This window comes from Collinsella sp. LCP21S3_A9 (genome assembly GCF_052118785.1).
In the GTDB taxonomy this organism is placed as follows: Bacteria; Actinomycetota; Coriobacteriia; order Coriobacteriales; family Coriobacteriaceae; genus Collinsella.
In genome coordinates, this window is the sequence record NZ_JBQKGN010000004.1 from 57,672 (window position 1) to 115,342 (window position 57,671).

The following is a 57,671-nucleotide window of genomic DNA, read 5'->3' on the forward strand; positions in this document are numbered from 1 at the left end:
AGCCGGGACGCTCGTCACGGTCGTCTACGACAACCTCGATACCCTCGGCGCACAGACCCTCGACGATTTGATCGCAAACAGAAGCGCACTCCTCCTTCTTGGGGTCGAGCGGAATCACCGCAACCTCGTACGGGGCAACGGAGACCGGCCAAACGATACCGTGCTCGTCGTTGTGCTGCTCCACGACGGCAGCGAGCGAGCGGGAAACGCCCACGCCGTAGCAACCCATGATAAGCGGCTTCTCCTTGCCGTCCTCGTCCATAAAGGTGGCACCCATGGCCTCGGAGTACTTGGTGCCCAGCTGGAAGACCTGGGAAACCTCGATGCCGCGAGCAGCGGAGAGCGGCTTGCCGCAGAGCGGGCAAGGGTCGCCGGCAACGACGGTAACCAGGTCGGCCCACTCGTCGACGGTAAAGTCGCGCTCGGGGCAGGCACCGGTAAAGTGATAGTCGACTTCGTTGGCACCGCAGGCCCACTGCTTGGACTCGCGCAGGCTCTCGTCGCAGACCAGACGAATGCCCTCGGGCAGGTTAACCGGTCCGATAAAGCCCTTATGCAGACCGTAGGTCTGGAGCTCCTCGTCGGTCATCATGCGATAGCCCTTGCCAAAGACATGCTCGGCCTTGCAGTCGTTGAGCTCATGATCGCCCGGAACGATGGCCACAACCGGCTTGCCCTCGGCGTCGATGAGAGCCAGCGACTTGCGCGTACCGTTCTCGGGGAAGCCGAAGAACTTGGCGACGGCCTCGATGGTGCCCATACCCGGAGTCTCGACCTTGGTGAGCGTGCCGTCGCCGGGGCCCTCGGTCACAACGACCTTGGTGCTTGCCGCCTCGTCATCGGCAGCAAAGCCACAATCGTCGCAGTAGACCAGCGAAGCCTCGCCGGCATCTGCCAGCGCCATGAACTCGACGGAGGTGTCGCCACCGATCTCGCCGGAATCGGCGACGACGGGCAGGGCCTTAATGTAGCAGCGCTCGCAGATATTGGCGTAGGCCTGCTTCATCTTGTCATACTCCTCCTGCAGGCTCTCCTGCGTGGCAGAGAAGCTGTAGGCGTCTTTCATGATGAACTCGCGACCGCGCATCAGGCCAAAGCGGGGACGGAACTCGTCGCGGAACTTGTCCTGGATGTGATAGAGATTCACCGGCAGTTGCTTGTATGAACGCAGCTCGTTGCGCACCAGGGCAGTCACGGTCTCCTCGTGCGTGGGGCCGAGCACGAACTCGCGGCCGTGACGGTCATCAAAGCGCACGAGCTCCTTGCCATAGGCATCGATACGGCCGGACTCACGCCACAGCTCGGCATCGACCATGATGGGCATCATGAGCTCCTGGGCGCCGGCGGCGTCCATCTCGTCGCGCACGATGTTCTCAATCTTGCGAATCGAGCGCCACGCGAGCGGCAGATAGGAATAGAGACCGGCGGCCTCCTTGCGGATCATACCGGCACGGAGCAGCAGGCGATGGCTCGCAAGCTCAGCGTCGGCCGGATCCTCTTTGAGCGTCGGAGCATACAGCTTAGACATATACATTGGTCGGGTCATTTATTTCTCCTCAATAAGCTTGTCGACCTCGGCCATAAGCGCGTCGACAATTTGGTCCTCCGCTACTTTACCAATGATCTGGCCGTGCGAAAAGAGCAGGCCCTGACCACGTCCGCAAGCAACGCCCAGGTCGGCATCAGAAGCCTCACCGGGGCCATTAACGGCACATCCCATGACGGCAATCGAAAGCGGCGCGGCATAGTTCTTAAGCCGCTCGGTTACTTCCTCGGCGATTGCGATCAGGTTAACCTGACAGCGGGCGCACGTGGGGCACGAGACAATCTCGGGGCCGCGGCGACGCAGGCCCAGCGACTGCAAAATTCCCCAGGCGACCGGCGGCTCCTCAACCGGATCGGCCGTGAGCGAAACGCGCATGGTGTCACCGATTCCCTCGGACAGCAGGATGCCAAGGCCCACCGAGCTCTTGATGGTGCCCTGCAGCTTGGTGCCCGCCTCGGTTACACCCAGGTGGAGCGGAACGTGGGGAATCTCACGCGACAGGGCACGATAGGTGTCGAGCGTCGTTTGCACGCTATGGGCCTTGGCCGATAGCACAATGTTCGTAAAGCCGCGGTCTTCAAAATGCTTGACGAAACGTTCGCTCGACATCACGAGCTTTTCGGGCTGCGTGAGGTCGTCGCGCTCAGCGATATCCTGCTCAAGCGAACCAGCATTGACGCCGATACGAATCGCACAGCCCGCGGCACCCGCAGCATCGATCACCGCGTCAACCTTGGCCCAATCGCCGATATTGCCGGGATTGATGCGCAGCTTGGCAGCACCGGCCTCAACGGCACCAATGGCGAGCTTATGGTTAAAGTGGATGTCGGCAACGATCGGCACCGGAGACTCGGCACAGATGGCGCGGAAACCCTCAAGCGCGGCCTCGGTGGGCACGCTCACGCGCACGATATCGCAGCCAGCCTGCGCCAACGCGCGCACTTGCGCAAGCGTTGCCTGGGCATCAGCGGTATCGGTGCAGGTCATGGATTGAACCGCCACCGGCGCGCCTCCACCGATCTGCACGTCGCCCACATGCACGGGGCGCGTCAACTCGCGAGGCAAAGGATGGGATAAAGACAATCCAAACACTCCCCTACAGAATAAATCGAAGGATGTCGGAACGAAGCATATAGACAAACAGCAGCGCAAAGAGCGCGATGCCCACATAGCTCACAATCGTCTGGACCTTGAGCGGAAGCTCGCGGCCCGCAATCTTTTGAATGATCTCGATGAGCAACTTGCCGCCATCGAGTGGCGGGATAGGCAGCAGGTTCATAAAGCCAAGCGAGAACGAAATGAGAGCGGCAAACGAAAGGAACGTGGCAGGGCCGGCAGCAGCAGCTTGTGAGGACATAACGCTAATACCCACGATCGAAGAGGACTGATCGAGAATCTCCATCGTATGCTGCGGCTGGAGCAGGCGCATCACGCCCTCCGCTGTCTGCACGACATAGGAGAACGACAGGCGAGCCGACGTGATGGGGTCTAAACGAACCACCTGCGTAGAGACATACACACCTAGGCGTTCGTCCTCTTTGAGCGCAACCGTGGTCGAATGCTTCTTGCCGTCACGCTCATACTCAATGGCGATATCGTCCTTACCAGCAGCCTTGCCAATGGCATCGTAAACGTCCATCCAGGTAGAGCACGATATTCCGTCGACCGAAAGAATCGCGTCGCCATCCTCGATTCCCGCCGCGGAGGCAATCGAGCCTTCGTCAACCTGGCCGATCACATTGGTGTCCACCGGCACCGTGACACCCGCGATGGAATAGATGCTCATAAGGAGCAAAAAGCCCGTCAGGATATTGACGATAATGCCCGCAAGCAGCATAAAGGCACGCTTGACAAAGCCCTGACCCAAATAGGTGTGCGAGCGCTCGCGTGCAAGGAATTCGGCCTCGCCGCACGGCAGTTCCCATACATCGCCCTCGGCAGTCGCGTGCTCGCGATCGAACCGACGGCCGTCAAAGGTGGTATAACCCGCCGCGTCACGCGGCAGGGTCTGGTACTTGGTGGGATAGTAACCAGGCGAAGGCTTTTCCCCTTCTTCATACCAAGGAGCTATGGAGCCCCAACCCAGCAGCAAAGCACAGGCCTCGAGCACATCCTCCTCGGACAGCTCAAGCTCGACGGCAAGATCGGCCACCGTCACACGGCCGTGGCGATAGATGGCGGCAAGCACGCGATCGGCACACAAGACATCGGTCGGATCCATGCCACAGATGGCAGCATACCCACCCAGCAACAGCGGGGTCACGCCAAACTTGGTGCCGATCCGACGAGACGTATGGTGAATATCAAAGCGACACGGCAGGCCCAAAAAGAACTCAGTCACCCGGACGCCGCAGGCACGCGCCGCCAAAAAGTGGCCGCCCTCGTGCAAAAACACGAGGACGGAAAGCATCAGCAGGCCCCAAAAGACCGATGAGAGAACGCTCAGAACAGTTTCCATAAAACGAAAAAGCAATCCTTATGGGTTAAGAACGGGTTGCGACGAGCACTTGCGCGGCCTTTTCACGCGCCCACGCATCGATACCGCGAAGCTGTTCAAACGAATCGACCGTCTGCGCATCATGCGCATCCATACAGGATTCCACAATGCGATCGATATCGGTAAAACTGCAGCCATCATGCAGGAAGGCATCGACGGCGACCTCGTTGGCGGCATTGAGCACGCACGGCATGGTGCCGCCCGTCTTGCCCGCACGCTCGGCCAGCGCCAGGCAGCGAAACGTATCCATGTCGGCCGCATCAAAGGTAAGCTGACCCAACTCGCGGAAATCGATGCGCGGAGCCGGAGTATCCCAGCGCTCGGGATACGAGAAGGCAAACTGGATGGGGATGCGCATGTCAGATGCCCCGAGATGCGCCATCACGGAGCCGTCGGCAAACTCGACCATCGAATGAATCTTTGACTGGCGCTGAACGACCACGTTGATAAAGTCGAGGTCGCAACCGAAGAGGTGCATCGCCTCGATACGCTCCAGGCCCTTGTTCATGAGGGTAGCGGAGTCAATCGTGATCTTGGCACCCATAGCCCACGTAGGGTGCGCCAGGGCATCGGCACGCGTCACACGGTCGAGTTCCTCGCGCGAACGGCCAAAGAACGGACCGCCCGAGCAGGTAAGCCAAATACAATGGGCCTCGTGCGGATTCTCACCCAGATAGCATTGGTAAATTGCAGAGTGCTCGGAATCGACCGGGATAAGCTGACCAGGCTGAGCCAACGGCATCAGCAGGTCACCGCCAACAACGAGCGACTCCTTATTGGCAAGGGCAAGGCGCTTATTCGAGGTCAAGGCCGCGTGGCTCGCCTCGAGACCGGCGGCGCCCACAATAGCGACAAGCACGCAATCGACATCGTCGCGACGCGCGAGCTCGCAAACCGCCTGCGCACCAACGCCGAGCTCCGTTCCCTCGGGCAACTCCTGCAGCACGGCGTCATCGCCATGAGCGACATCGGCCACGGCAACCGCCGGAACCGAGAACTCGCGGGCAGCTGCAACGAGCTCGGAGGTGCTGGAATTAACGGAAAGCGCCGTCACCTGCAGACGATCGGCATGCTGACGGCAAACATCGAGCGCCTGAGTGCCGATAGAGCCCGTACAGCCCAGGATGGCAACACGAAGGCGTCCATCGGAGCCATACGTCGTCTGGAAGGACATTACAGCACGCCTCCGATCATCAGCATCAGCTGCGCGGTGATGCAGCCGAAGATAAGCGAATCGCTACGATCGAGCATGCCGCCGTGACCCGGGATAAGGTTACCGGAATCCTTGACGCCCACGCCACGCTTGATGCGCGACTCGATAAGGTCGCCGATAACGCCCAAGATGGACACAACCACGCCGCAAAGCAGCGCATAGGGCAAGCTCAGCTTATAGAGATGCGTCACCCACAAAATGAGCCAGATGAGAACCGAGCCCAGAATGCCACCAACAAAGCCCTCCCAGCTCTTGTTGGGAGAGATCTTGGGGACCATCTTGTGTTTGCCGATACGGCTGCCCACGATGTAGGCAAACGAATCGGAAACCCAAAGGGACGCGCAAACACCCACTGAAAGCAGGGCGCCGGCAAAACCGGGCACGGCATCGCGCAGCAGCACAATAGCCGACAGCATAAAGCCTGTGTAGATGGGACCCATGAGCGTCACGGCCACATCAGAGATGCGGGTACGCGGCGACCAAACATACCAAATGCCCACCGCGAGCATCAGTGCAAAAAGCAGGGCGTTCAGCAAAAGCGAATCGCCAAGCGCCGATAACGGAAAGAGCACGGCGGCAATAATGCCCAGATGCTCGTTGGCGACCTTGCCATCGAGCCTCGTCATACGGAAAAACTCAAAGCAGCAAAGCCCGCTCATGACAGAGACAAAAATGGCGGTGGGCACGATACCCAAAACCAGGCACAGGATAAAGACGACGGCGTAGACGATACCGGCGGCGGCACGGGTAATAAAGCCCGCAAGCCACGAACCGGTGCCGCTCTTCGCTGCAGGCGCTCCCGCAGTGGCAGCTTTGCGCGCAGGCGTCTTGGGAGCAGATGCCTTGGGACGATCGGACACGATTAAGCCTCCTCGGTCTTGCTCAGTCCACCAAACCTACGGTCACGGCCCTGATAGGCCAAAATGGCGTCAACAAGGCCCCAACGATCAAAGTCAGGCCAATAGGTATCGGTGACATAGAACTCGGAATAAGCCACCTGCCACAGCAGATAGTTCGAAAGGCGAAGCTCACCAGAGGTGCGAATGACCAGCTCGGGATCGGGAAGACCGGCGGTGTACAGGTGCGAAGCAACCATATCATCGTCGATAGCAGCAGGGTCGATCTTGCCGGCGGCGGCATCGAGCGCAAGCTGACGGGCGGCACGGGTAATCTCGGCACGCGCGCCGTAGTTGACGGCAAGCGCCAGCGTCATACCGGTGTGATCAGCGCACTCGGCAAGACCGCATTCAAAAACGTCGCGGGTCTTCTTGGGCAGCGCGGAAATATCACCCAAAAAGACAACACGGACATTTTCGCGCTTCAGAAGCGGCAGCTCATCGATAAACGTCTTGGCAAACAGATGCATCAAGACGTTGACCTCATGCTGCGGGCGGTTCCAGTTTTCGGTTGAAAACGCATAGGCGGAAAGCACGTCGACACCCAGACGCACGCAGGCGGTAATGATCTCACGAAGGGAGACGATACCCGCCTTGTGACCCTCGGTACGGGCAAGACCTCGCGCCGTAGCCCAGCGACCGTTACCGTCCATGATGCACGAGATATGGCGCGGAATGTTATTGAGGTCAAGGTCGGAAAAACCGACGCCCGCAGGGGCGTCGGCAAAGTACTCGACCAGTTTGTTCTCGTCGTATTGCACCTTAGATCTCCATGACCTCGGCTTCTTTTTCCTTCAGAAGCTCCTCGACCTTGGCGACATACTCGTCGGTATGCTTCTGCACCTTGGCCTGCTCACGGCGGACGTCGTCCTCGGTGAGCTCCTCATCGCGCTCGAGCTTGTTGTTAAAGTCGCGACGGATGTTACGGATAGACACCTTGGCCTGCTCGGCATACTCGCGGCACTCCTTGACGAGCTCGCGACGGCGCTCCTCGGTGGGAGCCGGGAACGGAAGACGAACAACGGTGCCATCGGAGTTGGGGGTAATACCCAGATCGGAAGCGCCGATGGCCTTGACGATGGCGTTGATAAGCGCCTTATCCCACGGCTCGATGAGCAGCATGTGGGCCTCGGGGGTCTTTACGGCGGCAACCTGCGTGACCGGCGTGGGAACACCGTAATAATCGACGGTGATGTCGGACAGAATATTAGCGTTGGCTCGGCCGGTACGGACCTTGGAGAAGTTATGCTTGAGGGACTCGAGCGACTTGTCCATGTGGGCGGTGATGTTCTCTGCCATGCTTAATCCTCCTGATAGACGAGCGTGCCGACGGGCTCACCCGAAAGCGCGCGCTTGACGTTGTCCTCGCCATCGATGTTGAGGACCAAAATGGGCATACGGTTATCCTGGCACAGGGCCGTAGCCGTGGAATCCATAACCTGCAGGCCGCGGACGAGCACCTCGTGATAGGTGATCCTGTCAAAGCGGACGGCATCGGCGCACTTGACGGGATCCTTGTCGTAGATACCGTCGACCTTGGTGGCCTTAATCAGAATCTCCGCACCGATCTCGCAGGCGCGAAGGGCCGCGGCGGTGTCAGTCGTAAAGTACGGATTGCCCGAGCCGGCCGCGAAGATAACGACATTGCCCTTGGACAGGTGATTGATGGCGCGACGACGAATATAGGGCTCGCAAATCTCGTTCATCTGGATGGCACTCATAACGCGGCAGGGAACATCGTTATGCTCGAAGGCATCCTGCAGGGCGAGCGCGTTCATAACGGTTGCAAGCATGCCCATGTAATCGGCCTGAGCACGCTCCATACCGCCGGCAGCTCCAGCCATGCCGCGGAAAATATTGCCGCCGCCGACAACGATGCCGACCTCATGGCCAACGGCAAGCAGCTCCTTGACCTGCTTGGCAAGATGGTCGGTAATCTTGGGGTCGATGCCATAGTGGCCATCGCCCATCAGTGCTTCGCCGGAAAGCTTCAGAAGCACGCGTTTATATCGGATGTCGGACAAAGCGATCCTCCTTTAATTAGACTCTCAATATGATATCAAAGGCTCTGCTTGGAGCCATGAAAAAGCAGGCTGTGAGTAAAACCCACAGCCTGCTCATTACCAGCTACAAGAGCTTATTTACTCGCCACGGACCAGACGGTCGAAGGCAACGACGGTAATGGTATCGCCGAGCTCCTTAGAGACCTGCTCGGCGTACTTCTTGATGGTGAGGGAGCTGTCCTTGATGAACTCCTGCTCGGTGAGCACGGACTGCTTGTAGAACTTCTCCAGACGGCCAACAGCCATCTTCTCCTGGATGGCCTCGGGCTTGCCGGACTCGGCAGCCTGAGCCATGTAAATCTGCTTCTCATGCTCGACGGTCTCGGCCGGAACCTGATCGCGGGTAGCGCAGATCGGAGCGACAGCGGCAACCTGAAGGGCAACGTCGTGGGCAAAGGTCTTGAAGGACTCAGCCTGAGCGGTCTCAGCCTTCTCGAAAGCAAACTCGACGAGGACGCCGATCTTACCACCCATGTGGATGTAAGAAGCGAGAGCGCCGTTCTCGACCTTGCGGGCGGCGAAGCGGGAGATCTTCATGTTCTCGCCCATGATGTGAATCATCTCGGTGAGCTCGGAGGAAACGGTCTCCTCGCCCATCGGCTTCTCGAGCAGAGCGTCGACATCGGCCGGCTCGGTGGTGGCGACAACCTCGGCGACCTTGGAAGCAAAGCCGGTGAACTTGGCGTTGGAGCCGACGAAGTCGGTCTCGCAGGAGAGCTCGAGCAGAGCGCCGGTCTTGCCATCCTCGGAGACGAACGCGGCGACAGCGCCCTCGTTGGTCTCGCGGCCAGCCTTCTTGGCAGCCTTAGCGAGGCCGTTCTTACGCAGAACGTCAACAGCGGCGTCCATGTCACCGTCAGCCTCGACGAGAGCCTTCTTGCACTCCATCATCGGGGAGTCGGTCATCTCGCGGAGCTGCTTGACCATAGCGGCGGTAATCTGGGCCATTGTGGTTCCTTTCAAAGAGATGAAAAAGACTTAATTAGGACTGATTTACTCGGCCTTGGGCTCAGCGGCCATCTCGGCCTCGGAGACCTGCTCCTTGCCGGAGCCAGCGAGGCAGGCGTCGGCCATGAGCTCGCACATAAGGGTGACAGCGGAGATGGCGTCATCGTTGCAGGGGATGCCGTACTCGACCTCGTCGGGATCGGAGTTGGTATCGATCAGAGCGACGACGGGGATGTTCAGGCGCTGGGCCTCCTTGATGGCGTTCTCCTCGCGCTTAGTGTCGATGACGAAGAGAGCCTGGGGCAGACCCTTCATGTCGCGGGCGCCACCGAGGTTGGTCTGGAGCTTAGCGAGCTCCTTACCCAGAACAGCCTGCTCCTTCTTGGGAAGAACAGCCATGCGGCCGTCCTCGACCATGGCCTCGAGCTCCTCCATGCGGTTGATGCGGGAGCGGATGGTGACGAAGTTGGTCAGCATGCCGCCGAGCCAACGCTGGTTGATGTAAGGCATGTTGGCGCGCTCAGCGGCGTTCTTGACGGCCTCCTGAGCCTGCTTCTTGGTGCCGACGAACAGCACGTTGCCACCCTTGGCAACGTTCTTGACGAAGGTGTAAGCCTGGTCGGCGTCAAGAATGGTCTGCTTGAGGTCGAGGATGTAGATGCCGTTGCGCTCACCGAAGATGAACGGCTTCATCTTGGGGTTCCAGCGACGGGTCTGGTGACCGAAGTGGCAGCCGGCCTCGAGCAGGGTGCGGATATTAATCTTGGTAGCCATGTTAAACCTCCTGTGGTTTGCCTCCGCGCGGGGTCATCCTCCAAAACCAACCCGGACATGTGCTACCAAAGCCCGGGCACCACGGTATGAAGTAGCCGCGCGTGCGTGATAAAAACCTGTTGCCGTGAAGCAACCCGATGAATGATAGCAGGATTACATCTTTCTGCCAACCCGAAATCAAAACCACACACACGGACGCGCGATCGATTGGATAGAACCCCTCTCCTGCCTTATTCGCCGCGCGGAAGAGCTTGGGTAACGGCGCGTTTGAGCCGATCGGGCGTGAGATGCGTATAAATCTGCGTGGTGGACAAGCTTGCATGCCCCAGCAACTCCTGGACAGAGCGCAAGTCCGCTCCGCCCTCGAGCAAATCGGTCGCAAAAGTATGGCGCATCGCATGCGGGGCGATATCGGAAGGGATACCCGCAAGCGTCGCCAACATATGAAACCGTCGCCTAAGCATGGCGGCGCTCATACGGTTGCCGCGTGCCGAGATAAACAGCGGATGCACACCGTTCGTACCGTCGCCACACTTTGCCTGAGCAAGAAGCTCCGGTCTTCCTTCCTCAATATAGCGGCGGGTCACATCGAGAGCACGCCGATACAGGGGCACGATGCGCTCCTTGCTCCCCTTACCCCAAAGCCGCAGCGTTCGCTCGGACCAAGCAATGGACTCAACATTGAGTGCCGCAAGCTCAGAGATGCGAGCCCCAGATGCATAGAGCAATTCGAGCATCGCCGCATCGCGCAGTCCCGCAGGCGTTGAAACGTCTGGCGCTGCAAGCAGTGCCTTAACCTGCTGGGTGGTCAGCACTCCGGGCAAATCGCGTGGAAGCTTGGGCGAGGCAATCGCAGAGACAGCGTCTCCATCGATAAGACCCTCGGCAGCCATCCATCGATAGAACGAACGAATGGCAGACAGGTGCGCCGCAATCGTCCTGGGCGCCACCTGCTCGCGCGACAGCTCCGCCAGATACATACGAACGGTACGTACGTCCGCCGTGCGCGCATCGATATCCCCACGCTCGCACCAAGCGGCAAAACGCTCCAGACGAGAGCCGTAAGCGATAACAGTGTTAGAAGAAAGCCCCTCGACGCGTGCAATATAGGCTATGAACGAGTCGACGGCACCGTACAGGTCAAAGGCTATGGCCGGTCGCCCCCAAACAGGTCGGAGCGCGATTCCAGATAGGAATCCAGGGCCTTAAGGGCGCGATCCGCATAGGCCTGATAGCGCTCACGTTTGCTGCGGCGTTTACCGTCCTCGAGGGGAGGCACCAGGCCAAAATTAACATGCATGGGCTGATATCCGACCGTAGCGGGATCGGTCGCATAGCCCACGAGCGCGCCGAGAGCGCCCACGCGCGGCAGCTCGACAGGAGCAACCTCGATAGCCTCGGCATAGGTATTGAGCGCAGCGAGGAGACCCGTCGCGACCGCTTCCATGTAACCCTCCGTACCGGTAATCTGTCCGGCAAGGCGCACGCCCGTGCCGGGTACGGCGAAGGTCCCATCGAGCACATGGGGAGCATCGACAAAGGTATTGCGATGCATGACGCCATAGCGGAAAAACTCGGCATTCTCCAGACCGGGAACCATATGAAAAACGCGCTTCTGCTCGCCGAAGGTCAGGTTGGTCTGGAAACCAACCAGGTTATAGGCGGTCTTCTCCTTGTTCTCGGCGCGCAGCTGAATCGCCGCCCAGGGACGGCGACCGGTGCGCGGGTCGGTGAGCCCGACGGGCTTCATAGCGCCAAAGCGGATGGCATCCTTGCCCGTGCGCGCAACCTCCTCGGCTGGCTGACAGGCCTGGAAGAGATCCCCGCCCTCAAAGTCCTTGAGCACCACGCGATCGGCCGTGGTAAGCGCCTCGATAAAGGCCTCGTACTCCTCCTTGTTGAGCGGGGCATTGAGATAGTCGCCACTCCCCTGCTCCTCGTAGCGCGACTGCGAGAACAGCACATCCATATCGAGCGTCGAGGCATCGACAATTGGGGCCGCGGCGTCAAAAAACGCCAGGGAATCACCACCGACGAGCTTCATGACCTCCCCGCTCAACGCCGGCGAGCACAAGGGACCCGCGGCGATAACCACATGGCCCTCGGGAATCTGGGTGACCTCGCCGTGAACGACCTCGATATTGGGACGGGCGGCAACCTCGGCCTCGACGAGCTCGGAGAATTTAACACGGTCGACCGCCAAGGCGCCACCAGCGGGAACGGCAGCGCGATGAGCGCAGTCGAGCAGCACCGAACCCATACGCTCGAGTTCGGCCTTCAACAGGCCGGCGGCGGAATCGGGTCGGGTCGACTTAAACGAATTGGAGCAGACGAGCTCCGCCAAGTGATCGGTATGGTGGGCAGGAGAGGTCACCAGCGGCCGCATCTCGCACAGCTTTACGGCAAACCCGCGATCTGCCAGCTGAATCGCGCATTCCGATCCCGCCAGACCGCCACCGATAACCGTCACTTGATCAAACAGCATCTGCAAACACCTTTCTAATTGACACGCTTTCCATTGTGACCGAAGGGCGTCTGAGCGTGAAGCGCAAACTTTGAGGGCGCATACCTTCCATCCATCATGCGCTCGATGAGTCCCTCGAGCTCGAGTGAGCCCAGGAGTTTGAGCACGCCGACGGCATCGAGGGAGACGAGCGCGGCAATGTCATCGACCTTGAGCGGCGAGGCAATGAGCGCGTGCATCACGGCCTGCTGCGTGGGGTTCAGATCGGCGATACCGGGCGCATCGGGACGCGAATAGCGCAGGGTGCCGTAAATTCGCGAGATGGCCATCTCAATAGACTCCTCGTCAACAATGCAGCAGGCACCGTTGGCGATGAGGTAGTTGGTCCCACGCGACTCTGGTGACAAAATGGAGCCCGGTACCGCGAGCAGTTCGCGCCCCAGGTCCATGGCGGCCTCCGCTGTCGAGAACGTGCCCGAGGGCATGCCGGCCTCCGACACGAAGAGCGCCTGCGAAAGCGCGGCAATCACCCGGTTACGCCGCGGAAAGGCAAATTTGCGTGGCCCCATACCCCAAGGCGAGATGGACACGACCGCGCCGCCCGTATCGATCGTGCGCGCGATGAGCCCTGCACTCGAGCGCGGGTAAACCACGTCGGCGCCCGTACCCAACACCACGACGTGCCTGCCACCAGCGTTGACCGCGGCCCAACCCGAGGCCTGGTCGCAGCCGACCGCACCGCCCGAGACCACCGTCACCCCCGCCTCGACCGCAACTTTCGCGGCCAGCTCTGCCACGGCAAGGCCGTACGGCGAGGCCTTGCGAGCGCCGATGATGGAGAGCGCAGGCGTCGACAGTGCGGCGGGATCGCCACGCACATAAAGCGTCTGGGGGACATCGGAGAGCTCCAAAACGGTAGCTGGATACAACACATCACCGGGATGCAGCTCAAAAGTCTCCTCGGGCATTACTGGTCCCTCCTCCCCTGGTACATCGCCGCCTCGAGCACGTGGTCTTGGGTTACCCGCTCACTTTCGGCAACATCGGCAATCGTGCGCGCGATACGCACCAAGCGCACGATGCCGCGCCCGGTAAGATGCGTGCGCCTCGACAGGCCGAGCACGCACTTTTCCGCTGCCCCATCGAGCGCAAAGGTCGAAACGACGCCGTCGATGGAACGTGACTCATCGTCCTCGGCCTCGGCATCTGCATCGTCCATACGGGACTCGCGCCAGGCGCGAAATGCCCGTCCCCGCACAACATAGTCACGTAGTTCAGCTGACGACATACCCTCGGCGCCCTCGATAATTACCTGCGGGTCGGGTCGGGTCACGTCAATCATAAGGTCAATACGATCGGCCAAGGGACCACGTAGCTTAGACCGATAGCGCTCAACCATCGAAGCCGAGCAGCGGCACGGTACCTCGCGATCGCCCAAAAAGCCGCAGGGACAGGGATTGCTCGCGGCAAGCAGCTGGAACCGCGAGGGAAACGTGAAAGCCCCATCGACGCGTACGATCTTGACGTAGCCGCGCTCGATGGGCTGACGGAGTGTCTGCAGCACGCTGTTGGGAAACTCGGCAAGCTCGTCTAAAAAGAGCACGCCGCCGTGCGCTAGGCTAATCTCGCCCGGGTGCACCGGCCGTCCGCCGCCAATAAGGCCCGCAGTCGAAATGCTGTGGTGGGGGCTACGGAACGGCCGGTGTCCCGCCAGCAAACCATCGATGTTCTCGCCCAAGACCGAATGGATGCACAGCGCCTCTTGCTGATCCTCGAGAGAAAGCTCGGGCAAGATACCCGTCATGCGGCGTGCGAGCATGGTCTTGCCCGAACCCGGCGAGCCAATCATAAGCAGGCCGAGCTCCCCCGCCGCCGCGAGCGCAATGCCGCGCTTGGCAACCTCCTGCCCCAGCACATCGGCATAATCAAGTTCTGGCTCAAACGACGCCTCGACACCCTCGGAATCCAGATAATGCCGAGCCGCCTGGCCCATACCGCGGGCGAGCTGAGACAGATGGTCGATAAAGCCACAGTCCACACCGGCAAGCGGCACATGTTGATCCGACCTTCCTGCAATAAAGAACAGGCCCATATCACGCGCCAACAACTGAAACGCAACCTCGCCTTTTACGGGCAGCACGCTACCATCCAGCCCGAGCTCACCGGCAATAAGGCAATGGTCTAGATGGTCGCGGGGAATCTGCCCATCGGCCGCCAGTACCGCGATGGCGATCGGCAGGTCAAAACCACTGCCCGTTTTACGGATGTCGCCCGGAGCCAAGTTGACGGTAATGCCCGCCCGTGGAATCTCAAATCCCGCCGACCGCATTGCACAGCGTATGCGGCCACGCGACTCCATCACCTCCATACTTGGAATGCCAAGCATTTGGATACCCGGAATACCGCCGGCAAGCGAGACCTCGACCGTGACGGGAATCGCCTCGACGCCACGAATGCATGCAGCGTGGACGGCAAAGGTGTCAAACGCCATCACGATACCTGCCAATCGAATGCGTTGTATTGATGCTCAATCTCCGCAATGTGACCGCCGCGGATAGTAACGCCCACCGCGTCGAAGCGAATCGCCTTAAGGGGATAGTGGTCCATAAGGTAACAACTCGCGATACGGCGGTAGCGACGCTGCTTCTGGGCGTCCACCGCCTCCTCGGGAAAGACCCGCGTGTTGCAATCTAGGGCGACGCGCCTTGTCTTGATCTCAGCCATCACCACGACATCATCAAGTTCATCAAGCAGTACCAGATCGGCCTCGCCCTCGAGACACCGGTAGCCCTGTTCCAAGAGGGCATAACCACGCTCACGAAAGTAATCGATTGCAATAAGCTCGCCCAGCATGCCCAGTTCTCGAGGACTGAGGCCCTTAATGAACCCAGGCGTAATCGACGCGCAATCAATCTCCCCGCTCTCCCAAAGCTCTTTGAGCTGTTGCGTCTTGCTCTTTGCACTTGCGGCGCACATGGGGTCTCCTTTCCCGCGCACGATATTGACCCGATCATGGGGCCGCCTTTCTTGCGGGTAAGTACCAAAAGAAAACCAAAGTCCAACCAAAAACAAACAAAAAAGGGACCGCATGCAACAATTGCGTTGCATGCGGTCCCCACCAGCTGGTTTATAAAATCCCAGAAGTCCCTGTCTCCATATTTGCCTTAAAAAAGACGCTCCGTCTGCAAAAAATTTCCGCAGAAGCTCACACGATGCAACGGAGAAAGGCCATGTTTACGAATAGCCTCAATGTGCTCGGGGCTCGCATAGCCCTTTGACTCAGCAAGATGATATTCGGGATACTCGGCATCGTACTCGACCATCATCTCGTCACGCGTGACCTTGGCCATAATGGAAGCAGCGGCGATGCAGGCGATTTTGGCATCTCCCTTGACCACATCGCGCTCGTTGGGGACGGCGCCCAAAGGGTTGCCGTCCATAAGCACGCAATCGGGCTCGAGCCCCGTATCCGCCACCGCGCCCGCGACGGCAGCGCGGATGGCGCGGGCCATGCCCATCTCATCGATGTCCGCAGGCGCGATATGGCAAAAACCAATGGCCGTAGCCACCTCGGCAATCTGCACCGAGAGCAGCTCACGACGGGCAGGCGTGAGCTTTTTGGAATCGTTAATGCCCCAAACGCGCGGCTCCATGGGAAGGCAGACAGCGCAGACCGTCAACGGGCCGGCGACAGAGCCGCGCCCCACCTCGTCAACACCAACGACCACGCCATCGCCGCCGAGCTCATGCATCAGCTCGTACATGCCGTTGACGCGCTCGCGCTCGGAAAGTTCCTTGGCATGGCGCTTAAGTGCGCGTTCGCAAGCCTTGATCACCTGCTGGCGCGGATCCTCGCGATAGTGCTCCACGAGGGCGGGAATCTCCTCGAACGTGGCACTCGCCAGCTCGCCGGCAACCTGCGATGCCGAAATCGAGCTCGTCATATTGGCCATACCAGGCCCTCCTTGCATGGAAATCAGATAAAAAGAAGGGCCACCCGAAGGTGACCCTTGTGTCCAAACGAGTGGACAGACGCTGCGATCTTCTTAGCGCTTCTCGGGGATGCGAGCAGCCTTGCCCACCTTGTCGCGGAGGTAGTACAGCTTGGCGCGACGGACGCGACCATGACGGACGACCTCGAGCTTGGCGATCTTGGGGCTGTGAAGCGGGAAGGTACGCTCAACACCGACACCGAAGGAAATCTTGCGGACGGTGAAGGTCTCACGGGCACCGGCGCCGGCCATGCGGATGACGTCACCCTGGAAAACCTGGATGCGCTCGCGGTCGCCTTCCTTAATGCGGTAGTGAACCTTGACGTTGTCGGCAACGCGGACCTGCGGGATGTCCTCGCGGATCTGCTGACGCTCGATTGCGCGGATGTAATCCATGTGCAATTCCTTACTCTTCTAGAGGTGCCGTACCACCTTGGCCGGCACGTAGTTGAACAAACGTATTCGAGTATACACGCCACGACCTTGGCTGCAAGAACTATTTTGCCCGTGCGCAAAAAGACAAAAACACGCACTCTTTCTGCACTTATGCGCCGTCCGCAGCATCAGTCGTCGGCGTCGTCACGGTCGTTCCGGGCGCGATATAACCGTATTCGAGCAGCACCGAAAGCGCATGCTGCTTCCAGGTGGCAAGCTCTTCGTCATTATAGTTGTCATGAGCCCATTCGTTCATCGCATCCTCGGCGGCTTGGGGCACCAGGTCCTGGCTGTCCGCCATCAGGTACAGGATGCCTAAGATGTCGAAGTCCTGCTTGGTCATCTCTTCCTTGTTTGATGTGCCGATGAGGCCGTGATCGATACCGTAGCGGCAGATATCGGTCAAAACGGTAACGAGGCCCGTAGGAATCGGCGAGGCATCTTTTGCGGCAGCGGGCGCGGTGTCGTCAGTCACTGCAGTGGCATCGTCGCTCGCCGGAGCAGGCTCGGCCGCGTTCGCATCGGAAGCCGCCTGCTCTCCCTGGGCAGGAGCCGCGCTATCCGTCGTTGCCGAAGAATCCCCCGAAGAAACGGACGCAACGCTCACCGGTGTCTCGACCACGGTCGTCATCGGGTCGACCGGCGCGGGTGCGGCGATGACCTCGGCCCAATCGGAATACACGCCGTCAATAAAGGCGCGAACATGGAAGGTGCCCGGTTGCGAGATGGTCATCGTGCCGTCCGTCGCGACCGAAATGCCCTTGCTCTCGAGCTCCTGGGCCTCCCAGCTGCAGACCCTATCGACTTCCTTGCCCGTCGTGTCATAGACCGTAGCCGTTAGACCGTCGATGCCGTTGAGATTCTCCTCGACGCCGACGACGGTCTGTGCCGAGCCCTCGAGTTTGATGCTGCCGTTAAACGACTCGGGCGCCGCGTCGCTTACCTTATATTTGTAGGCCGCGGCGTCGATCTCGTCATTGGTCGAAACATGCCCGTTCACGTCCACATAGGTGTCCTCGGGGATAAAGTACTTTACGTAGGCGGTGCCGGCCTTTTTACCCACCACGACTTGCTCGTGGGTGACAGGGTCGGTCTGGATCTCGATGACGTCGGACTTGCATTTCTTGCCGTTTTTATCGACCACGCGCCAGTCGCCCGACGACTTCACAAAGCCGTAATAGTCAACATCGTCCTCGTCCCTTGCACGCACGCGATAGGAAGAGATGGGGTCTTCGTCTCCCACCGTAAGCCTTCGGGTCTTATCGGTCTGCAGCGATACGAGAATCTTGGAAATGGGCTTAATGGGCTGCGGCGTGCCCAACTGGGTATCGACCGTCACCGACTCAAACGACAGATTGGAACCCGTAATGGACATGGGGTAGGTGGCGGCCATGTCGTTGAGCACATTGCACGTGCGCGGGGCGCCGCCGTTGCGCGAAGGCACCTCGCGATCGGCCAGGACAGAATTCCAATCGATGGCGCGCACCATGTGGTTGTTGGTGCGATGCGACCAGCTCGTAACGTTTCCGGCGGTGGTATCGTAGCCGTCGTCGCCACGATGGGCGATTGAGCGCAGGAACAGGTTCTGCACGGCGTCGGTCGACTGATCGCCAAAGGTGGTGTAGAACGAGCGCTGGTCATAACCGGCGGTATGGAACTCCTGCACGGCGGCGTTGTCGTCGTAGCACTCGCCGTTCATGTTAAAGATAATCACGTCGAACGTCACGCCCACCGGCTGGTCATAGTCCTCGGACAGCGTCGTGGTAGAACTCGTCTGCTTGCTATTGACCTGCGTGTGCGCAGGGATCGTCATATCGACGGTGACCGACTGATTGTCCGTTGTGGTGATCGACTGTTCCTCGGTCTTGCTCGCCTCCCACAACTGGGACATCGTGGTTTCGGCCGAAAACGAAGTCTCGATCTCCTCGCTCGCTGTTCCGGGCACGCCCAGCGACTCCTTGAGGCTCACCGATGCGCCCCACGAGCCGCCTTTGGAATACGATGTGGATTCAGAAGTGCTCGTGCCGACCGTCTCCTCGGTACCGCGGGCGAGCGTGATGCTCTGCGAGGCGTCCTCATAGCCGACGTTAAGAGCCGAGGTAACGAGCTCCTGCTCAGTCTTAGAATCGACAAAGGAATAGCCCGGCGCGTCCTCGGGCGCACAGTTAAGCTTGTTCATGCTGTTGAGCTGCTGAACTCTAAAGTTATAGAACGCGATGCCAAAGCCATTGAAATCATACTGATAGGTGCCGCCGAGCTTGTCGACACAAGCAATGGTGGCATAGATGACGTCCTGCTCAGTCGTGTCTTTCGACAGTCCGTCGAGCGGCACGTTTTCACGGAAATCGGAGCCCGTCAGCTTGTGACCGATACAGCCGGCGATATCGTCGGTCAAGCGATCGTAGACAGCTTTGAGGCTTTTTGCCGATGTCAGACCACTCTGTTTCGATTTGTCGGCGCCGTCGGAATGCTCACCGTTGCCGCCCGAAAGCGCATCATACAGATAGATGTAGTGACCCTTACCGAAGTCCTTCTCAAAGCCCTTGCCGGCGTGGTCCCAGTACAAAAAGTCCCCGGAGTCGTCGCCTCCACCATAGCCAAGGATGTTATAGGCAAGCGATGCCCAGTTGGGCAACACCTTTTTGACGGCGGCCGTATAGAACGAGACGTTGTCGTACATCGAGGTACGGCCCTCGAGCTTGCCGTCATCGATATCTACAAACGTGCAGTCGCGATCGTTGACCGTAATGGTGAGCGGGTTGACCACGTCGCCATAAAGCTCGTCGCGCGATTCATCCTGAAGGGCAAAACCGGCCGTCGGCATCCCGCAAAGCGCCGTGACCGCAACGACCACCCAGCACAGGGTCATCTGTGCTCCCCGACGCGCTCGTTGCAAATACCTGGTGAGGTTTTTCATCGCAGTCCTCCCGTCAGTTGCCAATGTATTGAACCAACAGAATAAATATAAAACGCCGCCGCGTCCACAGGGGGCGCGGCGGCGCGAAGGGGGGCGTAAGAGGCGCAAATGGAACGCGACTCAGTTAAGCGGAACGCTTGGCCTCGAGCTTGGCCTGAGCGGCCGCCAGACGCGCCAGGGGTACGCGATAGGGCGAGCAGGACACGTAGTCCACATCGGCCACGTTGAACAGGCCCTTGATGGACTTGGGGTCGCCACCGTGCTCGCCGCACACGCCAAAGTGCATGTCGGGGTTGGCGGCGCGACCCTTCTCGACTGCCATACGCACCAGCTCGAGCACCGCCGCGTCGATGGTCTCGAAGGGATTATCCTTCAGGATCTTCTTGTGCATGTACAGCGGGATGAACTTGGCCTCGGCGTCGTCGCGCGAGAAGCCGAAGGTTGTCTGGGTGAGGTCGTTGGTGCCAAAGCAGAAGAAGTCGGCATGGTGGGCGATCTCGTCGGCGACCATGCAGGCGCGCGGCAGCTCGAGCATCGTGCCCACGGGAATATTGAGCTCGACGCCCTCCTCGGCGGATACCTCGGCGATCACGCGCTCGATGACCTCGCGGGTCTGGACATGCTCGGCTGTGATGGAAACGAGCGGGACCATGATCTCGGGGCGCGGGTCGACGCCCTCCTTGATAAGGCGGGCAGCAGCCGTGGCGACGGCGCGAACCTGCATGAGCGGCAGATCGCCAAAGACAACGGACAGGCGCACACCGCGCAAGCCGAGCATCGGGTTGGACTCAACCATGCCGTCGATTCGACGCAGGCGGGCACGCAGGGTGGCAAGCTCTTCCTCGCTGGCGCCGGCGGCTTCCTTCTTGGTGATGGCGACCTCGAGCTCGCGAGGATTATCCAGGAACTCATGCAGCGGCGGATCGAGCAGGCGAACGACCACATCGCGACCGGACATGGTCTTAAACATCGCCAGAAAGTCCTCGGTCTGAACCTTGAGCAGGTCGGCCAGGGCCTGCTGCTTCACGGCCTCGTCGTCGGACAGGATAAAGCTCTGGATAATGTTCTTGCGGTCGCCCAGGAACATGTGCTCGGTGCGGCACAGGCCGATGGCCTCGGCGCCAAACTCGAGTGCGAGCGCGGCATCCTCGGGGTTGTCGGCGTTGACGCGCACGTGGTTGGCGTGACCGTCGGTCTCGTCCAGGCGAATCTCGTCTGCCCAGGACAGAATGGTGTCCAGATCGCCGGTGAGCTCGGCGGAGACCAGATCGACGGCGCCGTCGACGACAATGCCCTGGGTGCCGTCGATGGAGATGATGTCGCCCTCGTGCAGCACACGGTCGCTGCCCTCGATGCGCACGACCTTCTCGGCGGCGTCAATATGGAAGCGCTCAACGCCGCAGACGCAGGGCGTACCCATACCGCGGGCGATAACGGCGGCGTGGCTCGTCTTGCCGCCGTGGCTGGTAAGGATGCCCTCGGCAGCGACCATGCCCTTCAAGTCGTCGGGGTTGGTCTCCCAGCGAACCAGAATGACCTTGTGGCCCTCGTTGGCGCGCGCGACGGCATCGTCGCTCGAGAACACGACCTCGCCTACGGCGGCGCCGGGGCTGGCGTTAAGGCCGCAGGCCAGGGCTTCGTACTTCTTAGAGGAGTCGAACTGCGGATGCAGAAGCTGGTCGAGCTGCGCGGGATCGATGCGACTCACGGCCTCCTCGCGGGTGATGAGACCCTCCTCGACCATCTCGATAGCGATGCGCAGCGCGGCGGTAGCGGTGCGCTTGCCCACGCGGGTCTGAAGCATCCAAAGTTTACCCTGCTCGATAGTGAATTCGATATCGCACATATCGCGGTAATGATCCTCGAGCGTCAGGAAAACGCGCTCGAGCTCCTCACCAGCGGACTCGAGGCCCGGGGTGGTCTTGAGGTCGGCGATGGGCTCAGTGTTGCGGATGCCGGCGACGACGTCCTCACCCTGGGCGTTAACCAAAAAGTCACCGTAGAACTCCTTGGTGCCATCGGCCGGATTGCGCGTAAAGGCGACGCCGGTCGCAGAGGTCTCGCCTTTGTTGCCAAAAGCCATGGCCTGGACGTTGACGGCGGTACCGAGCTCGTCGGAAATGCCATGCTGTTTGCGGTAGATGCAGGCGCGCTCGTTCATCCAGCTGCCAAAGACGGCCTGGATGGCAAGGCGCAGCTGGAGCTCCGGATCGTGCGGGAAGACGGGCTTGCCGTCGACAACCTCGAGCTCGGGATACAGGGCAGCCTCGACGTTCTCGGAGAAGATGCCCTTGAAGGTCTCGACGAGCTCCTGCAGGTCCTCGGCCGAAAGCTCGGAATCGACGCGAACGCCGGCGACCAAGCGAGCCTGGGTCAGGGCGTTCTCAAACAAGTCGGCATCGACACCCATAACGACGTTGGAGAACATTTGGATAAAGCGGCGGTAGCTATCCCAGGCAAAACGCGGGTTTTGCGTCTGGGCAATGAGGCCCAGAACGGAGTCGTCGTTAAGGCCCAAGTTGAGGACCGTGTCCATCATGCCGGGCATGGAGAACGGAGCACCCGAGCGAACCGACACGAGCAGCGGATCGGATGCGTCACCAAGCTTCTTGCCGCAGCGGGCCTCGAGATCGGCCTCGGCGGCAACGATCTCATCGAGTGCGCCTTCGGGCCACACGTTGCCGGCGCCGGAGTACTCGACACAGGTTTGGCAGGTAATGGTAAAGCCACCGGGAACAGGCAGGCCGATGCGGCTCATCTCGGCAAGATTTGCACCCTTGCCGCCAAGCACGAAGTTCATGGACTTGTCGCCCTCAGTGACACAGGTGCCCTGGGCATCGGTTCCAAAACGGTAAACCCTCTTGCAATCGCTCACGATACTCCCCTTCCATGCGCTGTCGCGCACGACCGTGGTAACGAATCGACCCGCCGGATGCGAGCCGTGAGGGTACTATACGGCGGGTATTGGAAGTGCTTGCGTAGAGGGTGCGAGGTTTGGTAAACGTGGTAAAACTGACGGTAAACGGTAGATAAAGGTGGTTACCTTATGAAGATACCAGTTAACGAGACTTGCAGGTTAACTGAAAGAACTTTGCTAAATCGCTTTACCATAAGTAGCTAATTTGGGACGGGGCTTTTTTAGCTACCCCGTCGGCAATCGGCCAAAAAGCTCGCGGCCTCAGCCGGGGTAGCTAAAAAAGCCCCGTCCCAAATTAGCTACTTTTATTGAGCGCGGCGAGCGGCACGACGGGCTCGAGCTTCTTGGATTTCCTCCAAATGACCGATGATCTCGGATGCACTCTCCTCAATCGCCTTACCGTCGGTACGCACCACAAAGCAGCCTAGGCGCTTCATGAGGGCACGGGCTTCCTCAAGCTCGCTGCGCACACTCTCGGGCTCGGCATAGGAGCCGGCGACGGCGCGGGCGTAGTCATCGCCCAAGCGGCTGTCGCGAATCTCAGAAATTACGTCAACGGTCGAAATCAGGCCGAACAGGCGCATCGGGTCGACCTCGTAAATCGACTTCGGCGGCTCCATGCCGTGCGCCAGCGGAACGTTTGCGACCTTGTAACCCTGATAGGCCAAATACATCGACAGCGGCGTTTTGGACGTACGCGACACGCCCAGCAGCACGATATCGGCCCCCGAAAGGTCGTCGCAACCGCGCCCGTCATCGTGCTCAACGAAATACTCCATAGCCCCAATGCGGTGGAAATAGCGGTCATCCGTTTTGTGAATAACGCCCGCAACGCCCTTGGGCGGCACACCGATGAGCGACGACAGCACGGCAAGGGTCGGACCGATCAGGTCGACAGAGCGAATATGCAGCATAGCCAGGTAATCGAGCACGCGGGCGCGAAGCGCCGGATCGACGATAGTGTGGAACACGGCGATATCACGATGATCCGCATCGACGCGCGGGCCCACAAACGACTTGACCTGCTCCACCGAGTTCACTTTGGGCAAGCGCAAGAGACGAAAAGCCCCTTCATCAAATTGCCCGGACGCCGCAAGCACCACCTCACAAGCGGTATCACCGAGCGAGTCGGAGATAACGATAACGGTGGGACGAGCGGTGACCGGGCAATCCATGCGGGGCTCCTTTTGCGCTTATGCGCAGGCTGGCTTACTTTTTGCGGGCAAGCTCACCGATGTTGGCGATGCCTGAGAAAACGGCCTCGAAGCGGTTGAGCAGCTTAAGGCGATTATCGCGGAGCTGCTCGTCCTTGTCCATGACCATAACCTCGTCGAAGAAGCGGTCGATGGGGGCACGCAGGGCGGCAAGGGCGGCAAATGCGGCCGGGTAATCCTCGGCAGCAAGGGCGCCATCGACAGCGGTCTGAGCAGCCTCGGAGGCATCGGCAAGCGCGAGCTCGGCCTCACCCATCAGGCTGCGATCGTACTCCATACCCAGCTCGGGCTTGGAGATGTGCGCGGCGCGGGCATAGGCAGTAGCCAGGTTGTCGAAGGTCTCGGCATCGTTCTTACGAGCCTCGTCGAGCGCAGCGCAGCGGGCGAAGAAGACGGACGGAGCGATGATGTGCACCGCGGAGACGGCGGCGACGGTATCCGCCGGAATCTTCTCGTCGCGGGCCATGCTCACCAGACGGCCGTGGAAGAAGTCACGGACCTGCTGGGCGACCTCGGCGGCGTCGAACTCGATGCCCTGCTCGCTATAGAGCTCAAGGGCAAAGTCGATGAGCGTCGTGGGGTCGATCGGCAGACGATCGCGCAGGATGTTGATAATGCCGATAGCGGCGCGACGCAGCGCGTACGGGTCGGAAGAGCCGGTCGGGGGCTCACCGATGGCAAAGATACCGGCAATGGTATCGAGCTTGTCGGCACAGGCCACGATGCAGCCAGCGGTGCCCTCGGGCAGCTCATCGCCGGCAAAGCGGGGACGATAGTGATCGCGAATGGCGTGGGCGACCTCGTCGTTCTCCCCCATCGCAGTTGCGTAATAGCCACCCATCACGCCCTGCTGGCTCGTAAACTCGACGACGGCGTTGGAAACCAGGTCGGCCTTGCACAGGTGCGCGGCGCGAGCGGCATCGGCAGCGAGGTGGGCGCCCAGATGGGCCTCGCGGGCAATAACGAGCGCGAGCTGCTCAATGCGCTCGGACTTGGCGAGCACGCTGCCGAGCTTCTCCTGGAAGGCAACCTTGGCCAGACGCTCACGGAACTCGTCGAGGGAGATCTTCAGGTCCTCCTCGTAGAAGAACTTGGCATCGTCCAGACGGGCGCGCACGACGCGCTCGTTGCCGTCGATCACACGATCGGCATTCTCGGGCTTGCTGTTGGAGACGACCACGAACTCACGCGTGAGCTTGCCCTCGCCGTCATAGATCGGGAAGTAGCGCTGGTTGGTGAGCATGGACTCGCAGATGATCTCGTGCGGGACCTTGAGGAACTCCTCGTCGAAGGTACCGACGAGCACCGTCGGCCACTCGCAGAGGTTAATGACCTCCTCGAAGACCTTCTTGGGCGTGTCGACATGGCAGCCAGGGCGAGCGGCCTCGACCTCGGCAATACCGGCAAGGATGGCCTCACGACGACGCTCGGCAGAGAGCACGCCGGCGTCCTCGAGCACCTGCTCGTAGACGGCGGGACTGGCGACAACATGGTCACCGGCGCCCAGCACGCGATGTCCGCGCGTGGTGTTGCCGCTCGTCACATCGGCAAACGTCACGGGCACAACGTCCTCGCCCAGAAGGCAGCAGATCCAACGGACCGGACGCACAAACGTAGCGTGCTCGTGGCCCCAGCGCTGGCTGCGGTAGTTGGGCCACTGCAGGCCGGCAATGGTCTTCTCGCACAGGGCCGTCAGAATAGGGGTAGCCGGCACGGAGGGAATGTTCTTCTCGGCGAATACGTACTCGCGACCGTCGGTGTCCTCGCGACGGATCAGGTCCTCGGCAGCCACACCGCACTTGCGGGCGAAGCCCTGGGCGGCCTTGGTGGCGTTGCCGTCGGCATCGAAGGCAATGTTTGCCGCAGGGCCGCGCTTGACCTCGTGGACCTCATCGGTAGCGGTGGCGACGTTGGTCACGAGCGCAGCCAGACGACGCGGGCTCGAGATCACGCGGACCTCGCCATGGGCCAGGCCGGCCTCGTCGAGGCCCTTGGCGATCATATCGCCAAGCTGCTTGACGGCATTGTTCAGCGGTGCGGAGGGCATTTCCTCCGTACCGATCTCAAACAGGAAATCCTTAGCGTCTGCCATGGCTTACGCCACCTCGCCTTCCTGGTCGGCATTCTCGTTAACTCCGGCGACCTCGGCCATATAGGCCTCGCAGCACGCCTTGGCGACGGCGCGGACGCGCAGGATGTAGTTGGCACGCTCGACTGCGGACAGGGCGCCGCGGGCATCGAGCAGGTTGAAGGCATGGCTGCACTTCATGACGCAGTCGTATGCGGGCAGCGGCAGCTTGCGCTCCAGACAGGAGTGGCACTCGGCCTCGTAGTCGTCAAACTTCTGACGCATCATCTCGACGTTAGCGACCTCAAAATTGTAGGCGCTAAACTCGCGCTCGTTCTCCAGGAACACGTCACCGTAGGTCATGGGCGTGCCGTCGGGCAAATAGCTCCACACCAGGTCATAGACGGAGTTGACGCCCTGGGCATACATGGCGATGCGCTCCAGGCCGTAGGTGATCTCGACGGGCACGGGGTCGACCTCGATGCCGCCCACCTGCTGGAAGTACGTAAACTGCGTGACCTCCATGCCATTGAGCCAGACCTCCCAGCCAAGGCCCCAGGCGCCGAGCGTCGGGCTCTCCCAGTCGTCCTCGACAAAGCGGACGTCATGGTCGTTGGGGTCCAGGCCAATGGCGGCAAGAGACCCCAGGTAAAGCTCCTGAGCATTAACCGGCGAGGGCTTGATGAGCACCTGGAACTGATAGTAGTGCTGCATGCGGTTGGGGTTCTCGCCGTAGCGGCCGTCGGCGGGACGGCGGCAGGGCTGCGCATAGCAGGTGCGCCACTCGGCAGGACCGAGCGAGCGCAGCGTGGTCGCGGTATGGAAGGTACCGGCACCGACCTCGGAGTCATAGGGCTGCATAATGACGCAGCCCTGCTCGCCCCAGTACTGCTGGAGGCGCAGGATGATGTCTTGGAAGGAAAGCGATGAAGCGTTCATGCCTCTAATATCCCCTCGTCGAAACGATTACACGGTTAGGTACTGTACTATAGCGGTTTTTAGTCGATAGCGCCCAGACGGTTGAGCGGCCAGTAACGCACGAGCGCCACGGCGATCAGGTCCGAACGGTCGACCGGGCCAAAGTAGCGTGAGTCGGCTGAGTTCTCGCGGTTGTCGCCCATCACCCACACGCACCCGTCGGGGACGGTGTAGGGATAGCTCACCTGAGCACCAGGCGCCTGGACCGACAGTGGCCAGCTCATGCCCGTCGTATAGTCCTCGTCGAGCGCTTGGCCGTCAACGACCACCTTGCCGTCCTGCAGGTTGACCGTCTGGCCGGCCGTAGCGATGACCCGCTTGACGAGCACATCGTGCTCAGAGGTGCTATCGGGGTTGTGGAACACCACAATATCGCCCTGTTTGACAGGCTGGCCGAGCTCAAGCGTCACCTTTTGCGCCAGGATCTGGTCGCCAATCTCAATCGTGGACTCCATGGAACCGGTGGGAACCACAAAGGGCTCGACCACAAAGGTGCGAATCAAGAAGGTGGCCACGAGCGCGATTGCGATGACCACGACCCACTCAAACGCGCCCTTTAGCATGGAATGCTGCGACGGAACCATTCTCACTCCTCGCTCTGCGAATACGAAGCGTCCAAAATCTCCTGCGCGTACGCACGCTCCTGGGGCGTAAGGCGCGCCGTCTCGATCAGATCGGGACGCCAGCGACAGGTGCGCTCGATGGCGTTCTTTCGGCGCCAGGCGTCAACCTTGGCGTGGTCACCACTTACAAGCACGGGAGGCACGCCCTCGCCGTTAAACTCGGCAGGACGGGTGTACTGCGCGTACTCGAGCAGGCCTCCGTCCTCGGCGGTCGAGAATGATTCGTCAACGTTGCTCATCTCATCTCCCAGAGCACCGGGGATCAGACGCACGACGGCGTCAGCAACGACCATAGCAGGCAGCTCGCCGCCCGTGAGCACATAGTCGCCGATCGACAGACGCTCGTCGGCATAGGCATACGCGCGCTCATCGACACCCTCGTAGCGGCTGCACACAAACAGCAGGCGCTCGCTTTGGAGCAGGCGCTCGGCTACATGCTGCGTAAAAGGCTCACCGCAGGGCGTAAAGAACACCACGGTGGGCTTGGGACCCTCAGAGCTGATGGCCTCGATGGCCTCGGCAATAGGCTCGACCTTCATGAGCATGCCCTGACCGCCGCCGTACGGCTCGTCATCGACGGTACGATGGCGATCGTGTGTCCAGTCGCGCAGGTTATACGCCTTAAAATCAAAAAGGCCGGCCTTGCGGGCACGGCCCAAAATCGATGTGGACATGACAGGCTCAAACATCTCGGGAAAGACCGAAAGGGTCTCGATCAGCATGTTGTCCTCCCTACTTGTCCATATCGATCAAGCCGTCCATAACGTGGACGGATATTGCTCCCCGATCGGGAAGATCGAGCACAACTTGCTCGATCACGGGAATCAGCACCTCGCCATACCGATCACCCTCGACAACCCAAACGTCGTTGGCGGGCGTCGACATAATCTCAACGATCGTTCCGAGCGACCCAAAGCGCTCGTCAACCACCTCGCGACCCATAAGGTCGGTATAGGCGGCATCGAGTGAATCGAGCTCAAAGTCATCACGGTTCGCCAGAACGAAACAACCCGTGATGCCCTCGGCGGCCGTCAAGTCGTCAATGCCCTCAAACGAAACCAGATCGCCATCGCCCGTATCGGTAACGGATGTAACCGTGCAAAAGCGGTCACGCTTGAGCGCCGGTGGCGTCAGGGCGACACGCATACCCGGCTCCAATACAGAAGGAAGCCCCCGCAGCGGCTGCGCGAGGACCTCCCCCTTCCTTCCATGCGGCTTAACCACACGGGCGATGTTTTTGTACTGGGACCTCAAGGTCCTAGCCCAGAACCTCTACCTCGACGGAAGTGTCGAGGCGAGCGGCCAGTGCACGGGCGAGCGTGCGAATGGCCTTGATGGTACGGCCGCGACGGCCAATGACCTTAGCTACGTCATCCTCGGCAACCGAAACCTCAATAGTTGAGGCATCGTCGCCATCGATAACTTCCAGGCTCACGGAATCCGGGTCGTCGACGATCTGAACAACGAGATATTCGACGAGATCGGCGATGCGATCTGAGAGCATTGCCTCACCCTCGAACTGTGCAGCGTCAACCTCAGGCACGATTTACTCCTCGGCGCCCTCAGCGGCCTCAGCGGCCTCAGCGGCAGCCTTAGCGGCCTCGGCCTCTTTGGCGAGCTGCTTCTTGGACTTCTTGACGACGGTCTCGGTCTTCTCGCCCTCGTTGGCGGCCTTGACCAGGGCAGCGACAGCGTCGGTGAGCTGAGCGCCCTTGGACTGCCAGTCAGCAATCTTCTCGAGATCGAGGTTGATGGTCTTGGGGGCGGTCATCGGGTTGTAGCGGCCAACCTCCTCGATGATACGACCGTCACGCGGGGCGCGGGAATCGGCGACGACGACACGGTAGTACGGACGCTTCTTAGCGCCGTGACGAGCAAGGCGAATCTTGACTGCCAAAGGAAACTCCTCCAACCAAGCAGCTTTAGGCTGCAACTACAAACAAACAGTTGAACATAATACGCCATCGACGCGGGCAGGTGAAGTCCGTGAGACCAACTTCTTCGGTGTAGTCGAAGGCAAATCCATATCTTAGACAAGAATTCGCGATTTGCAAGCACATCCACGCACCCCACATGAGCTGCGCGGTATACTCATGCCATGAAAAGATGCGAACATACATACGGTTATGAGGATACTGCGGGCGTCACGCCGCCGCCCTGGACGGGTCCGGCGGTGGGCCTGATGGATCTCGATGCGTTTTTTGCGAGTGTGGAGATGCTCGATCATCCCGAGTGGCGCGGCAAGCCGCTTATCGTGGGCGGAGACGCCGAATCTCGCGGCGTCGTCTCCACCTGCTCATACGAGGCACGCCGCTTTGGCGTGCACTCCGCCATGCCCTCGGCCGAGGCGCGCCGCCTCTGTCCGCAGGCCATTTGGACACACGGGCATTTCGATCGCTACCACGAGGTCAGCGCACAGGTCATGAATATTCTTGCCGACGAGACCCCGCGCGTAGAGCGCGTGTCCATCGATGAGGCCTTTATCGACATCACGCCGGGCCGCTTTGCGCCCGAGGACCCACTGCTCGTCGTACGACGCATCAGCGATCGCGTGGCGGCACTGGGGGTGACGTGCTCCATCGGCGTCGGTTGCAACAAAACGGTGGCCAAGATTGCAAGCGAGCGAGACAAGCCGTTTGGGCTTACGGTCGTACGCCCGGGAACTGAGCAGCGTTTTCTGGCACCGTTACCTGTTTCTGCCATGAGCGGTATCGGGCGCTCGGCCGAGGAGCGGCTGCGCCGCATGCGGATTTACACGCTGGGCGAGCTGTCGCGCGCACCGGAATCCACACTGTCTGCGATTTTTGGCGTTAACGGCGAGCGCATGCGCCAGCGTGCATTGGGGCTCGAGGTTTCCGAAGTCACGAGCCTCGATGAAGAGCGTGAGGTCAAGTCGGTAAGCAATGAGCGCACCTTTGCGAAAGATTTGACCGAGCGCGGGGACATCGAAGCGGCGATTGCACTATTGGGCGAATCCGTCGGACGTCGCCTGCGCCGCCAGGGGCTTACCGGCGCCACGGTGACGCTCAAACTTAAGTACTCGTACGGCAGCGGTCGCTCGGCACAGCGACGACTCCCCCATCCCACCGACGACGAGAACATCTTTGTGGCGGTAGCGATCGAATTGCTCGACAACATCTGGCAGGAAGGAATGCATGTACGCCTTGCCGGCATAGGCATGAGTGACTTCAATCATCAAGGCGGCATACAGACCGACCTGTTTTGCGAAGTCGACGACCGCGGAGCCCAATCCAGCGACCGCCGTGACCTCTCCGTCGCCATCGACGCAGTCCGAGACAAGTTCGGCGACACCGCCCTATCCTTCGGCCGCCAATCACGCTTCTCCTCCCACTAAGTAGTCAATTTGGGACGGGGCTTTTTTAGCTACTTTAGATTGTCAGGGTAGTACGGGGCAGCTAATTTGGGACGGGGCTATTTTAGCTACCCTTCAGCTGGCAGCGAATTACCCGGGGCCGGAATAAAACTCAACCGATTTGTAGGGTTAGCTAAAATAGCCCCGTCCCAAATTAGCTACCCAACCCATACCTGACGCGGTCGCAACACAGACCTCGTCCAAAATGAGCTATTTTTTGACGTTGACCTTTTGTATGGTGCAGTGTCCAATGCCCGTAAGGCGAACGATCTGTTTAATCGAAAAGCCCTCGCTCTTCAAAGTACGAATGCAGGCATCGTGCGCCCCCTTTGGCAAAGCCTTAAGGTGATGAGGCTCGTACGGCTTAAGAAGAGCCTGCGCAAACTCCAGCGCATCTGTGTCGCTCACATGAGCGCCGTCACGGAAGCAATAGCGATTGGGCTCACCCGAGGTGCTGAAGGCAAAAAATCTCTGAGAGTCACCAAGCAACCCAAGAACGCAATCCGTTTTGCAGATACCCGGATATCCCATATACTCGCGAAAGCTGCTCCATCGATACAGCGAAGCGGTCCCAATCCTCGCCTTCGCGGGATTGTCGTGAATGTATCTCACGCAGTTGAGCAGCTGATCATCATCGAGGATCGGCACACTCTTAAATCGATCCTGGAAAACAGGCCCCTTCCTGCCTGTCTTTGAGTTGAAATACATGGCATACGCCGTCGTAATCGAATGCATGCAATCGCTCAGATGAACATGCTCGTCGTCAAGCAGAAGATGAATATGGTTATCCATAAGGCACCACGCGATGACATCCACTTTAAACTTCTGGCATTTCGAAGCAATCAGCCGAATCAGATAGAGCCGATCTTCGTCATCCTCAAATATGAGTTGGTCGGCACATCCCTTTTGGACGACATGGTAAAAACCATATACAGAGATTTCTCGCGCAGTCCGAGTCATACGCATCCCCTCCTCTACAGATAAAAATTACGTTACCCGAGCCAGAGTAGAAAAAACGTACTGGGAGCTATAAATCGCGATGTTCGGCGAACGGTAGGTAGTAGCTAAAAAAGCCCCGTCCCAAATTAGCTACTTTTGGGCAAAAAGAAAGCCGGGCGGCCGCGGAAAAACGCGACTGCCCGGCGAAACACTTGAGGGTAGCTAAAAAAGCCCCGTCCCAAATGAGCTACTAGAGGAGGTCCAGGGAGAGTTGGGGAGCATCGCCCCAGAGCTTTTCGAGGCGGTAGAACTCACGCGCCTCGGGAGTGAAGACGTGGACGACAACCGAACCGTAGTCCATGAGCATCCAGGTCTTCTGCTCGCGGCCCTCAATGGAAAACGGGTGCTCGCCGCAAGCCTCGGCGACTTTCTCCTCAATCTCGTCGACGATGGAATCAACCTGGCGGTTGTTGGTGCCGGTAGCAAGGACAAAGTAGTCGCACACATCGGAAAGCTCAGTCAGGTCGAGCACCTGAACGTCCTCGCCTTTCTTGTCGTAGGCGGCCTGCGCGGCAGCGCGGGCGACATCCTCGGCGGCGACACCGCTGGCGGAGAGCGTCGCGGCAGTGCGGTCGGACGTGGCCACGAAGCTCTTGTGCTCCGCACCTTCAAGAATCTGCTCGTCGGTCATGGTCTCATCGGCCATGGAATACCTCTTTCTAGACGCACCCGAGCTAGCGCAGCTGGGCGTAATGGTTGTAAATCGTAATAGCCGTGGGATAAAGATAGCGCCCGGACTGGATCACATAGACCAGACCCTGCGCAAAACAGGAGAAGAACAACTCGTCAAGCGAGGACTTCCCCACCATCTTGCGCAGCGCATGGGCATAATCGCCGTGGCGGTTGGGTTCGATGGCATCGGCCACAAAGACCACCATATCGAGCGGCGTCATGTCGCAAGCGCCCACGGTGTGACGGTCGACAGCCTGAAAGACCGCCGGCGACAACTCGGGAAAAAGCTGCGGAAGCTCATAGGCGGCAACCGGGCCATGCAAAAGCGGCGTCGCGGCAGACGGAGAGCCGGCAATCTTAATGCCGTAATGCAGAGCACGCGTGACCAGCTCGTCGTCGGAGAGCACTTTGTCCCAGTCATGGATCAGGCCGGCGGCAGCGGCATCAAAGCGGTCGACACCGTATACCTCGGCTAGGTGCAGCGCCGTCTCGGCAACCCCGAGCGAATGCACGTAGCGCTTACGCTTATCCTTCATGCGCACATCGAGCAACTCGTGGATACGCGTCAAGAGCGCGCGCTCGTCGCCCTCAAACTGATCTTCTACCGACAACGTTTCCCCCCGTCAATCAAAATCGTCTTGCCCAAGATCGGCATACAGGCCGCGTTTACGGATATAGCCGAGCACGGACTCGCTCGTAAGATAGCGCACGCTCATGCCGCGGGCAACCCGCTTGCGAATGTTGGTCGAGCTAATCGCCAGCGCCGGAATCTGAATATAGCGCACATCGAAGGGCAGCCCCGATTCCTTAATCCTCGACCGGGCCGTCTCGATGTCAAAGCCGGGGCGTGTCGCAGCGATAAAGGTTGCCAGTTCGGCAATCTCATCAGCATTGTGCCAGGTCACAATATCGATAATCGCATCGGCACCCGTAATAAAGTAAAGCTTCACCTGTGGCGGGTAAAACTCGCGAAGGGCACGCAGCGTATCGGCTGTATAGGTGACACCGGCACGATCGATCTCGAAGCGGCTTGCCAAAAAGGCAGGGTTCGCGGCAGTCGCGAGGACTGTCATGGCATAACGGTCCTCGGCAGGCGTCACCGGTTTGTCGAGCTTAAAGGCAGGAGAGCCGGCCGGCATAAAAAGCACAGCGTCCAAGTCGAGCGACTCGCGAGCCTGCTCGGCGGTAACCAAGTGCCCGTAATGAATCGGGTCAAAGGTGCCGCCCATAATGCCAAGCCGAAACTCGTGCCCATCCTTGATGGGCAGCTCAGGCAATCCGATTCCACCGCGCAGCGACATGGCCTACTCGCCCTCCGGGGTCTCAATAACGTCGACTTCGGTAGCGCCTTCGGAGCCCTCGGTGACATGAGCCACGTCCGCATCCTCGGCCGCTACGTCAATAACCTCAACGCCAGCATCCTCGAGCTCGTCCTCGAACTCCGAGAAATCCTCGGCGCCCTCAAAGTCAAAGGCGCGCTGGCAAATGCGAACCTCGTCGCCCGCACGGCAGCCGGCCTTCTCGAGCGCGTCGTCAACGCCCATGCGCGCAAACTTATGCTGCAGATAGATGACAGCTTCCTCGTTTTCCCAGTCGGTCTGGATAACCATGCGCTCGATGGCACGGCCGACCACACGGAAAGCACCGGGCTCTTCCTCAACAATGCGGAAGCGCTTCTCGCGCTGCAGACGGCGACGCTCCCACTCCTCATCGCGCAAATCGACCGGCTCATCAGAGACCGCAAGCTCCGCGCGAAGCTTAGCCACCTGCTCGCCCACGGCAAGCATCAGGGTGTTGAGGCCGGCACCCGTCACGGCAGAAACGGCAAAAAACATGTGGCCGTCGTCGAGCGCTGCACGCTTAAGGTCGGCAATCTTATCGGCCGTACCCGGCGCATCGCACTTGTTGGCGACAACGATCTGCGGGCGCTCCGAGAGCTCGGCACCATACTGCTCGAGTTCGCGGTTAATGATGCGATAGTCCTCGACCGGGTCGCGATCCTCAAAACCGCCCGTCATATCGACAACGTGCATGATCAAAGCAGTGCGCTCAATATGGCGCAGGAACTGGTGACCCAGGCCCTTGCCTTCACTCGCACCCTCGATGAGACCCGGTACGTCGGCGACGACGTAAGAATATTCGCCGGCACGCACCATGCCCAAGTTGGGCACAAGCGTGGTAAACGGGTAGTCGGCGATCTTGGGACGGGCGGCGCTCATACGCGCAATGAGCGAGGACTTGCCCACCGAGGGAAAGCCCACGAGCGCGGCATCGGCCATAAGTTTCATCTCGAGCTCGATCCAGTGCTCCTCGGCAGGCTCACCCAGCTGGGCAAAAGCCGGAGCGCGGCGCACCGACGTCACAAAGTGGGTATTGCCCAGACCGCCGGCCCCACCGGGTGCCACGACAACGCGCTCGCCGTCGTGCACCAGGTCGGCAATCTCGAACATCGGGGTCTGCGTCTCGGGATCGAGTTCGCGGACTACGGTGCCCATGGGAACTTTCAAAATCAAGTCCTCGCCGCTCTTGCCATTGCGACGGGCGCCCTGGCCGTGCGTGCCGCGCTCGGCACGGAAGTGATGCTTAAAGCGGTAATCGATCAGCGAAGACAGCTGAGCATCGGCCTGGATGACGACATTGCCGCCACGACCGCCGTCGCCGCCATCGGGGCCACCCTTGGGAACAAATGCCTCGCGCCTAAACGACATGCATCCGGCTCCGCCGTCGCCGCCGCAAACGTTAATGCGGCTGATATCGGTGAACTGTGACAACAGAATCGCCTCCTACAAAAAAAGAGGGAGACCCTTGAATCCTAAAACTCAAGTGCCTCCCACATATGTGCTCTATGAAGGGTGAATTACGCGTTCGCGAGCGGGCGTACGCTGACCCTGTGCTTGATACCCTTGTGGAACTCAACGGTACCGTCGACCAACGCGAACAGCGTGTCGTCCTTGCCACGGCCAACGTTCGCACCCGGGTGGATGTGCGTGCCATGCTGACGGACGAGAATCGTGCCCGTGGTTACCGTCTGGCCGGCGAAGCGCTTCGTGCCAAGGCGCTGACCGCGGGAGTCACGGCCATTACGGGAGGAACCGAGTCCTTTTTTGTGTGCCATTGTGTATACCTACTCTTTCGTTACGAGTGTAATCTACTCGGCGACGGGAGCCTCGGCAACAGCCTCAGCCTCTGCCTTGACAGCCTTCTTGGCGCGGGAGGTAGCCTGAACCTTCACGATCTTCAGCTTGGTGAGCTGCTGACGGTGACCCTTCAGACGACGATAGCGCTTACGCTTGTGGAACTTGAAGACCAGCTGCTTCTCGCCCTTGAACTGCTCAACGATCTGAGCGGTAACCTTGGCCTTGGCCAGCTTGTCGGGATCGGTGACGATCTTCTTACCATCGTTGAGGAAGATGACCGGCAGGGTGACCTTGTCGCCCTCATTGCCCTCGATCTTCTCGACGGTGATGACATCGTCGGTGGCGACCTTGTACTGCTTGCCGCCCGTGTTAACGATTGCGTACATGTTTACTTGCCCTTCATGCATCAGTTAGTGCAACAGCCGAATATAGTAGCAGGCGATAATACCCCCGTCAACGAGTATGTGGAGCAAATCCACAAGTTCGCACAGGTATGGGGCTGACGAGTCGGCCCTCGTCGTCTTCGCATGCTTGATTCTGACGCTCGACATCGTAGGAGCAGATGGTCACGAGGTCTTGCATACCGGTGGAAACAATAGGTGCATCGACGCCCGGGGTCAAGCCCTGCAACAAAACATCAGCAGCAGAAAGCAAAATTTCCGGACGCATGGAGCCCTCGTTGTCGGCATGGGTGTCGAGTATGAGCACCAGATGGTCCGGGCGCTCCCCCGCCTTAAGCTCGTAACCCACGAGCGTATGGTCCAAGTCCAGGCGCTTGCTCTTTTTGCCGCGCGCATAGTCGATGCCGTGGCCCGCACGCAACGTGTCGATTGCGCGACGCACCTCGTCGACGGCGACCGGCGCCTCAGGGTCCAGGTGCAGGTCGATGCGGTACGACAGGCGCGTGAGCTGGGCCGTGAGCGCCGGCGTGCGCACGTCGATGTATGCAGCCTCGATGGGCGCCAAATCGGCCGGAGATGCCGCGGCCAGTCGCCCAAAGGCCTCGTCGAGCGCGACGAACTCGGTCATAAACAGGTCATACCACTCGCAGGTCGACGACGTGCCCACGGGCAGCGCCGACGAAAAGCCCACACGCATATGCGGCGAGAAGCCCTGCGTGACAGCATAAGGCAGGCCCGCGCGACGCACGATACGCTCAATGGTATGGATTAGTTCCAAATGGCCCAGGTACTTGAGACGATCGCGCTTGCCGTAGCGAACGCGCAGCCTAAAGAGCGTGGGGTTGTCGGTCAAGCGCTCACTCATGCGCGATCACCCACCAATACGTTCTTGGCGTGGAGCGTGGGGCAGATTCCGCAGCCGGTGCACGACGTGCGGGTGCAGTCGGGCGTCGTGACACCCTCCAGCGAGCGACGGTATTCGCGCTCGAGGAAGCCGCGCGAGCAACCGGGGCTCACGTGCTCCCAGGGCAGGTGCCAGTCCAGCTCGTAGGGCAGGTGCACGAGCTCGTTGAGGTCGATGCCGTTTTTGGCCGCGGCCTCCTTCCAGTTATCGAGCGAGAAATGCTCTACCCAGGCGTCAAAACGCGAACCGGCACGCCAGGCATCGATGATGACAGGCGTCATGTCGCGGCCTGCACGAGACAGCGCCGCCTCGATAAGCGAGGTCTCGGCATCGTGGTAGTGCACGCGGACCGCACGGTTGCGAACGCTCGTAATGAGGAGCTTCTGGCGGCGTTTGACATCGTCGTAATCGAGCTGCGGGCACCACTGGAAAGGCGTGGCGGCCTTGGGGATAAACACCGACACCGAGATGGACACCGAGATGGAGCCGCGGCGCGCCTTGGGTACCACGGAGCGGCCGAGCTCCAGCACATGGTCGGCCAGGTTGGCGATGGCCACGATATCCTCATCGCGCTCACCGGGAAGACCCATCATAAAGTAGAGCTTCATGCGGTTCCAGCCGGCCTCGAAGGCCGCCTTGGCCGCGCGGTCCACGTCCTCCTCGGTCACGTTCTTGTTGATGATGTCGCGCATACGCTGACTGCCGGCCTCGGGGGCAAACGTCAGGCCGCCCTTCTTTTCGCCGGCGACCGACTCGGCCATATCCACGCCAAACGAATCCAGGCGCTGCGAGGGAATGGACACGCGAATGCCCGTATCTTCCAGGCGGCGGTTGAGCCTGCCAAGCACGTCGCGGATGCAGGAGTGGTCGGTGGTCGAAAGCGAGGTAAGCGACACCTCGTCATAGCCGGTCTTTTCCAGGCCCTGGATCACCGAGGACACAATCTGGTCTGCCGAACGCTCGCGCACCGGGCGATACGTCATGCCGGCCTGGCAAAAACGGCAACCGCGAGCGCAGCCGCGCAGGATCTCGATAGACAGGCGATCGTGAACGAGCTGCGCATAGGGCACGCACGACTGCGACAATGGATTGGTAGCGCCAAAGTCCTCAACGACGCGCTTGTAGACCACCGGCGGCACGTCTTTGCCCTCACGCGGCACGGTATAGCCGTGCGGTGAGCAGGGTTCGTCATAGCGCACCTCGTACAGCGACGGCACGTAGGTACCGGAGACGCTCGCGAGCCGCTCGACAATCTGGGCGCGCGGGACGCCCTCGTCACGCAGGCGGCGATGTAACTGGCAGATCTCGAGCAGCGACTCCTCACCCTCGCCAATCAGGATGGCATCAAAGAAGGCCGCATACGGCTCGGGGTTATAAACCGAAGGTCCGCCGGCGACGACGATGGGATCGTCCTCGGTGCGGTCAGCAGCCAGCAGCGGAATGCCGGCGAGGTCGAGCGCCTCGAGAAAGTTTGTCACGGCCATCTCGTGCGGCACATGCATACCGACGATATCAAACGAGGCCACGGGCGCTGCGCCCTCGAGCGACAGCAGCGGGATACCGGCCTCGCGCATGGCATCGCCCATATCGGGCCACGGCACATAACCGCGCTCACAGGAGATGCCCTCGGCCTGGTTAAGGATGTTGTACAGGATGGCGATACCCTGGTTGGGCAGGCCGACCTCGTACACGTCCGGGTAAATCATGCAGCAACGATAGTCGGCATCGGCCTTGGAGAGCGTACCCCACTCGTGGTCGATATAGCGACTCGGCTTTTCGACCTTCGCGAGCAGCGGCTCGATCAAATGAAAACAGTCTTGGTATGGAACGCGCAAAAGAAACCCCTAAGCAGCGAGATCGGATGCATCCTCAAAAGGATTCATGGGACGGGTAGCGCCGGCAACCGTGGTCACCAGGTCGCGGACGCGCGAGAACGTGGCGGCAACCACCTCGTTGGCACGGCTGTAGTCGATATCGCGCTCGTAGAGAGACACGAGCGCACGACCCATGCCATAGGTGCCGACGGCGGCGGAGAGTGCCTTGACGGCAAAGCCGATATGCGGCGTCTGCTTTACCAGGGCGCGAGTGACGGCGCGCATTACCAAGCCGCCGGCAAGCACGCCCGCGACCTCATAGCCGCGCTCGGGCTTAATGCCGCGCCCAAAGATAGCCGCAAGCTCAAAGAGCATGCCAACCTGCGCCAGCGCCATAACGGGATAATCGGCCCCCGGCAAAAACACCAGCGCGCCCGTCGCCATATTGGTAAGCGCGCACGAGGTGATGATGCGGTTGGCGGCGGCGATGCGCATAAAGGCAAAGTTCGCCGCAAAGGCCGTCTCCTTTTCCGTACGGTCCAGGATCCAGCGGGCGAGTGTCTCGAGCAGATACGTCTTATCGGTGGCCGCTACCACGCCGAGCATGGGCGTGGACTCCTGGATAAAAGGCACCTCGACAGCGGACTCGGCCAGCACGCACACGGGAGCGCCGGCAATGACGAGCTCCTGCACGGCGCTCTCAAGGCGGTCGGAACCGCACGAAAGCACCAGCACCACGTCGGTATCGGTCTTGGGGACGATACGCTCCTCACCCAGGCGCTCAACGCGCACAATACCCGAGGTCGTCTGCGGCACAAAGGCATCGCGCACCGTCTCGACCAAAAAACGCGAGGCAGTCGAATCCAGGTAGACCGAAACGCGCACCGGCGTATCGGAATCCCTCTTGGTGGTCGCGCCCATTTTAAAAGCGCGAGTCAGCTTTTCCACGGGAATCTTCATGGCAAATCCCTCCAGCGGTTACGCGGCGCCCGAACGATGCCGCCATATGGATTGTACGATACCCACCGTCAACAACTGGATCATCATCGAGGACGAACCAAAGCTAATGAACGGCAGCGGAATACCGGTAATCGGCATCATGCCAATGCACATGCCGATGTTCTCGAACGTCTGAAATGCCCACATGCCGACAATACCCACGCATGACAAGCGTAGAAACAGAGACTCGCACTTAAAGGCAACGCGGATCGTCGAGAAGATGAGCAGTACGTACAGGCACAGCAACAAAAAGGAACCGCAGAAGCCGAACGTCTCTGACAAAAAGGCGAAGACGAAGTCGGTATGGAACTCGGGCAGAAAGCCGCCGGCCGACTGCGTCGCATGCCCCAGGCCCTTACCAAAGAAACCGCCCGAGCCGACCGCGATCAACGACTGCTGCAGGTTGTACGCATCGTCCGAATCGGCGTTGTCGGGGTCGATAAAGACCGTCAGACGATTCATCTGGTACTGCTTAATGAGCACATCGTGACCGAGCAGCGAATCGAAGACCGAATCGAGCGCCAGGACGAGCGCCACCAAACCCACGAGCAGAGCCAAAGTCGACAGCACCCATTCGCGGCGCGCACCGCTCATGCAGATGACGATGGCGCCCGACACCAGCACGACCAGACCCGAGCCCAAATCGCCCATGGCGACGACGGCCAAAAACGGAACGGACAGCATGCCGCAGAGCTTAATGTAGTCGCGAGCGGTATCGATGCGCCCGTTGTACTGCGAGCCAAGCGTGGCCATAAAGAAGATGGTGATGAGCTTGGCAAGCTCAACGGGCTGGAATGTTAAACCGATACCGGGAATCTTGATCCAACCCGTCATTCCCAAGCCGCCCGTGTAGGACAGGCCCGGAATCTTAGGCGAGAAGATCACGATGAGATCGATGACGAGCAGGGCCGTCGAAAAGTTGGAAATGCCGCGCAGGTCGGTGCGCCAGACGAGCACCGCCAGCACCGCGCCAATACCGATACCCAGCAGGTGACGCGAGAACGAGGCGTCGGCTTTAAACTGCGAGGCGGACCAAATAATAATGGCGCCATAGGTGACGAGCGCCACAGTCGCCAACAGCACGCCGACGTGCACCTTTTGGCGAAACGTTCCGCGCGATGCGGAAATCTGCTTGTTGACGCGGTCCAGGCTGCTGCGAGAGCCGGTTTTGGTTGAGCGGAACAGGTCCGCCGGCGAAAAGTCCATCGCAACCTCCTATCGAACCGAGGAATCGCCCGTGGCCGTCGACGTGTCGGGCTCGTCATAAATCGCACCGAGGACATCGCGCACAACGTGCAGCGCGGTATCGGAGCCGCCACCGCCCTGTTCCAAGACAGTGGCGATCACGTACTTGGGGTCATCGGCCGGCGCGTAGGCGCAAAACCACGCGTAATCGTCCTCGCCGCTCTTCTCGCCCGTGCCGGACTTGCCGTAGACCGTAGGGGTCAGGGAGTTAAAGTGCGCGGCGGTCGAAGTCGACGCCGAGTAAATCACATCGTGCATGCCGTTGCGGACCAGCGCAAGATCGGCATCGTTGTTAATTTGGGCCTCAAGGCGCTTCTTTTTGCCCTTGCCGTTGTACTTGTAGGCATCGCCGTCGCCATCACGCGAGACAGCAGACAAGAACACATGCGGCACATACTGTTTGCCGCCGTTGGCAATACCCATGTAGGCGCAGGCCATCTGCAGCGGTGTCACCAGAATGTCGCCCTGGCCGATGGCGATGTTGGTCATATCGCCGGCATTCCACTTGCGGTCCTCGGCCGAGGCGTCGGTAAAGTACGACTCTTTCCACTCTGCATCGGGAATGCGGCCCGCACCCTCACTCGGCAGGTCGATGCCGCAGGTCTTGCCCAGGCCCCAACGGCGAAAGACCTCTTGCAGGCCTTCGGGATGCTGGTCGTTGTAGAAAAAGGCCTTGCCCATATCGTAGAACACGGGGTCGCAGGAGTTGGCGATACCGGACTGCAGCGTCATCGTGCCGTGGCCGGAGTGCAGCCAGCAGTACTTTCCCCAAGATTTGCCCAAGCCGGTCCAATATCCCGTGCAGTTGGTCGTTTGACTCGAAGTGTACGTGCCAAATTCGAGGCCAGCCAACGCCGAGAGGGGTTTGATGGTCGAGGCGGACATGTACTGGCCGCTAATGGCGCGGTTGAGCAGCGGATGCGAGCCCTCGTCATCGTTAAGCTCGGTCCAAACGTCATTGGAAACGCCGCCGATAAAGACAGAAGGATCAAACTTGGGTTCGCTTGCCATGCCCAAGATCTCGCCGTTGTTGGGGTCAAGGCACACCACGGCACCGTTGCCGGCATTGCTATGACCCGCAGTCTTGGCAAGCTCAATGGCATTCGCCAGAGCCGTCTCGCAGGCCTGTTGAATCTTAAGATCGAGCGTAAGCTTAATGTCAGAACCGGCCTTGGCGGGAACGGCGCCGGCTTGACCGGTAACGTTACCCGAGGCGTCAACTTTCACGGTCTGCTCACCGCGAATGCCCTGCAGCAGATTTTCGTAGTAAATCTCTACGCCCGCCTGACCCACAATATCGCCCGATTGATACGAGATCTGGCCAGCCGCGCTTTCGTTGCCGTCCGACGACTTCTTGTTCTGCGCCTCGAGCTGCTCGGAGGTAATGGTGCCGGTATAGCCCAAAATATGGCAGGCGGTCTCGCCATACGGGTACTGGCGCTCGGTGCGCTCGGCGATCTTCACGCCGGGAAACTCACCGGCGTGCTCCTGAATGTAGGCGACGGTAGAGCGGCGCACGTCAGTCGCGATCGTATGCAGGCTCTGCGCGCCCTCGGAATTGTCCTGGATGTTGCGCAGCACCGCGACATACGGCATGCCGAGCACGTTGGCAAGATGACGCACCAGCACCTTGTCGTCGGCAAGATCGCGATAGGCGACGACGGCGAGCGAGGGGCGGTTTTGCACCAGTGCGACGCCGTTGCGGTCCAAGATGCGGCCACGCACGGCCGGCGTGGTAACGGTTCGGGTCTGATTGCTCTTGGCCTGCTTGTCGTAGTAGTCCGACGAGACCATCTGCATGCCCCACAGCTTAACGGCAAGCGCGGCAAACATGGCACCCACGCCCGTGGTGAGGATGGAGAAGCGGCCCTTGAAGGCCGTGGCGGCCGTATTGCCCTCGCCCTCGGTGGCGCGCGGGGCCGTTCCGTGCTGTGTGTCGTAGGTAAAGCGGGAGTCGCCGCGGCGCATGATGACCAGCGCGACCACAATGGCCACGACCAGCGCGATACCGGCGACAACAACCGTCAACTGGGAAGACATCTTGAGGCCTCCCCTATTTGAGCTTACGGGTCTTGGGCTTAAAGCGCATGCCCGTCTGACGCCCACCGCGTGCGGAGAACCCATAGCCAGACTGCGGAGCGGCACCGGACATCAAAAACGGAATGGCAATCAAGCCCGTCAGGATCGAGGACGGCAGAGCGTGCCCAAAGATGGCCACCACAAAGCTCGTCTCCAGACCCATAAACAGCAAGATGATGCTGTAGACCACGTTGATGGCAAGCGCAAAGGCGCCCACGGTAATGCCGCGCGCGCTCGGCGAGCCGCCCGTCTGACCAGCCGCGCTGTGCACCAAAGCAAAACTGCCCACGGTCAGCAGCATCGACATAACGCCCACCGGCACGGCGGCGGAAAGGTCGTAAAACAGACCGCTGCAAAAGCCGCACACGACGGCACGCGTAGGGTCGCCCGAAAACACGCTCAGACACACCAAGATGATCATAAAGTTGACGCGGCCGCCCGCGATGGAGATTTGCGGTGCCAGTCCCGCCTGCAGCAGCACGCAGACGATAGCGGCGATTGCAAAGGCACGGGAGCCAGTCCCCTGCTCGTGTAGATCCATGGACATGCCTCCCTATTCGCTCGATCCAGAATCGGACGCTTCGGCCGTGTCGGAATCATCATCCGATTTCTCGTCCTTAGACTGAGTCGCAGCATCGCGCGACGAGCCCTGCGGGGCACTATTGGCCGAGCTCACATCATCGTCCGAAGCCGACTGCTCGTCGGTGAGCGAGGTGATGACGAGCACTTCCTCGTTATTTTCGGCCGTGGTCTGCGCACGCACCACAATGGTGTAGTACACGTCGTTAGCCGACTTCTCGACCGAAGACACGGTGCCGAGCGGCAGTCCCTTGGGGAACACGCCACCGATGCCCGAGGTCACGATGATATCGCCCACCTTAACATCGGAGTCGACGCTCACGTACTCAAGACGCAACGTGCCATCGGGCTGGCCCTGTAGCATGCCTTGTGCGCGCGTGTCCTGCACCATGGCGGACACACCAGAGTTCTCGTCTCCAATCAGGCGCACGGTCGATGTCTTGGCCGAAACCTCGATAATCTGGCCGATGACGCCGGCCGAGCTCGTCACGGGCATGTTGATGGTAAGCCCGTCGGCAGAACCCTTATCGATGGTGACGGTCGACGTCCAGGCGTCACCCGAGGCTCCGACAATACGAGCCGCAGTGGACTTGAGGTTATAGGTCGACTGCAGGCCCACAAGACCCTCAAGGCGCTCAGCGGTCTTTTGGGCCTCGGAAAGCTCCGCGACCTTGGAAGTGAGGACCTCGTTTTGCTTCTTAAGGTCGTCGAGCGACTCCTGCGAAGCGGTGAGGTTGGAGAACACGTTGCCGATGGCATTGAATGGCGCCGCCACCGCCGAGCCAACGAAACGCACCGGAGAGGTGATTGTCGTGACGCCCGAACGCACGGCATGTATCGGCCCGGCCTCGCCCTCTCGAATGTAAAACGTGAGCAGCAACACAGAAATCAGGCTGAAAACAATCAACGGGCGCATACCCGTTGATTGTCGTTTGGTATTCAGATTTGAAGAGAAACCCGAAGATCGTGCCAAATGGAATCCACCTTTTGGAAATTAAGCATTGGTCTGGACGAAACCGCCGTCAAACGCGTTGGCCTCGAGCACGCGGGCACAACCGTTTACGACGTTGTCGAGCGCCGTGGGGCTCACGTTGACCGAAACGCCCGTCTCGTCGCGCAGGCGCACGTCGAGGCCGCGCAGCAACGCTCCGCCACCGGTCAGCAGAATGCCGTAGTACATAAGGTCCGAGGCAAGATCGGGCGGTGTGGCGTCGAGTGCGTCCTTGACGGCCTTGGCCATCTCGTCGAGCGGCTTATTGAGCGCACGACGAATCTCCTCGCTCTCGATGCGCACGGTCTTGGGCAGGCCCGTGATCACGTCGCGGCCATTGACCTCGACGTCAAGCTCGTCCTTGAGCGGCACGGCAGAGCCGACCTTAATCTTAATGTCCTCGGCCGTACGCTCGCCGATGGCCAAATTGTAGGCATCGCGAACATGCGTGAGGATAGCCTGATCGAACTCGTCGCCGGCAATGCGGATGGACTGCGACACGACGATACCGCCCATGGCGATAACGGCAACCTCGGTGGTGCCGCCACCGATATCGATGACCATGGAGCCAGTCGGCTCCTCGACAGGCAAGTCAGCACCGATAGCCGCGGCCATGGGCTCCTCGATCAGATAGGCCTGGCGAGCGCCAGCCTGGATCGTAGCCTCAAAAACGGCGCGCTTCTCGACCGACGTGACACCAGAGGGAACGCATACGACGACGCGCGGACGAGGGGTCCACGGATAGCGCTTCTCGGAAGCCTTATCGATAAAGTAGCGAAGCATGGCCTCGGTGACATCGAAGTCGGCGATGACGCCATCCTTAAGAGGACGCACGGCCACAATGTTGCCGGGCGTACGGCCAAGCATACGCTTGGCCTCGATACCGACTGCAAGAATGCGCTCGTCGTTTTTGTCGATGGCGACGACGGAAGGCTCGCGAATGACAATGCCCTTGCCGCGCACAGAGACAAGCGTATTGGCGGTGCCGAGGTCGATGGCTAGATCGCCCGCATAGCTACCGAAAAACATGTCCATCAAAGAAAACAACGCAACTCCTGATGTGTTGGATGATTGCTGGAAAACTACTAGCCCATCATACTAGCGCAAGCCCGGCACCTCACTTGCGGTGAAGCACCGGGCAGCGCCAAATCTCATAAGGTCACTACTGGTTGTCAGCGGCCGAGAAATCGATGTCGAGCGAAGATACCGCCCAGCCGATATGGTTATCGGAGCGCACGAATTTGACGGTATATTCCTGCTCGCCGCCCTTGGACAGCGAAGCCTTCACCTTCGCGGTGGTCTCGGTCATGGACTGATCCATGCCCTCGATGGAGACGGTGGCGCCCTGCGGGATCGAGGAGATAATCATCGCCTTGGCGTCCTCGGACAGGCTGGAGGCCAGGCAGGACTCGGCCTTGGCGGTATCACCGTCGCCGGCAGCCTGGAACAGATCGGTGATGACGGACTCCTGCGAGGGGATACCCATGCCGCGCGTGTAGGCAAAGCCCAAACCGCCCGCGGCAAGAACAATCAGCAGAAGCAAAACCAAGAAGACCTTGAGGCCCGTATGGCGATGGCGACGACGGACCTTGGCCTGCTTGCGGTCCTGACGATCCTGCTGGACCATCTCGGACTCGGACAGCGTAAAGAAGCCCGTGTCGGACGGATCGGGCATAAACTGGCCAGTGGCACCCGTGGGATCGAGCGAATCGACAGCAGTCGTATCCATGGCGGGCGCCGGGGCCGTGGCCATGGCGGTCTGGGCCGAAAGCGCGGCAAGTGAATCGTGCACGCGGGCAAGCTCATCGGCCTGCTCGGGTGTGAGCTGGTAGATACCGTCGGCGGTGGCGGCATTAAAGGCATCGAGCGCCTCGGAAGGACGACCCGCGGCAGAAAGCGCCTCGCCCATACCCGCGTTAAGCGCACGCGTGTCATCGCGCGGACCGGCAAAGTCGATGGCCGTGCGATAGGTCTCCACGGCGTCCGCCGGTCGGCCAAGTTTGATGAAGCAGCGGCCGAGCTCGCCAAGGGCGGCCGCGGGGGCTGGATTGGCGCCATCGATGGCGGCCTGGCGGAAGGCAGTGCCTGCATTGGCGAAATCGCCCGACTGGAACAGCGCGTTGCCAAGACCCAGATAGGCCTTAAATGGCGTGGCATAGGAAGCATCCTGCGTTGCGGCGGAGAACGCCTGGGCTGCGGTCACATAGTCACCCACGGCAGCGAGCGCCTTGCCGCGGTTGGTGAGCAGCGCGCCGCGCTTTCCATAGGTGCCGTCGTTGAGGGCAGCCGCGTACGCCTCGGCAGCCTCGGCGTACATACCCAGGTGCATCAGAGCGTTGCCACGCAGATGGTCGGCCTCGCCCATGATCTCGCTGGGGGTCTTTGCCGCACCGAGCATCTGAGCGGCTGCAGAAAAGTCGCCCGCACGATAAGCGGCTCGACCCTGTTGAATCAGCTGACTATTCAAGGAAGTCCCCTTTTACTCGTGAACGATCTCGACATGGACGATCTCGTCGCCGGCACGCAGCTGCGAAATCACGTCGAGGCCCTCGACCGTGGTGCCAAAGACGGTGTAACCGGAATCCAGATTGTGCTGGGCACCCAGGCAGAAGTAGAACTGGGAGCCCGCGGAATCGGGATCCATAGAACGCGCCATGGCAAGCGCACCGTCCACATGGCTGTTGCGCGGGTTGGTGGCAAACTCGCCCTTGATGCAGTAGCCGGGGCCACCGGTGCCGGGCATACCGTCGGGGCCCTCAAGGCCGGCGGCGACGTCAGCGCCGGACATATCGCGGGTATTGGGGTCGCCGCCCTGGATCACAAAGCCGGGCACATAGCGGTGAAACTTAAGGCCGTCATAAAAGCCCATGGTGGAAAGCTCGCAGAAGTTCGCCACATGGATGGGAGCGCCCTCGCCGTCAAATTTGACCTTGATCGTACCCTTCGACGTCTCGATGATCGCACACTCGTCACCAGCGAGCTGGTACTCGGGCGTATAAAGCTCTTTCTTAAAACCAAACATGTGGTTCCTTCCTCGTGCGTTTAAAGCATATTTGTACGAATTGTAGCAATAAGCACAGGCTTCCATCAATTGCGCACGCAGGTTATGCCGTCGGAGGGCAACAAATTACGAACGCGGCTGCGGCTTCCAGGCGCTCACATTGGCATCGTACTGATTAAGGGCGCTGTTGCCGCCCTGTGCGATGGGCGCCAAGATTTCACTCTGGCGGGCGCTCAGCGACTCGCCATCGGGAATGGACAGCGAGATATCCCAGCTCTGGCAGATCATGTCGACGCGCTCGTACATCCACTCGGCAAGCTGCTTGAGGTGCTCGATATCCTCCGCGTAGACCGTATCGTCTTGCACCTTAAGGTTGTTGAGCTCGTCTTGGGTCTTTTTGATCTGGTCGCGCAGGGCATAAGCGCTCTGCGACAGCTCCTGACGCGTGGAGAGCGGCGTGCGCAGGTACCCGCTGTTAAACGAGTCGACAACCTCGCCGATCTGATCATCGTCGCCATACGACACGATCGTCTGATACAGACCGTCGAGCTTGGTATAGAGCTGGTCGTCGGAAAGGACGGTCTCCTCCTGGACCACCTCGGCGGTATCGTCGGACTTGGTCTCTTCCTCGGTAGCCTCGCCCTTCTGGCGCGAGGGGAACGTCGTCTTGGCGGCCTGGCCAAACTGGTCGTAAAAGCCCGGCATAACGCCCATGGGGTCCGATGTCACAAACCAATAGGCACTGCCGCACAAGGCAGCGAGCAACGCGATGACGATGAGCGGCTTGGGAATACGGCGCTTGTGCTTGTGGTAGGCATCCTCGTCCGGATGTACCTTGCGCTTGGGTTTTTGATTTTTGGACTGAGCGTCGTCACGAAGGGACACCGGCAGCGGGATATCGACCTTGGGAATGCCAAAATCCCTGTCGAAAGCCGGCAGCACGCAGGTCTCATTGGGATCGGCGGCATCGGAAAGTACCGCGGCGGCAGAGGCCGGCGCATGGGGCACCTCGGTATCGATCTGATCCTGCGTCAGGCGGGGAAAACCAGCCGTGCGCCCAGCAGCCAGGTCGGATGCGGCCGCATCCTCGGATAGAATGCCCGGGGCAGGGCGCCCGCACTTGGAACAGGTGCGGTCATGAGGCGACAGACGGGCACCGCAGCCTTCGCAGAACACAAACTCGGTGTGCTCGGGGCCATCGCCCGGGCCAACATAGGTGTTGCAATAGGGGCAGAACGAGGAGCCGTCCTCTATGGTCTTGAGACAATGCGGGCAAATCACGGCAGCCTCTTTTCGGAATCATTCGAACCATCGAGGTTAGAGCATAACATCGCTACGCCCCTAAAGGCACAGGGCACCAATTCAACATCGCAGGGTAGCTAATTTGGGACGGGGCTTTTTTAGCTGCCCTGGCTGATGACGCGATCTATTTGGCCGATTGGCGGCCAGGGCAGCTAAAAAAGCCCCGTCCCAAATTAGCTACCCTGTGAGGTGCGGTTACTTCTTCTTTTTGCTCGGCATCGAAACCTTAATGCCCTGGGCGGACTTGGTCACACGCGAGCGCTTGACGCCCGCGCCCTTCTTTTTCTTGGGCTGGGTCTTTTCCACGCCCTCGAGCGCGCGGGCCTCGGCCTCACGGGTCGTACGCTCCTCGCGGCGCTGCGCCATGTCGGCGGCGACGCGCTTGGCAAAACGCTCGGCCGTCGAGCCCGTCGAGCTCACCTTGCCGCCACCGCGGCCCAAGCGAACGCGCACGCCGCGGCCAAAGCCAGTGGCGGCATGACGGCGACGCGGCTTAAGCGAATCCATCATCGTGGCGAGTTTAAAGAACACGCCGCAAGTAAAGACCACAATCACCAGAAGGATAATTGCCTCGCCCATCGACAAGTTGGCGATAGACAGCAGCTCGGGGAATCCGATAACGCCCGCCAAGATGCCGACGACGACAAATACAAAGAGCACCACGCGCAAGGGAGTGAGCGGCTGCGAGATACGCCAGATCAGGCTCACGCTTGCCGCGCACGACGTGAGAAGGCACATCGTCGACAGCGTGAGTTGGCTAAAGCCAAACACGCGCGCCACAAAGATGTCGAGCGCCGCGGCCAAAATGACTGCAACCGACGCCGGCAGCGCGCGCTTGAGCACGTTGGTTAAGAACGACCCCTTCACGCGGGCATTGTTGGGCTCAAGGCCCAGCACAAAGCCCGGCGCGCCGATGCAGAAGAAGTTGATGAGCGTCATCTGGATAGGCTCAAAGGGATACGGCGGCAGCGCGATGCACAGCGCCGCCAGGCCCATCGAAAACAGCGTCTTGGTCAGGAACAGCGACGCCGAACGCTGCAGGTTGTTGATGGAGCGACGGCCCTCGGCCACCACGGCAGGCATCGAGGCAAAGTCGTTATCGACCAGCACGATTTCGGCCACGTTGCGTGCGGCATCGGAACCGGCGGCCATGGCCACGGAGCAGTCCGCCTCCTTGAGTGCCAGCACATCGTTGACGCCGTCGCCCGTCATGGCAACGGTATGGCCACGACGCTTGAGCGCCTGCACGAGCTCGCGCTTCTGCTGCGGGGTCACGCGGCCAAAGACGTGATAGCGGTCCACCGCCGCATCAATCTTGGACGGCGTATCGAGCGTCGTGGCGTCCACATAAGCGTCCGCCCCCGGCACGCCCACCACGCGTGCGATCGACGACACCGTGCGCGGGTCGTCGCCACTGATCACGTTAAGGGTCACACCCTGCTCGTTAAAGTAGCCGATGGTCTCGGCGGCCGAAGTGCGAATCTCATCGCGAATGGTCACAAAGCCCACGGGCTCGGCCTCGCCCACCATATCGCCATCGGGCGTAAAGCCGTCCACACGGGCCACCACGAGCACGCGGCAGGTGTCGGCAAGCTCGGCCACACGATTTTCGACCTGCGCAAAGATACGCTCCGAAAGCACAAATTGAGCGGCGCCCATCACATAGGAGCCCTGCGCAAACGAGGCGCCGCTCCACTTTTTGGAGGACGAAAACGGAATGACCGACAGCGGCTCGGACACCTCGACCGGGCGGTCGGCGTAGTAGTTGAGCAGCGCCTGGCAGGTCTCATTGGCATCAGCCGAGGTCGCGCGCGCGACATTGGCAAGCGCAAAATCGAGCACGGTAGTATCGACGGGGACAGGTGCCTCGTCCGGGGCCAAGCCCACACCCTCAACGGGCAACGGATAGGTGCCCTCGACCTCCATGCGACCCGACGTGATAGTGCCCGTCTTGTCCAGACACAGCACGTCGACGCGCGCGAGCGTCTCGATGCAATAGAGCTGTTGCGCGAGTACCTTGCGGCGCGCCAGGCGCACCGTGGCGATGGCAAGCACCGACGAGGTCAGCAGCACCAGGCCCTGCGGAATCATGCCCAAAAGAGCGCCCACCGTGGACAGCAGCGCCGACGAAGGCACGCGACCGGCCAGCAGCTCGGAAAAGCACCACGAAAGCGCGCTATTGCCCGGCGTACCGGCGGCATCCCATAGCCCGCTCACACTCGCGGCAAACAAGGCCAGACCGAGCGGAATCATGATGACGCTCGCAAAGCGCACGATGGCGTTGAGCGCGTTCATGATCTCGGAATTGACCTTTTTGACGTACTTGGCCTCGTCGTTGATCTTGGCCACATAGTTATCCGCACCAACATGGACCACGCGGGCACGCAACAGGCCCGAGTCGATAAAGCTGCCGCTCATGAGCTCGGAGCCAGGCTGCTTTTTGATGAGGTCGCTCTCGCCCGTCAGCAGACTTTCGTTAACGAGCGCCTCGCCCGATACCACCACGGCGTCGGCAGGTATCTGGTCACCGCGCCCCAGACGAATGATGTCGTCGAGCACGATCTGGTCCAAGTCGAGCTCCACCTCGGCACCATCGCGCACCGCGATGGCCTTCTTAGAGGTCAGCAGTGTGAGCTTATCGACCATCTTCTTGGAGCGCATGGACTGGATAACGCCAATAGCGGTATTGAGGAACACCACGAACAGGAACGTCAGGTTCTTAAACGATCCGGTCATAATGACCAAAATCGCTAAAATCACGTTGATCAGATTGAACAGCGTGCAGAGATTTTCGATGATAAGCTCACGAACCGATTTGGTCTTAAGCTCCATGTTGCGGTTGATCTTGCCGGCGGCAATGCGCTCCTCGACCTCGGCGGTCGAAAGTCCGCGCTCGATATCCGTCGTTGCCATACCACGTCCTATCACGTCGCGTCGGTATAAGAAAAACCGCCCGGACCATGCGAGGTTCGGACGGTCTTACGTTCGATGGTGCCCCATGTTGGATTCGAACCAACGGCCTTCTGCTCCGGAGGCAGACGCTCTAATCCCCTGAGCTAATAGGGCCAACGGTTGGCATTATACCCAAGTGCGCCATGAGCTAACAACATAACAGAAAAAGCTTTGCAATTACGTGGGAGACGAAGCGCAACGGCTCACTTTAGGACGCAAAAGTAAAATAATTAGTATAAACTCTCATGCACCATATGATACGGCTCGCACTGCGGGCCGTTTTTGCAAGGGTTATCCATCGAGGTGAGAGGCACACCATGATTGCAATTTTAAAGCGGAGCGCAAGCGATGAGGCCATCGGCCACATCGTCAGCTGGATTGAGAAGAAGGGTCTCAAAACCGACGTGTCGCGGGGCGAGAACGAGACCATCATCGGCCTGGTGGGCGATACGACCAAGATCGACCCGTTCCTGCTCGAGTCCATGGACGTCGTCGAGCGTGTGCAGCGCGTCTCCGAGCCGTTCAAGCGTGCCAACCGCAAGTTCCACCCCGAGGACTCCGTCATCGACTGCGGCCACGGCATCAAGATCGGCGGCGACCAGTTCCAGGTCATCGCCGGACCCTGCTCCGTCGAGGGCGAAAACCTCATTCGCATCGCACGCCGCGTAAAGGCCGCCGGCGCCACCATGCTGCGAGGAGGTGCCTACAAGCCCCGCACCTCCCCTTACGCCTACCAGGGCATGGGCCCCGCCGGCCTGGACCTGCTATGCGAGGCATCGGCCGAGCTCGACATGCCGATCGTCACCGAGATCATGGACCCGCGCGACGTGCAGGTCTTCTTGGATAAGAAGATTGACGTCATGCAGATTGGCGCCCGCAACGCGCAGAACTTCCCTCTGCTCAAGGAGGTCGGCAAGACCAAGACCCCGGTCCTGCTCAAGCGCGGCATGTCCGGCACCGTCGACGAGCTGCTCATGGCTGCCGAGTACATCATGAGCGAGGGCAACGACAACGTCATCCTGTGCGAGCGCGGCATTCGCACCTTCGAGACCCGCACCCGTAACACCTTCGACCTCAACGCCGTGCCGGTGCTACACCACCTGTCGCACCTGCCCGTCGTGGCCGACCCCAGCCACGCCACCGGCTACACCCGCTACGTTGAACCCATGGCGCTCGCCGCGACCGCCTGCGGCGCCAACGGTCTGGAGATCGAGGTCCACGACGAGCCCAGCCGCGCGTGGTCCGACGGCGCCCAGGCCCTCACCCCCGACCAGTTCGACGACACCATGCGCCGTATCCGCGCCATCCGCGAGGTTGTCTGCCAAGAGACCATGGAGTAGCCCATGGGTACGGTAAGAAACGCACGCGTTAACCAGGGCGGCCCCAAATGCGCCGGCGTTGTGGGCCTGGGTCTGATCGGCGGCAGCTTTGCCCGCGGCTATGCGCAGGCGGGCGTCCGCGTGCTGGCCTGGGACCCCGACGATGACGTCATGACGGCCGCCAGCATGGGCACCGTCGCCGGCGAGCTCAGCGACGAGACGCTCGGCGAGTGCGACATCATCGTGCTGGCCTGTTACCCCGAGGCCTGCATCGAGTGGCTCGAGACGCACGCCCAGGCACTCGCCGACGCCACCGATACCGAGGCCATCATGGGGCCCGTGGTGATTGACACCGTGGGCGTGAAGGGCATCGTATGCGAGCGTGCCTTCGAACTCGCCCGCGAGTACGGGTTTTACTTTGTGGGCGCGCACCCCATGGCGGGCACCCAGTACTCGGGCTACGCTCACTCCCGTGCCGACCTGTTCCAGGGCGCGCCACTCGTGCTCGTGCCGCCCGCGGTGGACGATGCGCTCAAGCTTGAGCTTTTAGGCCAGGTGCGCGAAATGGTGCGCCCCTTAGGCTTTGGCAAGTTCAGCGTGACCACCGCCGCCGAGCACGACCGCGTGATCGCCTTTACGAGCCAGCTCGCGCACGTCGTCTCAAACGCCTACGTCAAAAGCCCGACTGCCCAGGTTCACCACGGCTTTTCGGCCGGTAGCTACCGCGACCTTACCCGCGTGGCGCACCTCAACCCGCAAATGTGGTCCGAGCTCATGATTGACGACGCCGATGCGCTCGCCTTCGAGATCGACCATCTGATCGACTCGCTCGGCGCCTACAGCCGTGCGCTCAAGGACCGCGACCAGCGCTATCTTGAGAATCTCCTTGCCGAGGGCGACCGCATCAAGCGCGCGCTCGACGACGAGGCCACCCACTAGACCACCTATCACGCCAGGTCGAAAGGACCAAAGCTTATGGCGATTACCATCGATATCGACACCGCACGCCCCTACCAGGTGCACGTCGGCACGTTTTTGCTGGAGCAGGCGGGCCCGCTCGTGCGCGCCACCGCCGGCGGATCGCGCGCCGTCATTGTGACAGACACCAACGTGGGTCCGCTCTACCAAATGCCCGTTAAGCAGAGCCTGGAGGCTGCGGGCTATACGGTGAGTGTCTGCACCTTCGAGGCCGGCGAGGCCCACAAGCGCGCCGAGACCTACATCAACATCTTGGAGTTTGTGGCCGAGCACGAGCTTTCGCGCTCCGACGTGATCGTGGCACTCGGCGGCGGCGTTGTAGGCGACGTGGCTGGCTTTGTGGCCGCCACCTACATGCGCGGCTGTAAATTTGTGCAGATCCCCACGAGCCTGCTCGCTATGGTTGATTCGTCGGTGGGCGGCAAGACGGCCATCGACCTGGCCGCCGGCAAAAACCTGGCCGGCGCCTTTTGGCAGCCGAGTGTTGTTATTGCCGACGTGGGGTGTCTCGCCACCCTCACGCCCGAGCAGTTCGCCGACGGCTGCGGAGAGGTCGTCAAACACGCCGTGATCGCCGACCCCGAGCTTTTCACCGAGTTGGAGAAAACCCCGCTCACACTGGAGCTCCTCAACCGGGACGTGGCCCGTGTGGCGCTCATCATCGCCCGCAATATCGACATTAAACGCGCCGTGGTTGTCGCCGATGAGCGCGAGACCAACCAGCGCAAGCTGCTCAACTTTGGACACAGCGCTGGACACGCTGTCGAGGCCTGCGAGCACTTTGAGCTGGGACATGGCAACTGCGTGTCGATCGGCATGGGCATCATCACGCGCGCCGCAGCCCTGCACGGCATTTGCGACGCCGAGCTGCCCGGCCGCATCGAGGAGCTCTGCGCCCGCCACGGCCTTAAGACCCGCTGCGAGCTTTCGGCCGACGCCGTCTTTGCCGAGGCACTCCACGATAAAAAGCGCGCCGGTGACACCATCGACCTGGTAATTCCGCACGGCATTGGCCGCTGCAGCATCGACCGCACGCCGCTTTCCGTCTTTCATGATTTAATTGCCGAGGGCCTCGGCCAGAAGGGAGACGCCTCCACATGCTAGCCCGCATCACTCCGTCCCCACTCAAGGGCACCGTCCCCGCCATCGCATCCAAGTCGATGGCGCACCGCCTGATCATCTGCGCCGCCCTTGCCAACGGAGAGACGCATGTGACCTGCAACACCACCTGCGCCGATATCGAGGCCACGGTGCGCTGCCTCACGGCGCTCGGCGCCCGCATCGAGACCGTCGAGGATGGCTTCCAGGTCCATCCCACTATGAAGAGTATTGAGTTTGGCCTGCTCAAAGCACTTGCCGGCGGCACGCTCGACTGCGGCGAGAGCGGCTCCACCCTCCGCTTTATGCTACCCGTCGCCTGCGCGCTGGGGGCAGAGGCAACCTTTGTGGGCCAGGGCCGTCTGGGCGCCCGCCCGCTCTCCCCGCTCTCGGACGAGATCATCGCCGCCGGCTGCGACCTGCAGGGCCTGGGCGGCTTTCCGCTCAAGACAAGTGGCCGCATGCGCCCGGGTACTTTTATCCTGCCGGGCAATGTGAGCTCACAGTACATCTCCGGTCTACTGTTGGCGGCCCCGCTGCTGGCCCAGCCCTCCTGCGTGCAGGTGACCGGCCTTATCGAAAGTCGCCCCTATATCAACCTGACCATCCAGGCCATGAAGGCCTTCGGCGTCGAGGTCAACGTCGAGCGCATCCCCGCCAAGAATGGCAAGCCCGAGGTCACGAACTTCCGCGTGAGCAGCGGCTCGTACCGCACGCCTGGCAGCGTGGCTGTCGAGGGCGACTGGTCCAACGCCGCCTTTTGGCTGTGTGCCGGCGCCATCGGCTCCGACCCCATCACCGTCGAGGGCGTGTCGCTGAGCTCCGCGCAAGGCGACCGCAACGTGCTTGCCGCGCTTTCGCGCTTTGGCGCCCGCATCGTGCGCTCCACCAACGCCGCCACCGTGCAGTCCGATAAGCTCGCCGGCTTTGAGATGAGCGCGCACGACATCCCCGACCTGGTACCCGTTATCTCGGCCGTGGCATCGCTGGCACAAGGCCGCACGTTCATCCGCGATTGCGCCCGCCTACGCATTAAGGAATCCGATCGCTTGGCTACCACCACCCGTGAGCTCACCGCGCTGGGCGCGCAGGTGCGCATTGCCGGCGACGACCTCATCATCAAGGGTGTCGATGCCTTTACCGGCGGCGAGGTCGATTCGCACAACGACCATCGTATCGCCATGATGGCCGCCATCGCCGCGAGCCGTGCTACCGGCGAAGTTGTGATCCACGGCGCCGAGGCCGTCAACAAGTCCTATCCCGATTTCTTTGACCACTACCGCCTGCTGGGCGGCAAGGTCACGCTCGAGGAGGAGTAGCATGTCCTCGACCTTTGGCAACGTTTTGCACTTAAGCATCTTCGGCCAGTCGCACTCCCCCGCCATCGGCTGCTCGCTCGACGGCATTCCGGCAGGTATCGCCGTTGACCAGGAGCAGCTGCAGGCCTTCCTCGATCGTCGCGCCCCCGGTCGCGACGAGACCGCGACCAAGCGCCGCGAGGCCGACGCCGCGCACATCATTGCCGGTGTGGTCGATGGACACACCACCGGCGCGCCCATCGCTGCGATCATTGAGAACACCAACACGCGCTCCAAGGACTACTCCGAGCTGCGCCGCAAGCCACGTCCGGGCCATGCGGACTACCCCGCGCGCGTGAAGTACCACAACATGCACGATGTCGCCGGTGGCGGACATTTCTCCGGCCGCCTGACGGCCCCCTTATGCATCGCCGGCGGCATTGCGCTGCAGGCGCTCGAGGCCCGCGGCATCAAGGTGATGGCGCACGTCGCGCAGATCGGCGGCATTTCCGACCTGCCCATGGACGACATGGTCTATCGCGAGTCCGACCGCAAGGCGATCCTTACGAACGATCTGCCGTGCATTGACGCCGCCGCAGCCGGCCGCATGCGCGAGGAGATCCTAGCCGCACGCGACGAGCTTGATAGCATCGGTGGCATCGTGGAGTGCGGCATCTACGGCCTTCCCGCGGGCATCGGCGACCCCATGTTCGACGGCATCGAGAACCGCATCGCGCAAATCGCCTTTGGCATTCCCGCCGTAAAGGGCGTGGAGTTTGGTATGGGCTTTGCCGTGGCCGCTATGCGCGCCAGCGAGAACAACGATCCGTACCGCATAGATGCCGAGACCGGCGAGATTGCGGTCGAGTCCAACAACGCCGGCGGCATCCTGGGCGGCATCTCCACCGGCGCACCCGTCATGTGGCGGATGGCCGTAAAGCCGACGCCCTCCATCGGACGCGAGCAGCAGACCGTGGACATGGAC

The 57,671-nt window shown here is 60.7% G+C and carries 52 protein-coding genes and 1 tRNA gene (2 of these 53 cut by a window edge); 6 read left to right on the forward strand and 47 right to left on the reverse strand.

All coding sequences use genetic code 11. The features are described 5' to 3' along the window. From ACTQ05_RS02565 to rpsP, 27 genes are all read right to left on the reverse strand, one after another. On the reverse strand, window positions 1-1,546 hold the 5' portion of the coding sequence (locus tag ACTQ05_RS02565) for a proline--tRNA ligase (RefSeq protein WP_441537867.1). Its footprint begins 176 nt before the window's first position; 1,546 of the gene's 1,722 nt are visible here — the first part of the coding sequence; the start codon lies at window positions 1,544-1,546; its stop codon lies beyond the left edge, outside the window. After that, a complete protein-coding gene (gene ispG / locus ACTQ05_RS02570) occupies window positions 1,547-2,629 on the reverse strand; it encodes a flavodoxin-dependent (E)-4-hydroxy-3-methylbut-2-enyl-diphosphate synthase (protein WP_441537868.1) in 1,083 nt (360 codons plus the stop codon). Between the two features lie 13 nt (window positions 2,630-2,642). Then, window positions 2,643-4,004, reverse strand: coding sequence for a M50 family metallopeptidase (locus tag ACTQ05_RS02575; RefSeq protein WP_441537869.1), 1,362 nt, complete (start codon window positions 4,002-4,004; stop codon window positions 2,643-2,645). A 25-nt stretch (window positions 4,005-4,029) separates the two neighbouring features. Then, a complete protein-coding gene (gene dxr / locus ACTQ05_RS02580) occupies window positions 4,030-5,217 on the reverse strand; it encodes a 1-deoxy-D-xylulose-5-phosphate reductoisomerase (protein ID WP_441537870.1) in 1,188 nt (395 codons plus the stop codon). Continuing rightward, window positions 5,217-6,116, reverse strand: coding sequence for a phosphatidate cytidylyltransferase (locus ACTQ05_RS02585; RefSeq protein ID WP_427717552.1), 900 nt, complete (start codon window positions 6,114-6,116; stop codon window positions 5,217-5,219). The genes dxr and ACTQ05_RS02585 overlap by 1 nt, the downstream gene beginning before the upstream one ends. Window positions 6,117-6,118: 2 nt before the next feature. Further along, window positions 6,119-6,913 carry an isoprenyl transferase gene (locus tag ACTQ05_RS02590; RefSeq protein WP_441041581.1) on the reverse strand — a complete coding sequence of 265 codons (795 nt, stop codon included), beginning with the start codon at window positions 6,911-6,913 and terminating at the stop codon, window positions 6,119-6,121. Window position 6,914: 1 nt separating this feature from the next. Then, window positions 6,915-7,451, reverse strand: coding sequence for a ribosome recycling factor (frr, locus tag ACTQ05_RS02595; protein ID WP_006236112.1), 537 nt, complete (start codon window positions 7,449-7,451; stop codon window positions 6,915-6,917). 2 nt (window positions 7,452-7,453) lie between these two features. Continuing rightward, the gene (gene pyrH / locus ACTQ05_RS02600) at window positions 7,454-8,176 is read right to left on the reverse strand and encodes a UMP kinase (RefSeq protein WP_441537871.1); all 723 of its coding nucleotides are present in this window, start codon (window positions 8,174-8,176) and stop codon (window positions 7,454-7,456) included. 117 nt (window positions 8,177-8,293) lie between these two features. Next, complete coding sequence (tsf, locus tag ACTQ05_RS02605; RefSeq protein WP_409064982.1) at window positions 8,294-9,163, reverse strand: translation elongation factor Ts; 870 nt, start codon at window positions 9,161-9,163, stop codon at window positions 8,294-8,296. 45 nt (window positions 9,164-9,208) lie between these two features. Beyond that, window positions 9,209-9,937 (reverse strand): 30S ribosomal protein S2, encoded by a 729-nt coding sequence (gene rpsB, locus ACTQ05_RS02610; RefSeq protein WP_055285135.1) that lies wholly within the window; start codon window positions 9,935-9,937, stop codon window positions 9,209-9,211. Window positions 9,938-10,167: 230 nt separating this feature from the next. Continuing rightward, window positions 10,168-11,121, reverse strand: coding sequence for a tyrosine recombinase (locus ACTQ05_RS02615; protein WP_441537898.1), 954 nt, complete (start codon window positions 11,119-11,121; stop codon window positions 10,168-10,170). After that, the gene (trmFO, locus tag ACTQ05_RS02620; protein ID WP_427717560.1) at window positions 11,085-12,422 is read right to left on the reverse strand and encodes a methylenetetrahydrofolate--tRNA-(uracil(54)-C(5))-methyltransferase (FADH(2)-oxidizing) TrmFO; all 1,338 of its coding nucleotides are present in this window, start codon (window positions 12,420-12,422) and stop codon (window positions 11,085-11,087) included. Before trmFO ends, ACTQ05_RS02615 begins: the two co-directional genes overlap by 37 nt. Window positions 12,423-12,436: 14 nt before the next feature. Further along, on the reverse strand, window positions 12,437-13,369 hold the full coding sequence (locus ACTQ05_RS02625; protein WP_441537872.1) for a DNA-processing protein DprA: 933 nt from the start codon (window positions 13,367-13,369) through the stop codon (window positions 12,437-12,439). Beyond that, the gene (locus ACTQ05_RS02630) at window positions 13,369-14,892 is read right to left on the reverse strand and encodes a YifB family Mg chelatase-like AAA ATPase (RefSeq protein WP_441537873.1); all 1,524 of its coding nucleotides are present in this window, start codon (window positions 14,890-14,892) and stop codon (window positions 13,369-13,371) included. Before ACTQ05_RS02630 ends, ACTQ05_RS02625 begins: the two co-directional genes overlap by 1 nt. Further along, window positions 14,892-15,377 (reverse strand): YraN family protein, encoded by a 486-nt coding sequence (locus ACTQ05_RS02635; protein WP_441537874.1) that lies wholly within the window; start codon window positions 15,375-15,377, stop codon window positions 14,892-14,894. Before ACTQ05_RS02635 ends, ACTQ05_RS02630 begins: the two co-directional genes overlap by 1 nt. 188 nt (window positions 15,378-15,565) lie before the next feature. Then, a complete protein-coding gene (locus tag ACTQ05_RS02640; RefSeq protein WP_154516244.1) occupies window positions 15,566-16,354 on the reverse strand; it encodes a ribonuclease HII in 789 nt (262 codons plus the stop codon). A 93-nt stretch (window positions 16,355-16,447) separates the two neighbouring features. Then, window positions 16,448-16,789 carry a 50S ribosomal protein L19 gene (rplS, locus tag ACTQ05_RS02645; RefSeq protein WP_117583231.1) on the reverse strand — a complete coding sequence of 114 codons (342 nt, stop codon included), beginning with the start codon at window positions 16,787-16,789 and terminating at the stop codon, window positions 16,448-16,450. A gap of 148 nt (window positions 16,790-16,937) precedes the next feature. Continuing rightward, a complete protein-coding gene (locus ACTQ05_RS02650) occupies window positions 16,938-19,697 on the reverse strand; it encodes a hypothetical protein (RefSeq protein WP_441537875.1) in 2,760 nt (919 codons plus the stop codon). Between the two features lie 172 nt (window positions 19,698-19,869). Beyond that, window positions 19,870-22,620: a pyruvate, phosphate dikinase gene (gene ppdK / locus ACTQ05_RS02655; protein WP_441057364.1), complete on the reverse strand. Its 2,751-nt coding sequence runs from the start codon at window positions 22,618-22,620 to the stop codon at window positions 19,870-19,872. A 347-nt stretch (window positions 22,621-22,967) separates the two neighbouring features. Further along, window positions 22,968-23,837 (reverse strand): pyruvate, water dikinase regulatory protein, encoded by an 870-nt coding sequence (locus ACTQ05_RS02660; RefSeq protein ID WP_441537876.1) that lies wholly within the window; start codon window positions 23,835-23,837, stop codon window positions 22,968-22,970. A 34-nt stretch (window positions 23,838-23,871) separates the two neighbouring features. After that, complete coding sequence (gene glyS, locus ACTQ05_RS02665; RefSeq protein ID WP_441537877.1) at window positions 23,872-25,968, reverse strand: glycine--tRNA ligase subunit beta; 2,097 nt, start codon at window positions 25,966-25,968, stop codon at window positions 23,872-23,874. Between the two features lie 3 nt (window positions 25,969-25,971). After that, entirely contained in the window at window positions 25,972-26,883 is a 912-nt protein-coding gene (locus ACTQ05_RS02670; RefSeq protein WP_006236091.1) for a glycine--tRNA ligase subunit alpha, read from the reverse strand. A 59-nt stretch (window positions 26,884-26,942) separates the two neighbouring features. Beyond that, window positions 26,943-27,506, reverse strand: a complete 564-nt coding sequence (lepB, locus tag ACTQ05_RS02675; RefSeq protein ID WP_441537878.1) for a signal peptidase I — start codon at window positions 27,504-27,506, stop codon at window positions 26,943-26,945. A 2-nt stretch (window positions 27,507-27,508) separates the two neighbouring features. After that, window positions 27,509-28,267, reverse strand: a complete 759-nt coding sequence (gene trmD, locus ACTQ05_RS02680) for a tRNA (guanosine(37)-N1)-methyltransferase TrmD (protein ID WP_154516229.1) — start codon at window positions 28,265-28,267, stop codon at window positions 27,509-27,511. Window positions 28,268-28,277: 10 nt separating this feature from the next. Then, complete coding sequence (rimM, locus tag ACTQ05_RS02685; RefSeq protein ID WP_427717603.1) at window positions 28,278-28,769, reverse strand: ribosome maturation factor RimM; 492 nt, start codon at window positions 28,767-28,769, stop codon at window positions 28,278-28,280. 34 nt (window positions 28,770-28,803) lie between these two features. Continuing rightward, complete coding sequence (locus ACTQ05_RS02690; RefSeq protein ID WP_154516529.1) at window positions 28,804-29,049, reverse strand: KH domain-containing protein; 246 nt, start codon at window positions 29,047-29,049, stop codon at window positions 28,804-28,806. Window positions 29,050-29,091: 42 nt separating this feature from the next. Next, on the reverse strand, window positions 29,092-29,442 hold the full coding sequence (gene rpsP, locus ACTQ05_RS02695) for a 30S ribosomal protein S16 (RefSeq protein WP_427717582.1): 351 nt from the start codon (window positions 29,440-29,442) through the stop codon (window positions 29,092-29,094). 201 nt (window positions 29,443-29,643) lie between these two features. On the opposite strand from rpsP, the gene dinB reads away from it, so the two are divergent. After that, window positions 29,644-30,900 (forward strand): DNA polymerase IV, encoded by a 1,257-nt coding sequence (dinB, locus tag ACTQ05_RS02700; protein ID WP_427717584.1) that lies wholly within the window; start codon window positions 29,644-29,646, stop codon window positions 30,898-30,900. Window positions 30,901-31,128: 228 nt separating this feature from the next. Here dinB and ACTQ05_RS02705 read toward each other — a convergent pair whose 3' ends face one another. The 20 genes from ACTQ05_RS02705 to ACTQ05_RS02800 all read right to left on the reverse strand — a co-directional run bounded on the left by ACTQ05_RS02705 (window position 31,129) and on the right by ACTQ05_RS02800 (window position 52,107). Then, on the reverse strand, window positions 31,129-31,878 hold the full coding sequence (locus ACTQ05_RS02705; RefSeq protein WP_441537879.1) for a transposase: 750 nt from the start codon (window positions 31,876-31,878) through the stop codon (window positions 31,129-31,131). 229 nt (window positions 31,879-32,107) lie between these two features. Next, complete coding sequence (rsfS, locus tag ACTQ05_RS02710) at window positions 32,108-32,563, reverse strand: ribosome silencing factor (RefSeq protein WP_427726898.1); 456 nt, start codon at window positions 32,561-32,563, stop codon at window positions 32,108-32,110. A gap of 28 nt (window positions 32,564-32,591) precedes the next feature. After that, a complete protein-coding gene (yqeK, locus tag ACTQ05_RS02715; RefSeq protein WP_427718844.1) occupies window positions 32,592-33,125 on the reverse strand; it encodes a bis(5'-nucleosyl)-tetraphosphatase (symmetrical) YqeK in 534 nt (177 codons plus the stop codon). Between the two features lie 87 nt (window positions 33,126-33,212). Beyond that, a complete protein-coding gene (gene nadD / locus ACTQ05_RS02720) occupies window positions 33,213-33,890 on the reverse strand; it encodes a nicotinate-nucleotide adenylyltransferase (RefSeq protein ID WP_441537880.1) in 678 nt (225 codons plus the stop codon). 3 nt (window positions 33,891-33,893) lie between these two features. Continuing rightward, window positions 33,894-35,360, reverse strand: a complete 1,467-nt coding sequence (gene obgE, locus ACTQ05_RS02725) for a GTPase ObgE (protein WP_441537881.1) — start codon at window positions 35,358-35,360, stop codon at window positions 33,894-33,896. A gap of 86 nt (window positions 35,361-35,446) precedes the next feature. Next, on the reverse strand, window positions 35,447-35,704 hold the full coding sequence (gene rpmA, locus ACTQ05_RS02730; protein WP_154516202.1) for a 50S ribosomal protein L27: 258 nt from the start codon (window positions 35,702-35,704) through the stop codon (window positions 35,447-35,449). A gap of 33 nt (window positions 35,705-35,737) precedes the next feature. Beyond that, a complete protein-coding gene (gene rplU, locus ACTQ05_RS02735; RefSeq protein ID WP_035138585.1) occupies window positions 35,738-36,112 on the reverse strand; it encodes a 50S ribosomal protein L21 in 375 nt (124 codons plus the stop codon). Window positions 36,113-36,179: 67 nt separating this feature from the next. After that, window positions 36,180-36,992 (reverse strand): TIGR03936 family radical SAM-associated protein, encoded by an 813-nt coding sequence (locus ACTQ05_RS02740; protein ID WP_441537882.1) that lies wholly within the window; start codon window positions 36,990-36,992, stop codon window positions 36,180-36,182. Next, window positions 36,989-38,866: a TIGR03960 family B12-binding radical SAM protein gene (locus ACTQ05_RS02745; protein ID WP_441537883.1), complete on the reverse strand. Its 1,878-nt coding sequence runs from the start codon at window positions 38,864-38,866 to the stop codon at window positions 36,989-36,991. The genes ACTQ05_RS02740 and ACTQ05_RS02745 overlap by 4 nt, the downstream gene beginning before the upstream one ends. A 9-nt stretch (window positions 38,867-38,875) precedes the next feature. Further along, a complete protein-coding gene (locus ACTQ05_RS02750) occupies window positions 38,876-39,805 on the reverse strand; it encodes a YcjF family protein (RefSeq protein ID WP_441031136.1) in 930 nt (309 codons plus the stop codon). 18 nt (window positions 39,806-39,823) lie between these two features. Beyond that, complete coding sequence (locus tag ACTQ05_RS02755; protein ID WP_154516190.1) at window positions 39,824-41,050, reverse strand: FtsW/RodA/SpoVE family cell cycle protein; 1,227 nt, start codon at window positions 41,048-41,050, stop codon at window positions 39,824-39,826. Between the two features lie 9 nt (window positions 41,051-41,059). Beyond that, window positions 41,060-43,129, reverse strand: coding sequence for a penicillin-binding protein 2 (gene mrdA, locus ACTQ05_RS02760; protein WP_441537884.1), 2,070 nt, complete (start codon window positions 43,127-43,129; stop codon window positions 41,060-41,062). A 13-nt stretch (window positions 43,130-43,142) separates the two neighbouring features. Further along, window positions 43,143-43,709: a hypothetical protein gene (locus ACTQ05_RS02765; protein ID WP_441537885.1), complete on the reverse strand. Its 567-nt coding sequence runs from the start codon at window positions 43,707-43,709 to the stop codon at window positions 43,143-43,145. Window positions 43,710-43,721: 12 nt separating this feature from the next. Then, on the reverse strand, window positions 43,722-44,663 hold the full coding sequence (mreC, locus tag ACTQ05_RS02770) for a rod shape-determining protein MreC (protein WP_154516181.1): 942 nt from the start codon (window positions 44,661-44,663) through the stop codon (window positions 43,722-43,724). Between the two features lie 78 nt (window positions 44,664-44,741). Further along, on the reverse strand, window positions 44,742-45,773 hold the full coding sequence (locus ACTQ05_RS02775; protein WP_006236061.1) for a rod shape-determining protein: 1,032 nt from the start codon (window positions 45,771-45,773) through the stop codon (window positions 44,742-44,744). A gap of 127 nt (window positions 45,774-45,900) precedes the next feature. Continuing rightward, entirely contained in the window at window positions 45,901-47,205 is a 1,305-nt protein-coding gene (locus ACTQ05_RS02780) for a tetratricopeptide repeat protein (RefSeq protein ID WP_427726917.1), read from the reverse strand. Between the two features lie 12 nt (window positions 47,206-47,217). After that, window positions 47,218-47,760, reverse strand: a complete 543-nt coding sequence (locus tag ACTQ05_RS02785; RefSeq protein ID WP_154516178.1) for a peptidylprolyl isomerase — start codon at window positions 47,758-47,760, stop codon at window positions 47,218-47,220. A 105-nt stretch (window positions 47,761-47,865) separates the two neighbouring features. Beyond that, entirely contained in the window at window positions 47,866-49,020 is a 1,155-nt protein-coding gene (locus ACTQ05_RS02790; RefSeq protein ID WP_441537886.1) for a zinc ribbon domain-containing protein, read from the reverse strand. Window positions 49,021-49,236: 216 nt separating this feature from the next. Next, the gene (locus tag ACTQ05_RS02795) at window positions 49,237-51,954 is read right to left on the reverse strand and encodes an HAD-IC family P-type ATPase (protein ID WP_441537887.1); all 2,718 of its coding nucleotides are present in this window, start codon (window positions 51,952-51,954) and stop codon (window positions 49,237-49,239) included. A gap of 76 nt (window positions 51,955-52,030) precedes the next feature. Then, window positions 52,031-52,107, reverse strand: a tRNA-Arg gene (locus ACTQ05_RS02800). A 203-nt stretch (window positions 52,108-52,310) separates the two neighbouring features. Between ACTQ05_RS02800 and aroF the strand changes: the two genes are divergently transcribed. The 5 genes in view from aroF to aroC are tightly spaced (at most 36 nt apart) and all read left to right on the forward strand, a layout consistent with a single transcriptional unit that may run on beyond the window. Then, entirely contained in the window at window positions 52,311-53,333 is a 1,023-nt protein-coding gene (aroF, locus tag ACTQ05_RS02805; RefSeq protein ID WP_427726922.1) for a 3-deoxy-7-phosphoheptulonate synthase, read from the forward strand. 3 nt (window positions 53,334-53,336) lie between these two features. Further along, window positions 53,337-54,251 (forward strand): prephenate dehydrogenase, encoded by a 915-nt coding sequence (locus tag ACTQ05_RS02810; RefSeq protein ID WP_441537888.1) that lies wholly within the window; start codon window positions 53,337-53,339, stop codon window positions 54,249-54,251. A 36-nt stretch (window positions 54,252-54,287) separates the two neighbouring features. Further along, a complete protein-coding gene (gene aroB / locus ACTQ05_RS02815) occupies window positions 54,288-55,394 on the forward strand; it encodes a 3-dehydroquinate synthase (protein ID WP_441537889.1) in 1,107 nt (368 codons plus the stop codon). Continuing rightward, a complete protein-coding gene (aroA, locus tag ACTQ05_RS02820; RefSeq protein ID WP_441054287.1) occupies window positions 55,388-56,707 on the forward strand; it encodes a 3-phosphoshikimate 1-carboxyvinyltransferase in 1,320 nt (439 codons plus the stop codon). Before aroB ends, aroA begins: the two co-directional genes overlap by 7 nt. Window position 56,708: 1 nt before the next feature. Then, window positions 56,709-57,671 carry the 5' portion of a chorismate synthase gene (gene aroC / locus ACTQ05_RS02825; protein ID WP_441537890.1) on the forward strand. The gene runs 135 nt beyond the window's last position, so only the first 963 of its 1,098 coding nucleotides appear in the window; its start codon is at window positions 56,709-56,711; the stop codon falls past the right edge of the window.

Bases quoted from the DNA above. Each gene is read 5' to 3' on its own strand.
- ACTQ05_RS02575 (WP_441537869.1), bottom strand. From the start codon at position 4,004: ATGGAAACTGTTCTGAGCGTTCTCTCATCGGTCTTTTGGGGCCTGCTG.
- dxr (WP_441537870.1), bottom strand. From the start codon at position 5,217: ATGTCCTTCCAGACGACGTATGGCTCCGATGGACGCCTTCGTGTTGCC.
- frr (WP_006236112.1), bottom strand. From the start codon at position 7,451: ATGGCAGAGAACATCACCGCCCACATGGACAAGTCGCTCGAGTCCCTC.
- tsf (WP_409064982.1), bottom strand. From the start codon at position 9,163: ATGGCCCAGATTACCGCCGCTATGGTCAAGCAGCTCCGCGAGATGACC.
- rpsB (WP_055285135.1), bottom strand. From the start codon at position 9,937: ATGGCTACCAAGATTAATATCCGCACCCTGCTCGAGGCCGGCTGCCAC.
- trmFO (WP_427717560.1), bottom strand. From the start codon at position 12,422: ATGCTGTTTGATCAAGTGACGGTTATCGGTGGCGGTCTGGCGGGATCG.
- ACTQ05_RS02625 (WP_441537872.1), bottom strand. From the start codon at position 13,369: ATGCCCGAGGAGACTTTTGAGCTGCATCCCGGTGATGTGTTGTATCCA.
- ACTQ05_RS02630 (WP_441537873.1), bottom strand. From the start codon at position 14,892: ATGGCGTTTGACACCTTTGCCGTCCACGCTGCATGCATTCGTGGCGTC.
- ACTQ05_RS02635 (WP_441537874.1), bottom strand. From the start codon at position 15,377: ATGTGCGCCGCAAGTGCAAAGAGCAAGACGCAACAGCTCAAAGAGCTT.
- ACTQ05_RS02640 (WP_154516244.1), bottom strand. From the start codon at position 16,354: ATGGCCAATATGACGAGCTCGATTTCGGCATCGCAGGTTGCCGGCGAG.
- rplS (WP_117583231.1), bottom strand. From the start codon at position 16,789: ATGGATTACATCCGCGCAATCGAGCGTCAGCAGATCCGCGAGGACATC.
- ACTQ05_RS02650 (WP_441537875.1), bottom strand. From the start codon at position 19,697: ATGACCCTGTGCTGGGTGGTCGTTGCGGTCACGGCGCTTTGCGGGATG.
- ACTQ05_RS02660 (WP_441537876.1), bottom strand. From the start codon at position 23,837: ATGGATTGCCCGGTCACCGCTCGTCCCACCGTTATCGTTATCTCCGAC.
- glyS (WP_441537877.1), bottom strand. From the start codon at position 25,968: ATGGCAGACGCTAAGGATTTCCTGTTTGAGATCGGTACGGAGGAAATG.
- ACTQ05_RS02670 (WP_006236091.1), bottom strand. From the start codon at position 26,883: ATGAACGCTTCATCGCTTTCCTTCCAAGACATCATCCTGCGCCTCCAG.
- lepB (WP_441537878.1), bottom strand. From the start codon at position 27,506: ATGGTTCCGTCGCAGCATTCCATGCTAAAGGGCGCGTTTGAGTGGGTC.
- trmD (WP_154516229.1), bottom strand. From the start codon at position 28,267: ATGCTGATCGAGACCCTTTCGGTCTTTCCCGAGATGTTTGAGCCTGTC.
- ACTQ05_RS02690 (WP_154516529.1), bottom strand. From the start codon at position 29,049: ATGCTCTCAGATCGCATCGCCGATCTCGTCGAATATCTCGTTGTTCAG.
- dinB (WP_427717584.1), top strand. From the start codon at position 29,644: ATGAAAAGATGCGAACATACATACGGTTATGAGGATACTGCGGGCGTC.
- ACTQ05_RS02705 (WP_441537879.1), bottom strand. From the start codon at position 31,878: ATGACTCGGACTGCGCGAGAAATCTCTGTATATGGTTTTTACCATGTC.
- rsfS (WP_427726898.1), bottom strand. From the start codon at position 32,563: ATGGCCGATGAGACCATGACCGACGAGCAGATTCTTGAAGGTGCGGAG.
- yqeK (WP_427718844.1), bottom strand. From the start codon at position 33,125: ATGAAGGATAAGCGTAAGCGCTACGTGCATTCGCTCGGGGTTGCCGAG.
- nadD (WP_441537880.1), bottom strand. From the start codon at position 33,890: ATGTCGCTGCGCGGTGGAATCGGATTGCCTGAGCTGCCCATCAAGGAT.
- rpmA (WP_154516202.1), bottom strand. From the start codon at position 35,704: ATGGCACACAAAAAAGGACTCGGTTCCTCCCGTAATGGCCGTGACTCC.
- rplU (WP_035138585.1), bottom strand. From the start codon at position 36,112: ATGTACGCAATCGTTAACACGGGCGGCAAGCAGTACAAGGTCGCCACC.
- ACTQ05_RS02740 (WP_441537882.1), bottom strand. From the start codon at position 36,992: ATGAGTGAGCGCTTGACCGACAACCCCACGCTCTTTAGGCTGCGCGTT.
- ACTQ05_RS02750 (WP_441031136.1), bottom strand. From the start codon at position 39,805: ATGAAGATTCCCGTGGAAAAGCTGACTCGCGCTTTTAAAATGGGCGCG.
- ACTQ05_RS02755 (WP_154516190.1), bottom strand. From the start codon at position 41,050: ATGGACTTTTCGCCGGCGGACCTGTTCCGCTCAACCAAAACCGGCTCT.
- mrdA (WP_441537884.1), bottom strand. From the start codon at position 43,129: ATGTCTTCCCAGTTGACGGTTGTTGTCGCCGGTATCGCGCTGGTCGTG.
- ACTQ05_RS02765 (WP_441537885.1), bottom strand. From the start codon at position 43,709: ATGGATCTACACGAGCAGGGGACTGGCTCCCGTGCCTTTGCAATCGCC.
- mreC (WP_154516181.1), bottom strand. From the start codon at position 44,663: ATGCGCCCGTTGATTGTTTTCAGCCTGATTTCTGTGTTGCTGCTCACG.
- ACTQ05_RS02775 (WP_006236061.1), bottom strand. From the start codon at position 45,773: ATGGACATGTTTTTCGGTAGCTATGCGGGCGATCTAGCCATCGACCTC.
- ACTQ05_RS02785 (WP_154516178.1), bottom strand. From the start codon at position 47,760: ATGTTTGGTTTTAAGAAAGAGCTTTATACGCCCGAGTACCAGCTCGCT.
- ACTQ05_RS02795 (WP_441537887.1), bottom strand. From the start codon at position 51,954: ATGGCAACGACGGATATCGAGCGCGGACTTTCGACCGCCGAGGTCGAG.
- aroF (WP_427726922.1), top strand. From the start codon at position 52,311: ATGATTGCAATTTTAAAGCGGAGCGCAAGCGATGAGGCCATCGGCCAC.
- ACTQ05_RS02810 (WP_441537888.1), top strand. From the start codon at position 53,337: ATGGGTACGGTAAGAAACGCACGCGTTAACCAGGGCGGCCCCAAATGC.
- aroB (WP_441537889.1), top strand. From the start codon at position 54,288: ATGGCGATTACCATCGATATCGACACCGCACGCCCCTACCAGGTGCAC.
- aroA (WP_441054287.1), top strand. From the start codon at position 55,388: ATGCTAGCCCGCATCACTCCGTCCCCACTCAAGGGCACCGTCCCCGCC.